We start from the raw sequence: 56,521 nt of genomic DNA, 5'->3' as shown, positions 1-56,521 counted from the left end.
CTGAGGCGGCCGGCGCGCGGCTGGTCAACCGCGACCGCATGTGGCACTACACCGAGGGCGTCCAGAACCACGACCCCATCTGGAAGGACCACGGCATCCGCATCCTGCCGGGCCCGTCCTCGATCTGGCTGGACGCCGAAGGAAAGCGGTTCCCGGTGCCCGCCCTGCCCGGCTACGACACCCTGGGCACCCTGAAGCTCATCCAGGACACCGGCTACGACTACTCCTGGTTCATCTCCACCCAGAAGATCGTGGACAAGGAGTACGCGCTGTCGGGCTCCGAGCAGAACCCCGACCTCACCAACAAGGACATCCTTCTCACGCTCTCCCGTACCTGGCAGACCCCCGAGCCGGTGCGGAAGTTCCAGCAGAAGGGCGTGGACTTCGTCGTCGCGAACACCCTGGGCGAGCTCGTCGCCGGGATGAACCGGCTCACCGGCACCGACCTGATCAAGCACGACGACGTCAGGCGGCAGATCGAGGCCCGGGACCGCGAGACCGACAACGACTACTGCAAGGACCTCCAGGTGATGGGCATCAACAACGCCCTGAACTACCCGGGAGACAAGATCAGCCGGACCGCCGCGCGGCACAAGATCCTCGACGGGTCCGCCGGGCCGCTCACCGCGGTGCGCCTGAACATCGTCACCCGCAAGACGCTCGGCGGCCTGCAGACCGACCTGTCCGGCCGGGTCCTGGCGCCGTCCGGCCAGCCCGTCCCCGGCCTGTACGCCGCGGGCGAGGCGGCCGGGTTCGGCGGCGGCGGCATCCACGGCTACCGCGCCCTGGAAGGCACCTTCCTGGGGAACTGCGTCTTCTCCGGCCGCGAGACGGGCCGCGCCGTCGCGGCCGCCACCGCCTGACCCCGCCCGAAGCCCCGCGCCCGGCCTCCGGACGCGGGGTTTCCCCTTTCTGCGGGCGTTTTCCCGGGTGATGGTCAGGCCCGCTGGAGGACGTGGACGACGCAGACGGCGCCGATGCCGACCATGTGGGCGAGGCCGGTGCGGGCGCCGGGGTGCTGGCGGTCGCGGGCCTCGCCGCGCAGTTGGGTGGTGAGTTCGGCGATCTGGCCCACGCCGGTCGGGCCGACGGGGTGGCCCATCGACAGCAGGCCGCCGGACGGGCTCACCGCGACCCGGCCGCCGATGTCGAACTCGCCGGCCGCCAGGGCGGCGGCCGCCCGCCCCGGCGGGCACAGCCCCATCGCCTCGACGTACAGGAGTTCCTCGACGGTGAACGCGTCGTGGAGTTCGACCACGTCGAGGTCGGCGGCGGTCACGCGGGCCTCGGCCAGGGCCTGCCCGGTCGTCTCCCGGGTGAGCGCGGCGTCGAAGTTCTCGCCGTCGTAGACGCGCTCGGAGCGGGTGGCCGAGGCGAGCACGGTCACCGCGCGGCCGCGGTCGAGCCCGTGGCGGGCGATGGCGTCGTCGGACGCGACGATGACGGCGGCCGCGCCCTCGCCGATCGGGCAGCACTGCAGCCGGGTGAGCACCCCGCTGATCCGGGGCGGGGCCAGCACCTCGTCGAGCGTGCGTGGCCTGCGCCGCTGGGCGTTGGGGTTGAGCGCGCCGTTGCGGCTGTTCTTGACCGCGACCGCGGCGAACTGCTCGGGTGTGCCGCCGTGGTCGTGCAGGTAGCGCTCGGCGAGCAGCGCGAAGTGCGTGAACGGCGCGACGCGGCCGTCCACGAGGTCGTGCAGCCCGGCGGCCCGCTGCGGGAAGGTGAGGGAGAGCGGCTTGTCCACCCCGACGGCGATCGCGACGTCGGCGAGCCCGGACGCGACCTCGACGCACGCCTGGCGGAAGGCCGTCGAGCCGGACGCTGAGGCGTTCTCGACCTGCGCCATGCGGATCCCGGTGGCGCCCAGGTGCCGGTACATCAGGCGCGACATGCCCATGCTGGTGGTGGCCGTGCCGGTGTATGCGGACTCCACGTGGCGCCACGCCAGCCTGGCGTCGGCGAGGGCCGCCCTGACGGCGTGCGCGCCCAGCCGTGTGTAGGGCGCGTCGCTGGGCCGCTGGTAGGGGTGCAGGCCGACGCCGACCACGTGGACGGGCCTGAGGTCGGCGAGGGTGCGGCTCATGAGGCGGCTCCGTTCGGGGCGGTGGTGGTGAAGACGGGTTCGACGGTCTCGGCGCCGTCGTCGCGGGTGTCGGTGACGGCCCAGACGGCGTGCACCCGGTCGCCGATCCGGGGGCCGTCCCCGGCGAGGGTGCCCCGGATGAGGGGGCCCGCGTCGAGCCGGATCTCGGCGATGGTGAAGGGGGCGAGGGGAGCCCCGAGGTGGCGGTGGACCCGGGCGCGGGAGTGGACGGCCCCGACGGCGTCGATCGGGACGGGCGTGAGGTGCTCCTCGTCCGCGCCGCAGACCTCGCACCCGATGCCGAGGGGCGGGAAGTACACGTGACGGCATCGGGCGCACCGTGTTCCGGACAGGACGGGGGTGGGGGCGGCCGGGTCGTAGAGGCCGGGGTGGGCGGCGATCCGCACGGTGTTCCCTTCGTACTTACTTGTTAAGTGTTCAGCAAGTTAGTATGGTGCGGCCATGCCGTCCAGTGCCACCCCCTGGCCGGAAACTGAGGAGGCTCGGTGAAGGAACCCGAACACGGCACCCCGGAGCACTGGGCACGGCTTCGGCCGGACGCCCCGGCCGTGGTCCACGGCGCCGAGGTGATGACGTACGGGCAGTGGAACGACCGGGCCGACGCCGTGGCCGAGGGGCTCGCCGCGCTCGGCCTAGGCCCCGGCGACCGGCTCGGCATGCGCTTCCACCTGGGCCTTGAGTGGTTCGTCGTGCAGCGGGCGCTGCAGAAGCTCCGCGTCGCCCAGGTCGCGGTGAACTGGAAGCTCACCCCCGACGAGGCCGCCTACATCATCACCGACAGCGACGCGAAGGGGCTCGCCTGCAACGACGCCGACGCCTCCGGATGGGCGGCGCACGATGTCGGGATCCTCCTGACCGTCGGGCAACCGCCCGGAAGCCCCGGCGTCCGCTACGAGGACCTGGTGACGACCCCCGTCGTCACCCCGCGCTTCGGCCCGCTTCGGCCCGCCCTGGTGATGTACACCTCCGGCACGACAGGCGCGCCGCGCGGCGTCCCGCCCACCGACCCGAGGACGGTCTCCGACCCCGACCGGCTGATGCGTTACGCCATGTCCACGGCGAAGGTCCCGCCCTACCCGGAGCGCTCCGCGACGCTGCTGACCCTGCCCGTGCACCACGGCGCGGGCCCGGCCTCCGCCGTCCGGACGTGCGCGGGCGGCGGGACGGTCGTGGTGCTCTCCCGGTTCGACCCCGAGGAGGCGCTCCGGCTGATCGAGAGGCACCGGATCCGCACGTGGACGGCGGTGCCAACGATGCTGCTACGCATCCAGAACCTCCCGGAGCAGACGTTCGCCCGGTACGACGTGTCGTCGCTGACGGCGCTCACCACCGGCGCCGCGCCCGTCCCGCAGTCGCTCAAGGAATGGGTGATCGACCGGTTCGGCGACGGCGTCCTCTGGGAGGCGTACGGGGCGAGCGAGGCCGGGATGATCTCGTACACGCCGCCCGAGTACCAGTTGACGAAGCCCGGCACCAGCGGCATCCCCTACGACGGTGTCGAGATCGCCATCGTGGACGACGACTGGAACCGGCTCCCGCCCGGTCTCACCGGCGAGATCGCGGTCAACACACCGATCGTCCTCACCCGCTACCTGGGCCGCGACGAGCTCGGCGCGGACACCGTCAAGGACGGGTTCTACCGGACGGGCGACGTCGGGCACCTGGACGAGGACGGGTTCCTGTTCATCACCGACCGGATCAAGGACATGATCGTCGCGGGCGGCGTCAACATCTATCCGGCGGAGATAGAGAAGGTCCTGATCCGGCATCCGGCCGTCGCCGACGTCGCGGTGGTCGGCATCCCGCACGACGACTTCGGCGAGCAGCCCCTGGCGTTCGTCGTCACCGCGCCGGGCGCGACGGTGACCGAGGACGAGCTGGTGCGCTTCCTCGACGGCCGCCTCGCCTCGTACAAGCGGCCGCGCGTGTTCACGTTCGTGGACGAACTGCCGGTCAACCCGATGGGGAAGGTCCTGAAGAACGTGCTGCGCGCCCCCTACTGGAAGGGCCGCCGTCGCCATGTCTGAACGCCAGCCAACGGAGGCCACAGTGTCAGCGCAGGAATCCGCGGAAGAGCGGACGATCATCACCGAACGGCACGGCGACCACCTGCTGGTCATCCGGATGAACCGGCCGCACCGGCGCAACGCGTTCGACGGCGCCACCGCCCGTGCGTTGGAGGCGGTGATCGACGCCTACGAGGAGGACGACACGCTGCGCTGCGCGGTGCTGACCGGCTCCGACATCGTGTTCTCCGCCGGACAGGACCTCATCGCGGCGGCGCACAGGGACCTGGGGGCCACCAGGCGGCGCGGCGGGTTCGGGATCATGGCGCTGCCGCCGACCAAGCCGATCATCGCGGCGGTCGAGGGGCACGCGCTCGCGGGCGGGCTCGAACTCTGCCTGGCGTGCGACCTGATCGTCGCGTCGCGGACGGCCACGATGGGCATCCCCGAGGCCGCCAGGTCGCTCGTCGCGGTCGGCGGCGGACTGTTCCGGCTGCCCCGCCGGATTCCCTACCACATCGCCATGGAACTGGCGATCACCGGCAAGGCGTGGCCCGCGACGCGGTTCGCCGAACTCGGCCTCGTCAACAGGCTGACCGAGCCGGGGGAGGCGCTGGCGGGCGCGCTGGAACTCGCGCGCGAGGTGCTCGCCGCGGCGCCGCTCGCGGTGCGGGCGAGCAAGCAGATCGTCCAGCGGTCCTACGCCTGGGACGAGTCGGACGCCTGGACCGTCCAGTTCGACTACGCGCGCCCCGCGCTGGACTCCGAGGACATGCGAGAGGGCCTGGCCGCCTTCGCCGAGAAGCGGCAGCCCGTCTGGAAGGGACGCTGAACCGATGCTGATCGAACCCACACTCCGCTCCGACCTGCTGGCCGGACGCGTCGCCGTCGTCACCGGGGGCGCCCGGGGGATCGGCGGCGCGACCGCCACGACGCTCGCCGCCAACGGCGCCCACGTCGTCGTCGCGGAGGTCGACAAGGCGAAGGCCGCCGAGGCCGTCCAGGCGCTCAACGAGGAGTACGGGCCGGACACGGCGTCGGCTTACGTCGCCGACCTTGTGTCGCCGCACGCGTGCGACGGGCTCGTCGAGTTCGCCGTGGACACCTGCGGCGGCCTGGACATCGTCGTCAACAACGCGGGCTACGCCTGGGACGGCCGGGTGCACAACATGAGCGACGAGCAGTTCCAGGCGATGCTCGACATCCACCTGATCGTCCCGTTCCGGCTGGCCAGGGCGTGCGCGCCGGTCTTCCGTGAGGCGGCCCGCAGGGACGCCGAGGCCGGGACAGTCCGGCACCGCAAGACCGTCATGGTGTCGTCCATGGCGGGCCTGTGGGGGCTGGACGGCGCGGCGAACTACGCGTCGGCCAAGGCGGGCGTGCTCGGACTCATGCGCACGCTCGCCCAGGAATGGGGCAGATACCGCGTCAACGTCAACGCCGTCGCCTTCGGGATCATCCAGACGCGCTTCGGCCTGCCGCAGTCCGACCACGAGGTCATCCGGACGGGCGGCCGCACCATCCACGTCGGCATGCCCGCCAAGCAGGCGGCAAGGCTGGGCGTGAAAGCCGACCCCACCCGGGTGGTGCCCGAGGCGGAGATGTACGAGCCCAAGGACTTCCCCGGCATCCGCCTGGGCCGGACCGGCACCATCCGCGAGGCCGCCGACGCCATCTTCTGGCTCTGCTCGCCCCTGTCGGACTACACCACCGGCCAGGTCATCCCCGTCAACGGCGGCGCCCCCGGCGGCATGAGCTGACCCCCGGCTGACCGGCTGGTCCACCGGCGGCGCCCGAGGATCTTCCCGGGCGTCGCCGAGGATCTTGCTCCCCGTGCGCGGCTCTGGACGCTGCGATGACGTCACCCGGCATACGTTGGTGGACATGGTGGATCCGGATCAGGGCGCGCCGCCTGCCGAGGACAGGCTGTACCGGTCCGCGCTCACCGTCTTCGCCGGGCTCGGCTACGACAACGCCACCGTGGAGATGATCGCCGACACGGCCGGTGTGGACCGGTCGGCGGTGCGCGACAGGGGCGGGAAAGAGGCGCTCTACCGGGAGGTGCTCACCACCTTCAGCGCCGCGCAGGAGGCGATGCTCGACCGGGCCGCCGCCGAGTTCACGCGTGACCGGGAGGGTGTGCGCCGGTTCCTCGACACCTGTATCGCGTTCCATCTCGACCACGCCCAGGAGATGTCGGTGTGGCAGCACCGCCGGCTTCGGGACGCCGCCGACATGGGGGACATCGAGTCGCTCTACCAGAGCCCGGTCGTCCGGCGCATCTGCGAGATCGCGGAGTACGACGTCCGGCGGAACCCCGGCTTCGAAGCTTTCGCGAACTTCCTGTCCTGGGCCGTCCGCGGCTTCCTGTTCGGCGGCGTCACCACGGTCGAGGGGGAGACCCTCGACCCGGAGAGCCCGGCGGGCCGCAGGCTCTTCCACGACCAGCTCCGCTGGTTCTGGGACGTCGCCATCGACGCCGGCGTCTTCGACCCCGACCCGGCACCCGACTGACCACTCAGCACGCCTGGATCATCGACGGGGCCGGGGACGATCCGTCCGGCGGCCGTGCCGTCAGTGGTGCGCGGCCGGGGTGACGATCGTGGCGCGGACCATGGCCTTGGCGGTTTCGGTGGCCTTGCCGAGATCGACGTTCTCCGGGTCGATCTGGTATTGGAGTGCGACACCGCGCAGGATGCCGGTGATCAGGACGGAGAGCGCGTCGACGTCCACGGTGAGGGCCGCCGAGGACTCCGCGACGGCCTTGGTGAGGAGTTCGGCGACGAACTTCCGGGTGATGTCGTTGGTCGTGGAGACCGTCGGGCGGAGGCCGGGGGTCGAGGTCAGGCTCTCCACCATGATGGTGACCATCGCGGTGAACGTCGGGTCCGCGTGCCGGACCCCGTCGAAGTAGAGCTCAAAAAGACGGTCGATCCGGTCCAGGCCACGGGCGCCACTCTCGGTGATCAGCTCTCCCGCCGTTTCCCGGATCTTTGTCACCACGGCGCGCATGCACGCTTCCTTGGACCCGAAATGGTGGCTGACCAGGCCGCGGCTGAGCCCCGCCGCCTTGCCGATCTCCGCGAGTGAGGTCCTGGCGTACCCGTGCGTGCCGAGGAGCTGAATGGCGGCCCGCAGGAGGCGATCCTGGGATTCGGCACGCCGTTCCGCCTGGGTGCGTCGCTCCTTCACCGAGACATGCTATCGGCCCCGCGAGGGTCAGCTCGGGCTCTCGGGGACGGCCTTGGCGAGGAGGAAGCTGAGGAGTTCGAAGATCTGGTCCGGTTCGGTGCCCTCGGGGTCGGCGAGCCAGGCGAGGGCGGCTCCGTCGAAGACGACGGCGATGAGCTGGGCGAGCGCGTCGAGCCCGCCGGGCACGTCGGCGCCGCTCTCCTCCGCCCAGGGCCGGATCGCCTCCTTCGCGACGCCTCGGTAGGCCGCGTACTGCCTGGCGGCCAGCGTCTCCATGCCCTTGGTGCGCAGCGCGACGGTGGTGAGCTCGTACAGGGACAACTGGTGGCTGGGATCGTCGTCGGCGACGACCCGCCAGGCGGCCCGGAACGCCTCGCGCGGCGTCCTGGTCCGCGCGGGGTTCTCGCCCGTCGGCACGAGGGTGGCGAGGTGGAGGTCCTCGACGGCGGCTTCGACGACCGCCGCGAGCAGGTCGTCCTTACCGGCGAACCAGTAGTGCACGGTGCCCAGCGGCAGGCCGGCCTCGGCCGCGATCCGCCTGGTGGTGGCCGCCGCGACGCCTTCGCGGGCGATGACCCGGGACGCCGCGGTGACCAGTTCGCGGCGGCGGCTCTCGTCGCCCTTTCGGCGGATCCCACGTGTCTCCGTCATGCACGTCACGTTACCAGAAAGTTCTGGTCATTTGATTTGGTCACTTGACCAGTACGACCGACCAGGACTAACGTCCGGGCCGAGCCACGGCCTTTCCCCCGACGCCGTGCGGAGGCATACGGAGGTCCCCCATGTCCCTGTCCCCATCCGAACAGGCGGATCCGTCCGCCCGGAAACGAACGCTCACCACCGGCGGCGTCGTGTTCCTCGTCGTCGCGGCGGCGGCCCCGCTGGCCGCGCTGATGGGCACCGTGCCGCTCGCGCTGATCCGCGGCGAGGGAATCGCGCTCCCCGCCGCCTACGCGATGGCCGGACTGACCCTGCTGTGCTTCTGCACGGGCTACGCGGCGATGACACGGCGCGTCGCCAACGAGGGCGCCATGTACCTGCTGGTCGCGCGCGCGCTCGGCAAACCGATGGGCGCGGCCTCGGCTTACGTGGCCGCGCTCGGCTACCTGGCCACGTCGATCGGCCTCCCCGCGTCGTTCGGCTACTTCACCTCACTGGTGCTCGAAGCCTCGGGCGTCACGGCCCCGTGGTGGCTCTGTACCGCCGTCGCGCTGGCGGTCGTCGGGGTGCTCGGCTACCGGAACGTCGACCTCTCGGCGCGGATCCTCGGCGTGCTGATGGTGCTGGAGTTCGCCGTCCTCCTCGTGCTCGACGTGCTCGTGGTCGGCGACCGCGGCACCGCAGCCTTCCCGCTCGTCGCCTTCAGCCCGCAGGAACTGCTGGCGGGCTCCCTCGGGATCTCCGCGATGCTCGCCTTCACCGGATTCATCGGGTTCGAGTCGGCCGCGCTGTACGGCGAGGAGACCAGGAACCCGGGACGGAGCATCCCGCGCGCCCTGTTCACCTCGGTGACGATCATCGCGGTGTTCTACGTCCTCACCTCGCTCATCCTCATCGGCGGCGCGGGCGGCGCGCAGGCGCCCGAGATGGCGCGCGCCGAATCCGGCGAACTCGTCCTCACGCTCGCCCTGAACCACGGGGGCACCGCGCTCTACAACGGCTTCGCGGTCCTGCTCTGCACCAGCCTGCTGGCGTCGCACCTCGCGCTGCACAACGCGGCGTCCCGGTACCTGTTCGCGATCGGCCGTGACGGGTTCCTGCCGCGCGTGCTCGGCCAGTACCACCCGCGCCACCTGTCCCCGCACGTCGGCAGCGTCGCCGTCACCGCGCTGAGCGTGCTGGTGGTCGGCGCGCTCGGGTTCGCCGGGGCCGACCCCTACCTGACGATCGCCGCCGGGCTGATCGGCCTCGGCACCCTCGGGATCGTCTCGGTGCAGGCGGTGACGGCACTGTCGGTCCTCGCGTTCTTCCGGAACCGCGCCGACCGCGGCTGGTTCTCCGGCATCGTCGCGCCCGCCCTCGCGTTCGCCGGGCTCGCCTGCGGCTTCGTCCTGGCGACGGCCAACTACGCGACGCTGACCGGCAGCGACAACAAGATCGTGAACCTCGTGCCGGTGCTGCTGATCGTGGTGGCAGCGGTGGGCGTCGGCGTCGCCCTCCGACTCCGCGGCAGGAAGCCCGCGGTGTACGCGGCGTTCGCGGCGAGCGAGCTGCGTAAGCGCGGCGCCGACGCGGTGGCGCGGCCGAAGGTGGAGTACACGCGTAAGTACGTGATCGTGGGTGGTGGCCCGACGGGGATGATCATGGCGCGGGCGCTGGTGAAGGAGGGTGTGCCGTTCGACTGGTTCGAGCGGCACAGTGACTTCGGCGGCATCTGGGACATGGACAACCCGGGGACGCCGATGTACGAGTCGGCCCACTTCATCAGCTCGAAGTACACGAGTGGGTTCTACGGCCAGCCGATGCCGACGGAGTTCCCGGACTATCCGTCGTGGAAGCAGATCCGGGACTACATCCGCCGGTTCGGTCGTGACTGGGGCCTGTACGACAGGGTCACGTTCAACACCGAGGTCGAGCACGCGGAGCCGCTGCCGGGCGACCGGTGGCGGGTGCGGCTGTCGGACGGCAGGGTGCTGGAGTACGACGGGCTCATCGCCGTTCCGGGCGTGACCTGGCACCCGAACGCGCCGAAGTTCACCGGCATGGAGTTCTTCCGTGGCGAGATCCGGCATTCGGTGACGTTCCGCAGCGGTCAGGAGTTCCTGGACAAGCGGGTCCTGATCGTGGGCGCCGGGAACTCGGGCGTGGACATCGCGAGCGACGCGGCACGCCACGCCGACCAGGCGTTCTTCTCGGTGCGTCGCGGCTACCGGTACTTCCCCAAGCACCTGGGCGGCCTGCCCACCGACGCCGTCGTCAACGGGATCATCGAGCCGCCCAAGGGGCTCGCGGTGTCCTCGGACATCAACGAGATGATCGACGCTCTCGTCGGCGACCTGACCCGGCTGGGTCTGCCCGCGCCCGACCACGACGCGTTGAGCAGCCACCCGATCATGAACACGCAGGTGCTGCACCACCTGGCGCACGGCGACCTGATCGCCAAATCCGACATCGACCACTTCACCGCCGACGGTGTGGTGTTCAAGGACGGCACGTACGAGGAACTCGACCTTGTGCTCCTGTGTACCGGTTACGAGTACAAGATCCCGTTCCTTGACCCCGGGTTGTTCTCGTGGAAGGCGGGGCACCCGCAGCTGTACCTGAACGTCTTCAACCGCTCCCACGACAGCCTGTACGTGCTGGGGTTCATCGAGTTCGCGGACGCCGCCTACAAGCGGTTCGACGAGATGGCCCAGCTCATCGTCATGGACATCCGGGCGCGCGAGACCGGCGAGCACCGGGCCGAGTTGCGTGAGCGCAAGGCCAACGACTTCCCCGAACTGCGCGGCGGCATCGCCTACATCGACAGCCCCCGGCACGCCAACTACGTCGAATCCCACACCTACCAGGCGTATCTGGCGGAGTTGCGGGACAGGTTCGGTTGGCCCGACCCCGACCACGACTACTACGACGACATCCGTCCCGTCCGCGTCGCCGTCACGTCCGTCCGCGCCTGACGTCCCCCTACCCCCGGAGATCATCCATGCGTTGCCTCGTCACCGGAGCCACCGGCTTCGTCGGCAGCAACCTCGTCCGCAGCCTGCTCGCCGCCGGGCACGAAGTGCTCGCCACCGGCGCGCCAGGCTCCACCACCCGGTACCTCGACGGCCTCGACCTCGAAGTCCGGCTCGTCGACCTGCTCGACCCCGACCAGCTCCCCTCCCTGGTGAAAGGCCGCGACTGGGTGTTCCACGTCGCGGGCGACACCTCGACCTGGAACCGGCTGGCCGGGCGACGCCGGAGGGTCAACGTCGACGCCGCCGCGCTCCTCGCCGACGCGTCCGTCACGGCGGGCGTCAGCCGGTTCGTGCACACCGGCACCGTCGACGTGCACGGCTACAACAGGGACGGCGGCCCGCTGCCCGAACGCGCGGGGGAGCGGAGCCTGTGCGGGATCGGCTACGACTACGCCGACACCAAGGCCGAGGGTGAGGCCGCCGTCCGGGCCCGGATCGCGGACGGCCTGGACGTCGTCGTGGTCTACCCCGGCTTCATGATCGGGCCGTACGACCACACCCTCCAACTCGGCCGGATCATCCGGCAGATGCAGGCGGGCGAGACGGTCTTCGCGCCGCCGGGCACCGCGTCCTTCTGCGACGTCCGTGAGGTCGCCGAGGGCATGGTGACGGCCGCCCTACGCGGTAGGACGGGGCACGGCTACAACCTCACCGGCCACAACCGCTCCTACCACGACGTGTTCACCCGGATCGCGGAGATCGTCGGGGCGCGGAAACGTCCGATCCGGCTCCCGGCGCCGGTGCTGCGCGGGTACGGCGCGCTCGCCGAGCTGGCGTCGCGCGTCACCAACAAGCCCCCGGAGATGGACTCGGGGCTGGCCAAGTACCTGTCCGCTCCGCAGTCCTCCGACTGGAGCAAGGCGCGCGACGAGCTGGGCTACCGGCCGGGCGACGTCGACCGGGCCATCCGTGACGCCGCCGCCTGGTACAACACGCACATGCCGACCGGGCGCTGACGCCGCACGCGGAACCGCCGCGCGGCCCCCCGAGGGCGGCGCGGCGGTCGTGTGCGCGCGGGTGGTCGACCGGTCAGCCGGTCGGCCTGGACGTCCGGGAGGCGCCGCCGTCGGTGGTGTACTCGGGGCTGCCGTAGGTCGCGAGGCGCTTCTTGAGGACGCGTGTCGTGCGGGCGTCGACCCTGGCGCGCAGCGAGGGCCGTCGGCTCGCGAGGCTGACGGCGATGAAGCGGCCGAGGATGAACGGCGCCGTCAGGCCGACCCGGACCACGTCGGCGGGGCCCAGCCTGACGCTCATGGCCGCCGCGGCCTTCCGGTCGCCGCCGCAGAACGCCAGGAAGAAGACCCTGCCCCACGAGCGTTCGACGCTCTCGGCGACACGATCGAACAGGGAGTTACCAGGCCGGAGACGGGCGGACATGGTGGAGCGGACGAGTTCGCCGCAGGTGGCGTCGTCGAACCCGTCGCGTAGCAGCGCGGCGCGCCCGTGGAACACCTCGATGACGCCTTCGGCGGTGGTCGGCAGCAGCTCCTCGGGCAGGCCGAGGAGGAAGCAGCGGTAGCGGCTCAGCTCCAGGACGGCCCGGTCGCGCGGCCGGAAGCCGCGGCCGCGGCGCTGGGCGAGCATCGCGAGCAGGTAGACGCCGATGAGCCCGGCGGGCATCTGGTCGACCTGCGGGACCGGCACGCCGTACACCGTCGAGTCCCACTGTTCGGAGCGGCGCAGGGCGTTGTAGCGCACCATCGAGTGCATCAGCCGGACCATGGCCGCCGCCTCGAATCCGGGGCCGTTCCGGGCCAGCGCCCCCGGCAGCGTCGTCGCGGCGAAGAAGCTCGCCGTCTCGTTGACCCGCCGTTCGGCCCGCCGTCCCGACAGCGCCCCGGTGAGCGTCATCGGCAGCGCCGCGTAGGTGTTGAGGAACGTCGCGAGGAACGCGCCGCGCATGAGGAACGGCGCGAGGTAGGCCTCGCTGGCGCGCAGGTACCGCGCGCCCTCCTCGACCAGCCCCATGTCCACCCAGCTCGGGGTGTCCTCCATCGCGGCGATGAACGCGCGCAGTTCGGGCGGTGCGTCGGCGACGGCGTCGACGCCCTCCCGGCACGCCTGGCGCAGCATGCCGACCAGGCCCCGGACGCCGTACTTCTCGACCAGCGCCGCGTAGGGGTCGGCGACGATGTCGCCGAGCATGGTCGTGGTCCGGATCAGCTCGACGACCCTGTCGTCGGCGAGCAGCGGACCGCGTTCGGCCACCCACTCGGGCAGCGCCGACCTGTCGGCCGGGTCGGTGGTGAACCGGTAGGGGGCCGTCGTGAAGTCGATCCCGCCGTAGAGGTCGGGGTACAGCTCGGGCTGGCGGCGGACCCGCTCCGCGAGCCCGGGGTAGTGCAGCGCCATAGGAGAACCTCGCTTTCCACGTGCCGTCGTGCCCGCGCGATCCCCTGTCCGCCCGGCCGGTGGGGTGTTGGACGGCATGTCAGTAAAAGTACTGACTTACTGAACGGATAGCAAGTATATGGGGGTCCGGCACGGCGGCGCTCTCGGCGGCGGGGAATGGTTGTTCCGGGGTCGGGTGCTTGACCTGGGGTGTTCACCGGGCGGGGCTAGGGTCCGGGGGTGGAACTGCGGCATGTGCGGGCGTTTCTGGTGCTCGCTGAGGAGTTGCATTTTGGGCGGGCGGCGGCGCGGCTGCACATCGCGCAGCCGTCGCTCAGCCAGCAGATCCGGCGGCTGGAGCGGGACGTCGGGGTGGAGCTGGTGCGGCGGACGTCGCACGAGGTGGGGTTGACGGCGGCCGGGGCGGTGTTCCGGGACGAGGCCGTCGAGATCGTCCGGCGGGTCGAGCGGGCCGAGGAGGCGGCGCGGGCCGTCGCGGAGGGGCGGCGCGGGCTGGTGCGGGTCGGCTACAACCTGCCGGCGGGCAAGCGGGTCCTGCCCGGCACGCTCGGGCGGCTGGCCGAGCGCTGCCCGGGGATCGAGGTGGAGATGCGCGAGCTGCGGACGGGCCCGCAGCTCGCCGCCCTGCAGGAGGGACGTCTTGACGTCGCGCTCGTCTACGGCAGGCCCGCGTCGCGTGAGCTGCGGAGCAGGCTGCTGCTGCGCGTCCCGCTGGTCGCGGTGGTCGGGGTCGGGCACCGGTGGGCGCGCCTGGAAGGTGTGCCGTTCCGGGAGCTGAAGGAGGAGCGGTGTGTGCTGTTCCGGCGCGCCCAGTCGTCGGCGATGTACGACGCGATCATGGGCGCGGCCCGGGACGCCGGGATCGAGCTGAGCGTCGTCGAGGTGGTGGACGACCCGGGCGCCACCGCGATCATCACCGAGGTGCGGCCGGTCGTCGGGTTCGCCTCCGCGCTGCGCGGACGGGCCGAGCGCACGGTGCCGGTCCGGCTGTACGACCCGGTGCCGATCCTCGACGTGTGCGCGGTCTGGCGGGCCGACCCCGGGCCGCTCGTCACGGCCTTCCTCGGCTGCCTGCCCGCCGCCGCGACGGTGTCGGGGGCCGCTACTTGAGCCCGGACCTGACGAACGCGTTCACGATCTGCCGCTGCAACACCAGGTAGAGCAGCAGGACGGGCAGGCTGGCCAGCCCGGCCGTCGCCATCAGCGGCCCCCAGTCGTTGCCCTCGGTGCCCATGAAGCTCCGGATGCCGAGCTGGATGACGGCGTTCGACCGCTGGAGCACGAGCGCGGGCCAGAAGTACTCGTTCCAGGCGTTGATGAACAGCAGGATGCCGAGAGCCGCGAGCACCGGACGCAGCACGGGGACGACGACCGTCCACAGGATCGTCCAGGACGAGCGCCCGTCCATCCGGGCCGCCTCCAGCAGCTCCTTCGGGAAGTTCAGCAGGTGCTCCCGCAGCAGCAGCACGCCCAGCGCGGAGCAGAGCGTCGGCACGACGACCCCGGCGAGGGTCTCCAGCAGGCCGAGCCGGGCCAGCAGCGTGTAGTTGGGGAGCATCGTCACCTGGAACGGCACGAGCCACGTCCCGACGAACAGCAGGTGCGCGACCCGGTGTCCACGGAACCGCCACGCCGCCATCGCGTAGGAGGCGAACAGCGCGATGAGGAGCTGGCCGACCGCGCTGGCCGCCGCGATGACCGTCGTGTTGAGGAGCATGCCGGTGATGTCGGTCTTGGCGAACGCGTCCGTGTAGTTCGCCAGCGACAGCGGCCAGGGCAGCGGCGACTGGTCGTGCACGTCGCCGGGCCGCCGCAGCGACGCCGCGTACAGCCAGTAGATGGGCAGCACACACGCCAGCCCCAGCGCGCCGAGGACGACGTGCCCCGCGATCCGTCTCACGGCCCCTCCTCGCGGACGGCGGCCCGGTCGGCGAGCCGGGCCAGCGGGACGGCGACCAGCATGAACCCGGCGAAGAACAGCACACCGGCCGCGGCGGCGAGTCCCGCGTCGTTGCTGCGGAACCCGTACTCCCACAGCAGGTAGTAGACGGTCGTGCTGGACCCGGCCGGGCCGCCCTGGGTGAGGGTGTCGATCAGGGGGAACGTCCACTGCGCGCCAAGCAGGACCGTCATGAGGACGAGGAACCAGAGTGTCGGCGAGAGCAGCGGAAGGGTGATCCACCGGGTGATCTGACTGGACGTCGCGCCGTCTACTCGGGCTGCGGCGGTGTACTCGGGGTCGATCCCGGCCAGGCCCGCCGCCACGACGAGCACAGCGAACCCGGCGAGGTGCCAGCCCGTGATCAGGACGATCGCCCACAGCGCGGTGCCCGTGCCGTTCAGCCAGTTGACGTCGGTGCCGAGCACGGTGTTGACGAGGCCCGCGTCCGGGTCGAGCAGGAACATCCACACCGTCGCGCCCGCCACGGGGGCGACGAGCATGGGCGCGAAGACAAGGCCACGGTGCACGGTGCCGCGTCCCCTGGTGAGCAGGCCGACGCCCAGCGGGATCAGCAGGGTGAACGGCAGCAGCCCGGCGATCACCTGGAAGGTGCGGACGGTTGACGAGCCCAGCGCGGACGTCGTCAGGAGCCGCTCGTAGTTGTCCGTGCCCACCTGCGTCATCGGGGTGGACGGCACGAGGTTCCACGAGTGGAAGGACAGGAAGAACGTCTGCGCGAGCGGCCAGTACGTCCACACGACGAGGAGGACGAGGCCGGGGGCGAGGTACAGGTACGGCGGAGCCGCGCGGGCCAGCCTGACGACGGCGCGGGGCCGCGCCGCCGCCTCCGCCCGGCGGGGCGGGAGCGACGGCACGGCCTCGACGAAGGTTCCGATCACCGGAGCAGCCCTTCGAGGAACCGCATACGGTCCGCCTCGGCGACGTCGTAGACGGTGTCCGCGACGGGGGAGAGGGGCACGGCCGTGACGACGATCTGGTCGCCGAACACGTCGATGCGGCTGAACGCCGTGTGCGCGTCGGCCTTGAGGCGTCCCCTTGGCGGTACCGGGGCGACGGCGTAGGCGAGGGCCGGGCCTATCCAGACGGGGACGTCAGCGAGGGCGCCGCATCCGGCGTGGTGCGCGTGGCCGGTCACGACGAGGCGGACGTCGGTGCCCTCGATGGCGTCACGGAGCCTTTCGGGGGCGCGCAGACGCAGCAGGTTCACCGACGGCACCGGCGACGGGACGGGCGGGTGGTGGAAGACCAGGACCGTCCCGCGCGGCGCCGGTTCGGCCAGCACCGCGCGCAGGCGGGCCAACTGGTCGTCGGCCAGGTGGCCGTCGTGCTCGCCCGGCTCGGTCGTGTCGAGCACGGCGACGCGGACGCCGTCGAACTCCCGGACCGTGTCGTACGGCCGGTCGGAGGGCGGCTCGTCCAGCAGCTCCGGGTAGAACGCGAGCCGCCGGTCGTGGTTGCCCATCACGTAGACGGGCTCCGCGCCTATCCGTCGCGCCACCGGTTCGACGAGCTGGCGCAGCAGCCGGTAGGAGGTGGTGTCGCCGTCGGCGGTGAGGTCGCCGGTGAGGAGCAGGGCGGCCGTGGGGACCCCTGAGCCTTCGATCATGGCGAGGGCGGTGCGTAGGGTGTCCGCGCCCTCTCCGGCGGGGCCGATGTGCGTGTCGGTGAGCTGGAAGAACGTCAGGTCGGGGCGGGTCACGAGCCGCCCTCCGCCATCAGGCCGCCCAGCTCGTTCTGCTTCGCCGTCAGGGTCGCGACCGGGTCGGCGCCCTGGAAGACGGAGTTCTCGACGGCGCTCATCATCTCGTCGCGGATCAGGAGGTAGTTCTTGCCCGGCATGGACGTCCACGGCTCCATCCGGGTGAGCTGCTCCAGGTTCGGGCGAATCAGGGGGTTCTGCTCCGCCCAGTCCTTGAGCCCCGCCGGGTCGTCGATGAGGCCGGTGCGCAGCGGCAGGTAGCCGATCTTGGTGGAGATCGTCTTGTAGGAGTCCTCGCTGGTCATGAACTTGATCAGCTCCCAGGCGGCGCGGCGCTTGGCGGGGTCGGACGCGAAGACGAACAGGGCGGCGCCGGAGTTGGTCGGCCGCACCGGCTTGCCGTCAAAACCGGGCATCGCGGCGGCGCCCAGCGTCCACTTGTCCGCTGCGGCCTTCAGGAACGAGCCCTGCGCGGCGCTCGATTCCAGGATCATGCCGAGGTCGCCGCGCGAGAACGCCTCAAGCGCCTGGGCCTGCGTGCGGTTCGGCATCGCCCCGGCGCCGACGAGGTCGCGCATCGTGCTGACGACCTCCGTCACGGCGGGTTCCGCGAACGTCAGGCGGGTGCGGTCCTCCGAGATGACACGCCCGCCGTTGGAGAGGGTGAGCGCCTGGAAGCACCAGTCCTTGGCGGCCTTGGTGAGGCAGTCGACGTAGACGCCCTCCTTGCCTGTGGCCTTGATCTTCTGGGCCGCCGTCTTCACCTCGGACCAGGTCGTCGGGGGCTTCGCCGGGTCGAGTCCGGCTTTTTTGAACAGTTCGGTGTTGAAGTAGAGAACCGGGGTGGAAAGGACGAACGGGATGCCGTACGTCTTGCCGTCCCAGTCGCCCAGGGTGCGCGCGGTGGCGGCGTAGGGGTGCCGGGTGCCTTCGAAGTTCTTGGTGACCTCGTCCTTACCGACCATGTCGTCCAGCGGGACGGCCTTCAGTTGGTTGACGGTGAAATCGAGGTCGCTGAACCCGAGCTGGACGACGTCGGGGGGATGCCCGGCGGCCATCTGGGTCTGGAGGCTGGAGATCGTGTCGGTGGCGGGGTTCGCGCTGTTGCCCTGCGGCTTCTGCGCGGTGACCTCGATGTTCGGGTGCGCCGTCCGGAAGGCGGCCACGACCTCGTTGAACGTGTCCGTCCAGGGCCCGGCCTGCCCGAAGTTGTAGCTTTCGAGGACGATCGACACCTTCTGGTCGGGCTTGAGCTCGGGCACGCGCTCTACCGGGTCCGGTGCGGCGCCGGAAGAGCCCAGGCCACAGGCGGCCGTCGCGGCGAGCAGCACGGCCATGGGCAGGAAACGTCTCATGATCACTCCTTGGGTGCGGTGGTGGCGGCGGGCTGCCAGGTGAGCCTGCGCCCGCTGACGGGGTCAAAAAGATGCAGATGGGCGGGGGCGGCGGTGAGGCCGATCCGGTCGCCGGGACGGGCGCCGAGCGGCCGTGGCCCGCGCACCGCGACCTGCGACGACCCGACCAGGCAGTGCGCGACCTCCTCGCCGCCCAGGTTCTCCACCGCCGTGACGACGCCGCGCAGCCCGGCGCCGTCCTCGGGGACGATCGAGAGGCGCTCGGGGCGCACGCCCAGGGTGACCGGGCGTTCCGGGAACGCGGCCTCGTCAGGCAGGCCGAGGGGGAGGTCGATGCCGGGGCCGTGCGCCCTGCCGTCGCGGGTGACGGCGGCGTCCACGAGGTTCATGGCGGGGGAGCCCAGGAAGCGCGCGGCGAACACGGTGGCGGGCGCGTCGTAGACCTCGCCGGGCGGGCCCGCCTGCTCGACCCGTCCCTCGTTCAGGAGCACGATCCTCGACGCCATCGTCATCGCCTCGACCTGGTCGTGGGTGACGTAGACGACCGTGGCGTTCAGCCTGCGGTGCAGCTCGACCAGCTCGGCCCGGGTGGTGGCGCGTAGGGCGGCGTCGAGATTGGACAGCGGCTCGTCCATGAGGAACGCGCCTGGATCGCGGACCAGCGCGCGGCCCAACGCGACCCGCTGGCGCTGCCCACCGGACAGTTGGCGCGGCTTGCGGTCCAGGAGATCGGTGAGGCCGAGCAGCGCGGCCACCTCGCCCACCTTGGCCGTTATCTCCGGTTTGGAGCGCCGCCGCGCGCGCAGCGGGAAGCCGATGTTCCGTGACACCGACAGGTGCGGGTAGAGCGCGTAGCTCTGGAAGACCATCGCCAGGTTCCGGTGCTGCGGCGGCAGTGCGGTGATGTCCGCGCCGTCCAGCAGGATCCGGCCCGCCGACGGCTCCAGCAGGCCCGCGATCATGCGCAGCAGGGTGGACTTGCCGCAGCCACTCGGCCCCAGCAACACCAGGAACTCGCCGTCCGCGACGTCGAGCCAGACGTCGTCCACGGCGACGGCGGCCCCGAATCGCCGCCCCAGCCCTTCAAGCCGAATCGTGCTCATGCGCCGCAGTAGAGCGGCGTCGCCTGACGGCGCAGTGAACGCGACTTGTCCAACGGACATGCCCTGTCCGCCCGCGACCCGTGCCTACCAGGCAAAACGCCTGTCAGTCCGCAAGCGTGGCGATAGCCATTCAAAATCACCCGATAGGTCAGTGCGGCCTGCGGCCGGTCGGCGAACGGCTCGTTGGTGGAGTTTGGCGGCCATGTCTTCGGGGCAGGGAGCGGGACAGTTCGGCGGTGTGGGAATTGTGGAATGGGCGGTTATGGTCGGGTTTTTGGTTGTTCAGGTGATTGGCGGTGGCGGGGATCGTGGGTCAAGATGGCTGATGTGAGCGCCAACTCCTATGACGGTTCGGCCGGTACGGTGCTTCAGGTCGGCACGCTCAACGGGACCGTCGAGCTGGGGCAGCGGGCGCGGACGGTCCGGATCGTGCCGACGGTCACGTCGGTCTACCGCGACAGGGTTCCCGAGTTCGGCACGCTCAGCGCGTGGGCGGAGCAGGCGCTGGACGGCGGCTCGCAGATCGTGAACATCGTCGGCGCCGCCGGGGTGGGGAAGACGACGCTGGCGCTGACCTGGATCAACGCCCATCGTGAGCGGTTCGGGCACGCCCAGATAGCGATGGAATGCGGCGGAACGCGCGGGCAGGGCCGCAGTATCGAGGAGGTGTGCGACAGTTTTTTCGTTCTGAAGAAGGTGTCGCACGGGGCCACGACGGTCGCGGCGAAGGTCGATCTGATGCGGTCGCTGATCGAGGGGGAGCCGGTCGCGCTGCTGCTGGACGATGTGCGGTCGGCGGCCCAGGTGCTGCCGTTCCTGTCGAATCTGCCGGGTGTGCTGGTTTTTGTCACGAGTCGTACGCCGGTGCCGGGGCTCGCACAGTACCGGCCCCGGCGGCTTGTTCTGGATCCGTTGCCGTCCGACGCCGTCCGTGAGCTCTTTGAGGACATCGTCGGGGTCGAGCGGACATCGGCGGAACCCGAGGCGCTCGACCGGCTCGTTGAGACGTGTGCCGGTCTGCCGCTTCTGGCGAGTCATGCGGCCGGGTTGCTGCACGATGACGAGGAACTGCGGCTGGCGGATCTCGCGGACCGGATGGCCGAGCAGGGGCGCCTCGCCGCGCTTGAGGCCGCCTACCAGGACGTCGCCAGGCCGTCGGCGGTGTTCGAGGTCGTCTACCGGGAGTTCAGCCCGGCGGCCGCGCGGATGTACCGGGCGCTCGGGCTCCATCCCGTCCGCGACTTCGACGACGGGCTTGTGGCGGCGCTGGTCTTCGACGAACCGGACGGCACGGCCGGATTCGACCAGTTGGTCCGGCGGGGAGTCGTCCGCAAGGACCGGCGGGGCCGGTACGTCATGGACGACCTCACCCACGAACACGCAGGGCTGGCCGCCGCCCGGGAGCTGGATCCGGACGCGCGGCGGTCGGTGCGCGGGCGCGTCGGCGAGTACTACCTGAGGGCGGCGGTCGCGGGGGACACCGCGCGGCGCTGGAAGCTGGGCCCGCTCTACGCCGAGGAGGCGCCGTTCCCGCTGCCCGAGGCGATCCGGAACCGGGACTCCGACCGGAGGGGCGTCCTCTCCTGGTTCGCGGAGAACATGCCCGCGATCATCGCCTGCGCGGAACAGGCGGGACGCGTCTGGGAGGGCGCCGTCCCCGGCTACGGATGGCAGATCGCCGAGGCCACCAACGCCTACTTCACCGCCGTCGGGCACAACGACGAGCGCACGACGCTCCTGGGCCTCGCCGAGCGGGACGCCGACGCCTGCGCCGACCCCGACGCCCTGGCGCGCGTCCAGGCCCAGTGGGGCGAGACGCTGCTGGGCCAGGGGAAGCTGGACGAGGCGGCGGAGCGGTTCCAGCGCTCGCTCCGCGCCGCCGAGGCAGGCACGGAAACGCGCGGCCGCGCCGCCGCGCTGGAGTGGCTGGGCATCACCGAACGCCGTCGCGGTAACGCGGGCGCGGCCCTCGACTACTTCGACCGGGCGCTCCCGCACCTCGACCCGAACCGCCCCCGCAGCCGGGCGCTCCTGCACCTGCACCGCGCCGACGCCCAGGCCGTCCTGGGCGACGTCGAGGCGGCCCTGGAAAGCTACCGGGCGTCCGCCGAGGTGTTCCGCCACCTGGCCGCCCACGGCGAACGCGACACGGCGAACGAGGGCAAGGTCCTGGTGGGCCAGGCCGAACTTCTTACTTCCACCGACCCCGACCAGGCCCGCGCCCTCTACGAACAGGCGCTCCCCCTCTTCACCGCCGACGCCCGCCCCTACCAGGAAGCCAAGACCTGGGAGGCCCTGGGCGACCTCAACAGCGACCCCACCGCCTGGCGGAAAGCCCTCACCCTGTACGAAGACCTCGCCCTACCGGACGCCGCCCACCGCGTCCGCCAGAAACTGCCCTGAAGCTCGTCGGGACGTCAGGCCACCGCGTCCGCCAGAAACTGCGCTGAAGGTCGTCGGGACGTCAGGCCACCGCGTCCGCTAGAAGCTGCGCTGAAGGGTCGTCGGGACGTCAGGCGGGGGTTGTGGTGAAGGGGGCGGTGACGGTCTGGTCCGGGCCCAGGTGGAGGGTGAGGGGGCTCAGCGCGGCGAGGTCGCGGGTGCCGGAGACGTGGCGTTCGGCCAGGACGGCGAGGGCGAGGTCGGCGGTTCGGGGATCGGTGACGGAGAGGTGGGTGAGGGTGCCGTCGCGGGTGCGGAGTCGGGCGTGGGGGCCGTCCTGGACGAGGGTGAGGGTGAGGCCGGGGCGGTGCGCGAAGACGGCGTCCGACCAGCTCGGTTCGTCCGAGGGCAGGGCGTCGCGGGTCGTCCAGATGACGTCGGCCGTTCCGGCGAGGCGGTGGTCGAGTTCGTCGTCGGCGACGATGAGCACGCCGGGGCCTGAGCCCGGGACGGCGGCGGGGTACCGCTCGACCTCGAACTCCCGTGGGCCCGTCTGGCGGACGTTCGTCCAGAGGGACGCGGGGGCGGCGCCGTCCACGACGGGCGTCTCGACGGCGAGGGCGGGCGGTTCGGCGGCGGGCGGCGGCTCGTCCATCATGGCGTAGAGGCGCTCGCGGATCAGGTGCAGCGAGCGTCCGGGCGCGGAACTGACCAAGGCCGCCGCGACCGCCTCGGTGCGCTCGCGGGCTCGCGTGGCCCGGCGCAACTGCGGTTCCAGGGGGCCGTGCGGATCGAGCGGCGGCGCCGCGTCGAACAGCCTGCCGATGCCGGACCGTGGATCGACCATCGCCGTCCCGGACCGCTCCAGCAGGATCGGCCGCCCGACGGCGGCGGCGTAGACGCTGACCGAGCCGTGGTCGGACAGCACCCAGTCGGCGGCGATGACGGCGGCCCGCCAGCCCTCCTCGGGCGGCAGCAGGATCAGCCCCGCGCGGCGCGCCTCCGCGAGCCACGCGCGGATCTGGAAAGCGCTGTGCGACGCCCAGATGTTCGGATGCAGCACGAGCGCGACCCGGTACCTGTCGAACGGCAGCTCGGCGAGCAGCCGCGAGGTGAGCAGCGGATCAATGCCGAAAAGCGAATCCTCCCGCCACGTCGAGGCGACGGTGATGAGCCGCTGGCCGGGCCGCAGCCCAAAAGCACGCCGATAGTGCAGCCGCCGGGGAAGGCTCGCGAGCATCCGGTCATAACACGGATCACCCGCGACGAACGCCAACGGGACGGCCTCCGGACACCCTTCGGCGAGCCTGTCGAGCTGCTCCTCGTGCGAAAGCCCGATCGCGGCGGGCACCAGCCTGCCCTCGTGCTTGAGCGTCTCCTCCGACAGCCCAAAGACCGATCCGCCGATCCGCCGATCCGCCGATCCGCCGATCCGCCGATCCGCCGATCCGCCGATCCGCCGATCCGCCGATCCGCCGATCCAGCGTTTATTATATCCATTCCCATGCGGAATTCGCAATATCGGGCAGTTGACCTCATGAAGATTGTCACCGAGGCTGGCGGTGATGGCGACATGGAACTCCAACGCCATCGCCTGTTCCCAGCTCAATTGATGAATCCCATGACCCCGGATAAAAAGCTCGACCCTCCCAGGAAACACGGAATCACTGGTCTGCGCACAGAACACCTGAATCCGCGAATCCTGAAAAATAGGCACCAGATCACCGATACGCGCCGCCGCGACGGCACTGTGCAGCACAAGCAGCACCCGCCGCTCCGCCCTGACGGTACGCCACCCCGGAAGCACCGCACTCACCCGCCGAACCCCCGGGGAAACCTCCGCGTCCGTCATAACCAAACCAGCATAGTTGCCCGAATCGGGAACTTCATCCCCGGTCGCCCCACACGCCGTCCACCCGGCCCGCCGCGCGCGCCCGACCCCCTCCCCGTGCGATAGTCCGAAGTGCGGGCGGGCCCGTCGGGCGCTGTGCCGGGCCCGATGGCAGGCCCGGCCGGGCGACCGCCGACCTCCGCCCCCCGTGCTGTTCCCGTCGTTCTCCGACCAGAGGGGTTGTGGATGGAATCCGCGCCGGTCGAGTTGTCTCTCGCGGCGATCCGGAGCGCGCTGGATCAGTTGTCGCGCCATCTTGAATCGTGTGGTGAGGGTGCCACGATCAGAATTGACAATGACGCTTTCTGGGCGATCTCGGGGACGGGGGCGGATCTCTACGAGCCGCCGCCTGAGCCTACGATCGGCCTCGTTTCCGAGTCTTGGGAGAATCTCCAGTCGATGATCAGCGGTGACGCGGTGATCGGATACGGATTTGTCTGGCTTGCGGATGTGCTGCGGGCCATCGGCAGGGAGTTTCCGGCGTGATGAGGCTTGGATGAGCTAGGGGGTGGTGGTGGTGAGGTGGGTGCGCCAGCTCCCGGTGGGGGAGATGTCGGGGGCGGTGGTGGTGGCGTGGGGTTCGCAGAGGAAGCCGGTGGGGGTGGTGCCGTCGGTGAGGAGGAGGCGGCCGAGGGTCATGGGGGAGGGGAGGGCGGCCAGGAAGTGGCCGAGGGCGGCGGGGGGGAGGAGCCAGAGTTCGCCTTCGATGGAGTGGCCTCCGGCTTCCACGCGGACGAGGCCGGGCTTGGGGGGGTCGGTGGGGAGGGCGTACATGCGGTAGTGCGGGGCGGTGTGGACGGGGCCGACGAGACGGGCGCCGTGCTCGGTGAGCTGGTGGTTGAGGGGGCCGCCTGACAGGTGGGCGCCCACGACGACCAGGGGGAGGGCGGGGGCGGCGGGCGGGATCTGCGGTGAGGGGGCCAGGAGGCGGGCTATGTCGGCGGCCACATGGTCGGCGAAGGCGCGGGCGATGACCGTCACCCCAAAAGCGCCCTCGCCGGAGGGGACGGCCAGGGCGCAGAGGTCCAGGAGGTTGACGAAGTTGGTGTAGCGGCCCAGGCGTGTGTTGACGGCAAGGGGGTCGGCGGCGACCTCGGCGATCGTGGGGTGTTCCGGGGCGGTCGGGAGGAGGAGGGCGTCCAGGCCCGTCAAAGCGGCCAGGGCGCGGGCGCGGAGGTGGTCGAGGCGTTCGACGTCGCGGGCCAGGGCGTGCGCGCGCAGGCCGGAGGCGGGGCTGATGATGGCGCGGACGGACGGGTCGGTGTCCAACGGGTGGGCGTCGATGAAGGCGCCCACGGCGGCGTACCTTTCGGCGGTGAAAGCCCCGCCGTACAGGAGTTCCGCCGCTTCGAGGAATGGGCTGACGTCGACGGGCACCAGCACGGCACCCGCGTCGGACAGCCGGTCGAGCGTCCGAGCGAACGCGTCGGCCCACGCGGGCGTCAGGCCGGGAAGCGGAGCGTCCGGCACCGCCACGCGCGGGACGGGCGGCGCGGCGAGCGGCGCGTCGGCGGGCCAGCCGCGCGAACGAGGGCAGCCGGGCCCGACCATCAGGTGGACGGCCTCCTGTGCTTCGGCGACGGTCCGCGCGAACACCGTCACACAGTCCAGCGACCGAACCGCCGGAACAACCCCGACATTCGGGATGAGGCCGATCGTCGGTTTGATCCCGACGATCCCCTGGAACGCGGCGGGCACCCGGCCGGAGCCCGCGGTGTCCGTCCCCAGCGCCAGGTCCACGATGCCGAGCGCGACGGCGACGGCCGAACCCGAGCTGGAGCCGCCGGAGACGAGCGCGGGGTCGTGCGCGCACCGCACCGCGCCGTACGGGCTGCGGGTGCCGACGAGCCCGGTGGCGAACTGGTCCATGTTGGTCTTGCCGAGCACCACGGCCCCGGCGGCCTGGAGCCGGGCGACGGCGGGCGCGGACACGTCGGGCGTGTAGGCGTAGGCGGGGCAGGCGGCTGTGGTGGGCAGCCCTGCGACGTCGATGTTGTCCTTGACGGCGAGGAGCGTGCCGGCGAGGGGCAGGTCCGCGCCGTCGGCCGTCCGCGCGTCGATCCGGACCGCCTCGGCGTGGACGTCGGCCTCGGGGCGCAGCGTGATCCAGACCTCGGGCCGGTCGGTCTCGGCGATCCTGGCGTAAGCCTGACGGACGCGCGCCACCGTGGATGTCGGCACAGAACCTCCCAAAATAACGAACGACGGAAACAACCCGGAAGCGCCGACAGGGCAGCGCTTCCGGGCAGAAAAACGGATTACTTGGGCAGCTTGCCCACCACTCCCGAGACGAAGTAGTCGATCTTCTCGATCTCCGCGTAATCGGGCACGGTGCCCTCGGGGATGCGCACCTTGCCGTCCTGGTCGGTGAGCGGTCCGGCGAACGGCGAGCCCTGCTCGGTGCCGAGCAGCGTGCGGGCCGTGGCGATCGCGTCCTTGGTCGGCTGCGCGACGGACGGCCCGAACGCGGACTGGACGAACGGGTTCTCGCCGGTCTTGAAGCCGACCCGGTAGTTCGCGTTGTACTTGCTTCCGGTGAATCCGCCGTCGATGGCCGTCTTCACGATGTCCACGTAGAGCTTGTCCCAGTCCCACTCGGAGCCGGTCAGCCAGCCCTTGGGCGCGAGCGACGAGGCGTCGGCGTGGTACCCGACGGTGTACTTCCCGGCCGCCTCGGTGGCCTTGATGATCGTCGCGGTGCAGTCCTGGTGCTGGGTGATGACGTCGACGTCCTGCTTGATGAGGTTCGCGGCGGCTTCGGCCTGCTTGGCCGGGTCGCACCAGGAAGAGGTGTTGACGACGTAGGTCTTGGCCTTCGGGTTGACCGATGCCGCGCCGAGCTGGAAGGCGTTGATGTTGCTGATCGTCTGGTTGATCGGGAACGCGTAGACGTAGCCGAGCTTGTCGCTCTTGGTGGCCTTGCCCGCCGCGATTCCGGCCAGGTAGACGGGCTCGTAGACCGTCCCGAAGTAGGTGCCCGCGTTGGCGGGAACCGTCCCGGTGATGAGGTTGCCCTGCTGGACGACGGCGACGTCGGGGTGTTCGGCCGCGACCTTCAGTGCGGCGTCGAGGTGGCCGTAGCTCGTCGCGAAGATCACCTTCGCGCCCTTGGCGATCATGCTGTTCATGATCCGTGCCGCGTTGTCGTCCTCGGGGACGTTCTCGGCGGTGAGCACCTCAAGGTCGGGGTAGGCGGAGGCGACGGCCTGGCTGCCCTCGTAAGCGGCCTGGTTGTACCCGTAGTCGTCCTTGGGTCCGACGAAGATGAAGCCGACAGCCTCGGCGCCCTTGCCCGGGGCGCCGGAGCCGGTGGCGTCGCCGGAGCCCGCGGTGTTGGCCGAGCACGCGGCCACCAGCGCCGCGACGGCGACGAACACCGCGATTCTCGGCATGCGGAACACAACTGACATGGGACACATTTCCTTTTCTGTGGGGGGTCAGTTCGAGGAGGAGCTCTCGAACACGCGCCTGAGCTCCTGCGGGGCCGCGCGCAGCGTGCGCCGTCCGATGACGGCGAGGATGAGCAGGGTGATGACGAACGGCAGCGCGTCCATCGCGAACTGGTTGACCGCGTGGCCGCGCGCCTGGAGCACCGGCGCGACGGCGAGCAGCGCCCCGAACAGGTAGGCGCCCGCGACGACGCGCAGCGGCCGCCACGCCGCGAAGATCACCAGGGCGACGGCGATGAACCCGCGCCCCGCCGTCATGCCCTCGAACCAGGCGTGCGCGTACGCGGTGGACAGTTGCGCGCCGCCCAGCCCGGCCAGCGCGCCCCCGGCGACGACGGCGCCGCCGCGGATCAGCCCGGCCCGGTACCCGTGCAGGTGCAGCACGTCAGCGCGCTCACCCGCCGTCCGCACCAGCAGCCCGGAGCGGGAGCGCCGTAGCCACCACCACATAAGCGGGGCGACGAGGTACGACAGATACGTGACGGGATCGTGGGCGAACAGGACAGGGCCGAGCACCGGGACGTCCGAGAGCAGCGGGATCTCGACGGGCGCAAAGCCGGGCGCCGCCTTACCCACGTACGCGACACCGAACAGGGACGTGATGCCGAGGCCGAAGAACATGAGCGTCAGGCCGGTGGCGAACTGGTCGGCGCGCCGCCAGATCACCAGCCCGGCGTGCACCAGCGCCAGCGCGGCGCCCGCCAGCGCGCCCGCGACGAGGCCCGCCCACGGGCTCCCGGTCTCGGCCGCGACGGCGTAGCCCGTCAGCGCCCCGACGAGGAGGCAGCCCTCGGTGCCGAGGTTGACGACCCCGGCCCGTTCGGCGAGCGTCTCGCCGAGCGCGGCCAGCATGATCGCGGTCCCGCCGCGCACACCGCCCGACAGGACGTCGGTCAACAGGTCGCTCATGTCGCGTCTCCCTTGCGACGGGTCCAGCCGAGCACCGCGAGCAGCAGCAGGCCGGTCAGGACGTGGACGGTCGCGGCGGGCAGGCCGCTGTCGAGCTGGAGGCTGTCGCCCGCGATGGTGACGGCGGCGAGCAGCAGGGCCGCGCCGATGACGGGCAGCGGCCGGTGCCGGACCAGCCAGCTCGCCAGGAACGCGAGGTAGCCGATGTTGGTGGTGAGGCCGGGCCGGAGCTTGAACTCGACACCGGCGAAGTGGATCGCCCCGGCCAGCCCGGCGAGCCCGCCGCCGGTGAGCATCGCGGCGAGCAGCAGCCGCCGGACCGGCAGCCCGGCCCGTCCCGCCGCCTCGGGGTTGCCGCCGACCACGCCGAGCCGGAAGCCGAACGCGGTGCGGCGCAGCACAAGCCACGTCCCGAGGGCGGCGACCAGCGCCAGGACAACGCCGACGTGCACCGCCGTCGTGCCGAGCAGCGGCAGCCGCGCGGCGACCTCCAACGGACGGGTCGCGGGCTGGCCGGAGCCTTCCGGGTCCTTCCACGGCTGGTAGATGAGGTACAGGAGGACGTCGAGAGCGATGTAGTTGAGGAGCAGCGTCGTGACGGCCTCATTCACCCCGGCCGTAAGCCGCATCACCGCAGCGACGCCCGCCCACGCGGCCCCCGCGAGCCCGCCGCCTACGAGCAGCAGAACCAGGACGACGGGCCCCGGTAGCGACGGGTCGAGCCACAGCCCGACGCCTGCGGCGGCGACCGCGCCGATGACGACCTGGCCCTCCCCGCCGACGTTCGTCAGGCCCGCGCGGGCCGGGATGACGACGGCGAGCGCGGCCAGGATCAGCGGCACCGACTTGATGACGATCTGCTCGATCGTCGGCGGGCTGGTGAACGTGGAGACGGCCATGCCCCACAGGACCGTCAGCGGGTTGGCGCCCTTGACGAGCAGGAGCAGGGCGAACAGTACGAGCGCGCCCAGCAGGGCGGCGGCCCAACGGCCGAGTCCGGCGAGCATGTCGCGCGGTGCGGTGGCGGTGGCGGTCATGCGGCGCTCCCGAGCATGAGGCGGCCGAGCTCCTGCCGGTCGGCCTCGGCGGCGGGGACGATTCCGGCGAGTCGCCCGTCGTACATGACGGCGATGCGGTCGCTGAGCGCCATCAGCTCGTCCAGGTCCTCCGAGACGAGGAGGACCCCGGCGCCCGCCGCCCGGCGGGCCAGGAGCAGTTCCTGGGTGCGGCGGGTCGTCGCGACGTCGAGGCCACGGCTCGGGTAGGCGGCGACGAGCAGCCGGACGTCGGCGCGGCCGAGCGCGCGGGTCAGCAGGACGCGCTGGATGTTGCCGCCGGAGAGGCTCGCGAGGATCCGGTGGCCTCCGACCATGCCCAGGCCGACCGCTTTGTCGAGGTTCTCGGTGGCTTCGGAGACCTTGCGCCAGTCGACGTCGAGGCCGCGTCGCGGCATGCGGGGCAGGCCCAGGGCCATGTGCTGGAAGACCGACATGCCCGGCACCACGGCGTCCGTCAGCGGGTCCTCGGTGACGGCGGCGGCCCCGGCCGCCAGCGCGCCACGGGCGCCTCCGGTGAGCGGCCGACCGCCCAGCTCGATCTGCCCGGCGGTCGTCGGCCGCACGCCGAGCGCGACCTCGCACAGCTCGCGCTGGCCGCTGCCCGCCACGCCCGCGACGCCGACGATCTCGCCGGGCAGGACGGTCAGCGCGACGTCCTTGAGGGCGACCCGGCCGTCGTCGCCGTGCGCGGTGACGCCGGTGACGCGGAGCACCGGGGAGGTGTTCTCCGGCACCGCGGGGCGTTCGGCGGGCAGCGGCGGAACGGTCCTGCCGACCATCGCGCGGACCAGCTCCGGATCGTCGTACCCGGCCGGATCGACGCCCGCGAGCACCACCTTGCCGCCGCGCAGCACGGTGACCCGGTCGGCGACCTCGCGGACCTCGCGCAGCTTGTGTGTCACGATGACAACGCCCAAGCCCTGCGCGCGCAGCCCACGCATCGCCTCCAGCAGGGCCGCCGCCTCCTGTGGGGCGAGCACGCTGGTCGGCTCGTCAAGGATGACGATGCGGGCGCCCGTCATCAGCACCTTGAGGATCTCGGCCCGCTGACGTTCACCAATAGACAGGTGGCCGACCCGCGCTGCCGGATCGACGGCGAGCCCGTACCGTTCGGACGCCTCGACGATGCGCTTGTGCAGCCTGTCGGGGCGGACGGGGAGGGCGAGCGCGATGTTCTCCGCGACGGTCAGCGCCGACACCAGCCGCAGATCCTGGAACACCATGCCGATGCCCGCCGCCCGCGCCTGCGCCGGAGAGGCGATGACGGCCGGTCGCCCGTCCAGCTCCATCGTCCCGTCGTCCGGCCGGTTGACGCCGTAGATGAGCTTCAGCAGCGTGCTCTTGCCCGCCCCGTTCTCACCCACCAGCGCGTGCACCTCACCCGCCCGCACCGCAAAGTCAACGGCGTCGTTGGCGAGCACCTCCCCGAACCGGCACGTGTACCCGTGTACGGCGAGCAACGCTGGCACGTCCCCCGCCGCTACAGATCTCGCCCGTCTGTCCACATCCACTGACGCCAACCTCTCGTCCCTCACCCACTGCACCGACCCCCGAATCCGACCAACCCCGCGTTTCCCCCACGTTTCCCCCCGGCAACACCCCTGTGTATTGTCGACAATCGACCAACCGCCCCTAGGCCCAGCCCCCAACCCCGAGACAAGGCACCCACAACACAAGCCCCGCAGCCGACCGCCCCCGCGCCTGGAGCAGTCCTTGTTCGCGATGACGCGCCGTTCGGGGCGCTCGCGAGGTCGCCGAGCGCGAGTCCACCGGGGGGAGGCGGCGGCCCGCGTTCGCGATGACGCGCCGCTCCGCGCGAACTCACCGGGGAGGCGCGGTCCCCGGTGAGGAGTTTTGGACCCGAAGCCGTCGCGGCCGCAGCCGCCAGGCGCAGCGCGACGGCGGTAGGCGGGTCAGTAGGCGTGGTGGTCGGGCTTCTCGGTCCAGGTCTGGTAGGCGGCGGCGCCCATTTCGGGGTGGATCTGTTTGACGGTGATCCTGCGGTCGTCCAGGGGGCGCTGGAAGTCCTCGTACTGGAAGGCGTCGTCGAACCCGATCTTGCGGGTCGCCTCCAGATCACAGCTGTAGTAGACGGCGTCCATCCTTGACCAGTAGATGGCGCTCATGCACATCGGGCACGGGGCGCCGCTGATGTAGATCGAGCAGCCCGTGAGCATCCGGGCCCGCTCGGGCAGCGGGTCGGGGGAGTCCTCGGGGCGCGGCATGTACGCGAGCGTGGACTCGTCCTGGTGTTCCTCGGGGATCGTCGGCGCCAGCGGATTCAGGACCTGGACCGCCTTGCGGATCGACTCGATCTCCGCGTGCGTGGTCGGATCACCGGTGAGCAGAACCCGGTTCTGGCCGCGCGCGATGATCTCGCCGTCCCGCTCGATCACCGCGCCGAACGGGCCGCCCCAGCCTTTCTCCACCGACTCCATCGCCAGGTGCACCGCTTCGCTCAGGAGTTCTTTCTGCTTCATGCCATAACCTCCGGTCGGCATTCCTTTCCGCCTCTTTTACCGTCCTCCCTTCCTCTTTCGCCTAGGCTAGCAGACGTGAAGACCGGCGCAGGTCCAGAACTCGGCGGCAATGCGGCCACCGTGGTCATCTCCCTGAAAGTCGGGAAAGGCAGAGAGGACGAATACCGGCGCTGGCAGGAAAAGGTCAACGGCGTCGCGCGGAGTTTTCCCGGATTCGAGGACACGGAGGTGTACCGGCCCGAATCCGGAGGGGAGAACGTCTGGGTGGTGGTGTACCGCTTCGCCGACGTCGGCCGGTTGACGGCGTGGCTGGATTCCAGAGTCCGGCAGAGCCTGCTCGACCAGGCGCGCGACCTGTTCGACGAGGCGCCCCACCAGGAGGTCCTGGCCGGGCAGGCGCCCTCCCACGACGTCATCACGGCCGTCATCTCGCACGACGTCCGGCGGGGCCGCGAACACGATTTCCTCCGCTGGCAGAGCCGGGTCCGCAAAGCCCAGGAGACCTTCCCCGGCTTTATGGGACTCGAACTGTTCAAACCCGTCCCCGGTGTCCAGGACAAATGGGTGGCCGCCGTCCGCTTCGACACCCGCGAACACCTGGACGCCTGGCTCGAATCCGATTCCCGCCGAAAGCTCCTGGCCGAGGGATCAAATTGCATAGCCGACTACGACGTCCAGAAAGTCCGCTCGTCCTTCAGCGGCTGGTTCCGCTTCGACGACAAAACAACGGGCACCATACCGCCCAACTGGAAACAGGCGATGTCGGTCCTCCTGGCCCTCTATCCAACCGTCATGATCCTGAACCTCACCATCGGCAAAAAACTCCAACAGGCCGGCGTCCCCGAATACCTGGGCCTCTTCATCGGCAACGTCCTGAGCATCGCCGTCCTCACCTGGCTGGCCATGCCCCTCGTCAACCGAGCCCTCACCTCCTGGCTGACCCCCGCCCAAGACACCACCAAACCCCAACACGTCACCACCACCATCGCCGTCCTCCTCTGCTACCTCCTCCTCATCCTCACCTTCGCCCTCATCACCACCTGACCCCACCAACACCGGCCGCCGCCGAACGGCCACCCCTAGGGTGAGGTGGTGCCCGAACTCCCCGCGCCTCCGGTCGCCAAGCGGATCCCGCTTCCGCGTGCCTACCCCGGCGGGTCAGTCGTAAACGACGGCGCACTCGACGAGTACCAGTGGCTACGCGACCCCGCCGACCCCGACCTGATCCCGCTGCTGGAGGCGGAGAACGCCTACGCCGACGCGGTCCTGGCGCCGCAGCGGCCCCTGACGGAGCAGATCTACGCCGAGATCCGCGCCCGCCTCAACCTCAACGCACTCGCCAAGGACCACGACTACCTCAACCTCGGCACCCTGAAGGCCAGCCCCGATGGCCGACTACTCGCCTACTCCGTCGACTACCAGGGCGAGCCCGATCCTGCTCCGCATCGAGATGGCCGCCGGCCACAGCGGCCCCTCCGACCGCTACAAGGCATGGCGCCACGAGGCCGAAATAATGGCCTTCATCCTCCCCACCTCTCCCTCACCCCCGCCTGAACACCCGCCAGCGCCGCTCACCGCCCGCACGCCCGGTCCGCCCTCGCCAGGCGCCCGCCGCGAACCGCCACGAGTCCGTCACACCGAGCCTCCGTCCCGGCTCTCCGACGCCCGGGATGGGTTTGGGCTGGTTGGGTAGCCTTTTGCGGGACATGTGGGGAAGTGGGCTTTGAGAGTGGGGGCGGGCGTGGGCGCTGTGGCGACGGCCGGGGGCCGGGTGGGGTCGGTCTGGTTGGCGGCGTTGGGGGTCGGGGTGGCGCTTGGGGTGTTGACCAATCTCGGGCAGGGGTGGTTGCCCGGCGGGTGGGATCAAATGGCCAACTCGGGCGCGGTGTGGGCGACTGTGGCGTTCGGCGCCGGGGCGTTGGTCGGGCGACAGGTTTCGTTTGTGGGCGCGGCGTTGGCCGGGCTGTTGGTGGAGGTCGGCCTTGTTGTGGGGTACTACGGATATGCGGAGTTCGCGCGCGACGGAATGGGGAGCCTGTTCTTTCCGCTGGTCTGGCTGACGATGGGCGTCGTCGCCGGCCCACTTTTCGGAGTCGCCGGAGCCTACTGTCGGGCGGGGAACCCGATGCGACGAGCGCTGGGAGTCGGCGCGCTGGCCGGAGTGTTCTGGGCCGAGGGCGTCCACTACCTCCTGGTCCTCGACTACCTCCCACAGTTCTGGGCATGCACAACAATCGGCCTCCTGAGCTGCCTACTACTCGCCCAGAACCACCGAGAACGCGGACTCGCACTCGTTACGGCTGTGCCCCTCGCCGCCGTCGCCTACCTAGTCGTCTTCACCACCCTGAACACCCTCTCCGCCTGAACACCACCGCCCCCCGCGACGGCGACCTTGTGGAGGCCGAGCGGTTGAAGGGCGACGGGGGGCGGGTCTGGTGGGGCTGATCGGTGGAGCCGTCGGATAGGCGGTGGTCAGGGTATTTCGCCGGGGGTGTGGGTGTAGGCGATGCGGAGGACGGCGGACTCGTGGAGGACCGTGCCGGCCGGTCTGCCGTCTTCGGGTTTGACCAGTGTGTGTTTCAGGCCGAGGCGCTGGTGGGTCAGCGGGTCGAGAAGGAGTTCGACCTTTTGGTCGTGCGAGGTGTAGGACAGGGCGATCGCGTTTCTGCCGAGCATGTCGGTGGACTCCTTGTCGACGGAGATGCCCGCCCCCGCTTTGATGGCCTCGACGAGGCGTTCTCTGAGCCGTTGGGGGAGGTATGCCTCCTGGAAGGCGTCGATTCCGGCTTTGAACCGGAGTTCGGGCGCGGGCCGTCCGCCGTTGCTCCGGCGGTCGAGGTAGGCGGAGAGCCCGGTCACGCTGCGCGGTAGCCCACTCAGGTCGGCGGGCACCGGTGCGCACTTTTCGGTATGGGTCTTGTATTTGCGTTCGCCGTCGACACAGCCGGGGACCTTCGTCACGCGGTGCCAGGATTCCATGGAGATCCAGGTGGGTCCGGAGTCGTCCGCCGATTTCCAGACCCGTCGGATCTCGTTCGGTCCGGGGGCGCAGGAAGTGGACGAGGTCGCCTGGTCGGTCGTGCAGTTCTCGGTCGTCTGGACGGATTCGATGAAGACGAACTGGTCCGGTCTCGGTGCCTGTGCAGGCCATTCTGAGGGGTCGACTTGACGTTCCTTGGGCGCACCGCTCTCTTGGGCGGGCGCCGCGAGTCGTGGTCCGGCGGGTCGCCCGTGGTCCGGAAGGAGGACCGTCGGGACACCGATCAGCGCGGCGGTCGTCGCCGCGGTCGCGGCCAGCCGCCAGCCCGTGAATTTCGGAAAGGAGCGCTTCCCGGCGGCCTTGGACAGCCTGTCGCGCTGGCGCACGAGGCTCGCCGGAGGCCGGTGTTCGAGTTCCGCGCCGGCGGCGCGGAGAACTTCAAGGTCATCCATGGGTGTATTCCTCGTGCATGGGGTTGGCGCCGATCGCGGCCCGCGTCTTGCGGCGGGCACGGTGCAGCCTCGAACGGACGGTGCCGACGGGGATGCCGAGTGCCTGGGCTACCTCCTCGTAAGAGAAGTCGGCCCACGCGACCAGGAGGAGAACGTCGCGGTCGCTGGCGGAGAGCCCGGCGAGCGCCTTGGCGAGGGCGCCGCGCGCCGAGCCCGCGGTGACGCTCCGGGCGACCGCGTCCTCGGCGGAGGTCTCGTAGCCCGGATCCTGCGCGGAACGTCCCCACGCCCGGTACCGCGTGATCTCGTCGCGGTGATGCCGTGCGACCAGTTTGGTGGCGATTCCGAAGAGCCAGGGCCGGGCGTCCTGGTATCGCGTGTCGAATTTCGCACGCTTCCTGAACGCGGCGAGAAAGGTCTCCCCGACGATGTCCTCCGCGACCACCGGCCCCAGCCGTCGCGAAACATGCCGGTAAAGGCTGCCCGCATACCTGTCGAACAGAATCGCGAAGGACTCCGGTCGGGGGAGCGAGTCGGTGATGATGTCGGCGTCATTCACTGAAGACCCTCGTTCGACGATGTTTCCCTACCTGTCTCTCCAGAACCCCCCCAACGAGTTCACACACCTCTCACCACCGCACAGATCACCCAGGCGACACTCCCGGGCGCCACCCAGACCTACCTGGAACGACGCGTTCGGCAGAACCGTCTCCAGCAGCGGGGCGGCTCCAGCACCTACACCCGCACGCCCTATGCAACGCTGCTCGGCATCGGCACACCGAACGGCTCCGGCGGCTCGACCGGTACCGGGGTGTCCGCCTACCTCGACGCGCCCTTCGACGACATCGCCAACTTCGCCGAGACGGGCGGCCTGACCGGCTCCACCACCTTCGACCCGCTCGGCAACACTTACAGGTGCGCGGGCGGTAACTGGAAGTCCTGCGGGGACCTGGGCAAGAACCTTCTCTCGGTCCGCGGCCCGAAACCGAAGAGCCAGCCCAACAACAACGGCAACGGCGTGTCCTGCCCGGTGAACAACAGTTTTGTCCCCGGCACCCTCGTCCTCATGGCCGACGGCTCCACCAAACCGATCGAGGACATCAGGGTCGGCGAAAAGGTCCTGGCCGGCGACGTCACCTCGGGCACCAACACCCCCCAAACCGTCGTCGCCACCATCGAAGGCTCCGGCAAGAAGGACCTCACCACCCTCACCATCGACGTCGACGGCCCGCGCGGCTCCAAGACCGCCACCCTCACCGCCACCGACAACCACCCCTTCTGGGTCCCCGCCCTCACCGCCTGGACCGACGCCGCCGACCTCAACCCCGGCCAATGGCTCCAACTCTCCACCGGCACCCAAGCCCAAATCACCGCCATAACCCACCAAACCCGCCCCACCCAAGTCCACAACCTAACCATCACCACCACCCACACCTATTACACCCTCGCCGGTCCCACGGCCGTCCTCGTCCACAACGATGGGGAAGACGGTTATGTCACAGTCGGACGCTGGATGAGGCAAGATGAGTACGGCAAGATGCTTCGTACAGGAATGGTGCAACCAGGTAGGGGTGACTTCACATATGTGGTCTACCCGGCAAGTCCAGATGCCTATAAGCCCACGTGGAAGGGTTCTATATATGTCGAGTTTGATGTGCCACGGTCGACTCTGATCCAGGGTGGTCGGCCCGGAGATTATAAGATGTCAGGACCAAGCACTATTTTCTCTCGACGTGAAGTAAAAAACGGGCACCCTGCGCTCGAACTGCCAAAAGCGAAGAATATCCGACTCGGTGGAGGCGGGGCATGTTGATAGGCTCTGAGCTGTTGGTTGCCGCTCGTGGCTGGACCCGCGAGGCTCAGAACTCTTGGGAGGGGACCACTATTGTGTCTCGGTTCGAAGAGTCGCCGGAAGGTCTATTTCCAAGATCCGTCAGTTGGATCTTGGAGGGTCCAAATTTTATGGGTCAAATCGTTATTTGGGAGGATGGGCGATCTGAGCTTGATATGATCACAGTGGCTACTGATGAGGCCCGATGCGAATACCGGAAGGTCGATAGTCGCGACAAGTTGCAAACTGCCCTGAGCGCCGTTCGGGATTGGGTGGTGCGTGACAGTTCCGAATAGGAAAATTCTGCTTCCGGGTGCAAGAAGTGGCGATTATGATTCTATCACAAAGATCGTTATCTACGTTTAGCCCGCTTTGGGTATCTAGAGAAATTCTTGAACCTCATTTGGTCGTGCGGGCAGACGATGGACAGTATTGAGTATGTCAATGTGCTCATCATGGGTTAGCCAGGTGCCAGGTGCCGGGTGGATTCGTGTATCGATGCCACTTATTGCGTCGGAGTTGCTCCTGCTGTATGCGAAGGTCGCTTCGTCTGGCGACGAAGATACTCTCGCGCTTATCGAAGAAGAGCTCTCCAGGATGCCTGTCCCGACTCGATGGTGCATGGTCTGCATCATGTGAGAAATATACTGTGTCTCCTGGAGCTGTTATATGGATTTTTATGACCTTCCGCAGGTGAAAGCGCTGTTCTCGGCCGATAGAAGGTTCGGTCTGAAGCTTTATACAATGGTCAACGTCTCGCTTGCCGATTTCGTTGCCGCGCTATGGGTGGCCAGCCCTGAGTTTGTGTGTTATAGGAGGGGTTTTTGTGAAATTTGCGTTCAATGAAGAGGTGTTCGAGGCTTGGTTCGATCGATATCTCGGCAATTGAGGACGTTTTCAACCGGGTCAATCTGCGGGATTTCTTCAACTTGCAGGAGGAGGTTGAGTATGAGTTCGCCAACGTGGTGGTCGAGTACATCGCCTCCTCCTGGCGGCGTGGCCTCCGGAGTGAGTTTCCGGATCGGAACTTCTGTGTTCTGACGCGGACGGAGGACGAGGGTAGTTATGGTCCAAGCGTAACTTTCTACGAACTTCGTTAGACGGGAACAGCAATGATACAACGGGTCGGGGAATTGGCTGATAACTCTGAACCGATCTCCTTGGTGGAGTTCGGAAAAGACCAATTCTGGGAAATTGTCGACAGGGTCAGGATTGCCTCGTCTAGCGACGAAGATATGTTCGCTCTTCTCGAAGAAGAACTTTCTAAACTGCCTATTTCGAAGATTGTTGGATTTCACAGGCGGTTTCTGGAGGCCGCAGACCTCGCGCTGGTGTGGGAACTCTGGCTTGCGGCAGGTGTGATCTATGGAGGCGAATGTTCGCAGGATTTGTTCTGTGACTTCCGTATGTGGCTTATCGGACAGGGCCGAGCGGTGTATGAATCAGCTCTTGTTGACGCCGATTCGCTCGCGCTTCATTCTAAGATCGTCCGACTGTCGAGCATTCCGATAGGCGAGGTGAAGGATTCTGATTTTCCGGATATGGAGGGGCTTGGTGCTGTGGCGTGGGCGGCTTTCGATCGAGTTGCGGCTAAGCTCTCAGCGCGTGGCGTTAGTCTTCCCCCGTATCCGGATTCTCTTGATGAAACTCCGAGGCTTGATTTCGGATCCCAGTCGCATCTTGATGTCGCTGATCTGCGGGAGACCGTTCGGCGGCTTCCCAGGCTGACGGCTCTCTTTCCATCTGACTTCTGGGACGCGTGAGTTGAAGGCCGGGCGTGGTGGGATGTCCACGAGATACGTGATCGCCTCTGGCTCGGCTGTGACTCTCGCTTTGGCCAGGTCGCCCTGACCCCCGCGGGGTTCCGTCGTCAACCTCGGATGCCGATCGACGGTGGCGGCTGCCGGACTTTCAGTCGGTCCCCGCGTTGGGGTGGAGAAGGGGTTAGAGGATGGTGTAGCCGCCGTCGGCTACGAATTCGGCGCCGGTGATGTAGGAGGACTCGTCGCTGGCTAGGAAGAGGACTAGGTTGGCGACTTCTTCGGGTTGGCCGACTCGGCCGAGGGGGATGGCGGGGAGGACCTGGGCGAGGGCGTCGTCGTTGGAGACGACGTGGTCGCTTTGGGGGGTGTGGATGATGCCGGGGTGGACGGAGTTGACGCGGATGTTGCGGCGGCCCAGGTCGGCGGCGGCCGACTTGGTGAGGAGGCGGCTCGCGCCCTTGGAGGGGGAGTAGGCGGGGTGCAGGCCCGGCCAGACGATGAGGCCCGTGATGGACGACATCGTGACGATGGAGCCGCCGCCGCGCGCCTCCAGGTGGGGGAGGACGGCCTTGATCCCGATGAAGTGGGCCCGCGCGTTGAGGTTCATGACGCCGTCGAAGCTCTCCAGCGTCGCGTCGTCCCAGGTGACGGCGTCGCCCGGGAGGCCCGCGTTGTTGACGAGGATGTCGATGCCGCCGTACGTCTCGACGGCCTTGTCGACGGTGGCCTGCCACTGGGCGGGGTCGGTGACGTCGTGGACGAGGCCGATCACGGGGTAGCCGGCGTCCGTCAGTTCGGACACGAGTTTGGTGAGGGCGTCGGCCTGGATGTCGGTGGCGACGACGCTCGCGCCCTCCTTGGCGAAGAGCCGCACGTCAGCGGCGCCCATGCCCGACGCGGCTCCGGTGATGATCGCTACCTTGCCGGCGAGTCGGCCCATGGTGCTTCTCCCTTAAAATATTAAATATGATGTGGGTGGACCAGAAAGCTACTTGACCCGTTACGCGGGTGTCAACGCAAGTCGTCCGATCTTCTTCGGGGCGGCCGTCGTCTGACAGACCAGTGCCCCCGCCACCGGTCGCCGCAAGAAGGAGCATCTGACTTGTCCATCACCCCGCTCAGGCTGGTCACGGCCGCCGTCCCCGCCGCCGCTCTGACGGTCGGCCTTGTCCTCGCCGTCGGGGCGCCCGCCTCCGCCGCGCCCAAGCCCTGCGCCGTCGGCACCTGGCAGCTCACGAAGTACACGCTGAAGAGCCACATCAACGAGGTCACCGCCAACGCGAAGGGCGGTACGGGCACGCGGCTTACGATCACGAAGAAGTCGGCCACCTACGACTTCTCCAAGGCCGCCAAGGTCGTCACCAAGGGCGTAGCGGAGGGCGACCCCTACAAGGTGACCGACGTCTTCAAGAAGAAGGTGACCTTCAAGTCCACCCTCATCGGGAAGAAGAAGACGGGCAGCCTTACGCTCAGGCCGAAGACGGGCACCGGCAACGCGACGATCTCCAGCTTCCTCGGCAAGCAGCCGACGGGCACCGCCAAACTCGCCAAGATCTACCGCACCGGGATCGAGGACCCCTTCCTCCCGACGTTCGGCCAGTACACCTGCACCTCCAAGACCCTAAGGCTCGTCCTGGAAGCCGACGGCCCCAGGACCACCATCAAGTCGGTGCACACCTTCAAGCGCGTCTGACCACCCGCCGTCCCACCGCCGTCCCACAACGCCGCCGAAAGACGACATGAGGTGTCGGGTTTTTGGGGGAGGGTGGGTCGTGCGGGCGGCGGTGGGCGTCGCCCTGACGGGAGGGGTCCTGTGTTCGAGACGGTGGCGGAGCTCAGGGAGCTGGAGGGGCTGCTTGAGCGGTCGCTCTCGCGGTCCACGGAGCATCTTCGTTCGATCATCAACGGGGAGCGGACGCTGACGGCGGAGCAGCTCACTCAGGTACTGACGGGGATGTGCACGCTCGCGCTGTCCACGGTGACGGCGAAGGGGGAGCCTCGGGTGAGCGGAGTGGACGGCCACTTTCTCCATGGAAAGTGGCATTTCGGGACGGCGCTGGGTGCCGCGAAGGCCCGTCACCTCGCGGCGCGCCCCGCCGCCAGCGCGGCGCACCTGCGCGGCGAGGACCTCGGGGTGTTCACACACGGGACCGTCGAGATCCTCAACCCCGTAGGCGGCGAGCCCGCTGAGGACTGGCCGGAGGTGCTCGCCTACTTCCAGTCCTTCTACGGCGCCGATGCTTTCGACTGGAATAACGGCGTCGTCTGCTACCGGCTGCACCCGCACTGGATGACGGTCTACGCGCCCGACTTCGCCGCACTCGTCCCGGCCGCCCGGCCCTGACCGGGGCGACGGCGGGTGCGGGCGAGCCGGGCCATCGCGTTGCTGCTGCTGTTGCAGGGGCGGCGCGCGATGACGGCGGCGGAACTCGCCGCCGAGCTTGAGGTCTCCGAGCGGACCGTGCAGCGGGACGTCGCGGCGCTCGCCGAGGCGGGCGTGCCGGTGTACGCCGAGCGGGGACGCGGCGGCGGATACCGGCTCGTCGACGGCTACCAGACCCGGCTCACGGGCCTCGCCCGCGCCGAGGCCGAGGTGCTGCACCTGGCGGGGCTGCCGGGCCCGCTCCGCGAGATGGGCCTCGCGGGGCGGGCGCTCGCCGCCCGGCTGAAGGTCGCCGCCGTCCTGGGCGACGCGCCCGCGGCGGCGACACGGCGGTTCCACCTCGACGCGCCCGCCTGGTTCCGGCGACCGGAGACTCCGCCGCTGCTCGGCGAGGTGTCGCGCGCGGTGTGGGAGGACCGGGTCCTGCGGGCCCGCTACGCCGCGCGCGGCGGCACCCGGGAGCACCGCCTGGAGCCGCACGGCCTGGTCCTGAAGGCGGGCCGTTGGTACGTCGCTGCGCGCAGCCCGTCCGGCCGCTTCGGCTCCTACCGCGTGGACCGCTTCGAGAGCGCCAAGGCCGACGAAGAACGTTTCCTCCGCGACCCGGAATTCGACCTGGCCGCCTACTGGGACGCGGCCTCCGAGGAGTTCGCCCGCTCCATGCACCGAGAACACGCCCTGGTCCGCCTCAGCCCCTTCGCCGCCGAGCACCTGACCACCATCCTCGACCCCGCCGCGGCCTCCGCCACCCTGGCCACCGCCACCCCGCCGGACGCCGAAGGCTGGATCACCGCGACGATCCCCGTCGAATCCTGGGAAATCGCCTATTTTATGATCCTCCGCCTGGGCCCGGAAGCCGAAGCCCTCGCCCCACCCGAACTCCGCACCCGCCTCGCCACCGCCACCCGCCAAGCCGCCGCCCTCTACGACCACCCTCGCTGAGGCCGGGGCTTGCTGGCGGTCGCCTTGATTATAACGTCCGTTATAACCTAGGCTCCGGTTATAACGAGCGTCATAGGAATGCTCGGTGGGCTGGAGGTGGCGTGGTGCGGGAGCTGACCTATGTGGGGCGGCGGGCGGTCGAGTGGCGGGAGGCAGCGGATCCCGTTGTGGCGTCGGCGCGGGAGGCGGTCGTCGCGCCGGTCGCGGCGACGCCGTGTGACGTCGACTCGATGATCCTCGCCGGGTACGGGCCGATCGTGCCGCCGTTCCCGATCGGGCACGAGTGCGTCGCGCGGGTCGTGGACGCGGGCGACGCGGCGGGTGTTGTGCCCGGCGACCTCGTCGTCGTGCCGTGGGCTATCTCGTGCGGCGGGTGCGACCGCTGCGCCGCCGGGCTGACGGCGCACTGCACGGCGGTGCCGCACATGGCGATGTACGGCGCGCCGATCGGCGGCGCGTGGGGCGGCCTGTTCGCCGACCTGGTCCACGTGCCCTACGCGGACGCGATGCTGGTGCCGCTGCCGTCCGACCTCGACCCCGTCGCGCTGGCCTCGGCGAGCGACAACTGGCCGCTGTCCTACCGGCTCGTCGCGCCGCATCTGCGGGCCCGGCCGGGCGCGCGCGTCCTCGTCATCGCGCGCGGCAGCATCGGCCTGTACGTGTGCGACATCGCCAGGGCGCTGGGCGCGTCCGACGTGCTGTACGTCGATCCCGACCCGGAGCACCGTAAGATCGCCGCGTCCTACGGCGCCCGCACCGCCGAGGAGATCGACCCGATACCGCACGGTTTCGACCTGGCCGTGGAGGCGACCGGCCGCGTCGACGCCCTCGCCCTGGCGCTCCGCTCCCTGACACCGGAAGGCTTCTGCGAGAGCGCGGGCAACCACTTCCGTCCAGGCGAACTCCCCCTTCTCGACATGTACCTCACCGGCGTCACCCTGCGCATCGCCCGCGACAACGTCCGCACCCACCTCCCGGACGCCCTCTCCCTCGCCCGCACCGCCACCGTCAACCCCGGCAACGTCGTCTCAACCGTCCTCGACTGGGAAACCCTCCCCGAACAACTCCCCCACCCCCACCTCAAACCCGTCTTCGTCCGAGACCTCCCCTAACCCCACACCCCCCAAACCCGCCCCCGGCGCGCCACCCAGGTCGACGATCGCCCCGCGACTGTCCACGATCGTGGGGACGAGCGCCTGCGTGAGGAAGAACGGGGCCTTGACGGTTGCTGGTGGGACCGGTGACGAGCGCCGTCTTTCCGGTGGGTCGCTGCGCCATGGCCGGGAAGATGGGTCGTGGATTCTGGACCGGCCGGGTAACGCGCACGAGCGAGGGCCATTTCTGGCTGTAGGCAGGCTGTTCCCAACGCCGATCGGCGTGGGTTCATGCGTCAGTGGCTGGGGTGAGGGGGTGGAGGGGTTTTTCGGGGTGGGCTAGGGAGCGGGTGGCGGTGGCGAACTGGTGGAGTTTGGTGATGATGGTTTGGCCTATGGGGGTGTGGCCCCAGATGCTGATGCCCTGGTGGGTTTTGGGGAGCCAGGTGGATTCGTTGACGAGAATGGGGTTCCAGCCCAGTTCCCATTCGAAGCCGGAAGGGGTTCGGGCGTAGTAGGAGAGTTCCTTGTCGTTGGTGTGTTGGCCGATGGAGAGGGCCATTCTGAAGCCCAGGGTGTGGACGCGTTCGTAGCTTTGGGCGAGGTCGTCCAGGTGGGCGGCCTGGACGTTGAGGTGTTGGACGCGGGTGCGGATCGGGTTGACGGGGAGGCCGCGGACGGCGGCGATGGCAATCGAGTGGTGGCGTTCGTTGACGCGGAGGAAACGGATTTTGAGTTTGGCGCCGTTGATGGTCTCGTCGATGAAGTCGGTGAGGCGGGCGTCCAGGACGTGGGCGAAATAGCCGTGCAGTTCGGTGGGCTTTGTGCTGGTGATGGCGACGTGCCCGAGCCCGCCCTCCCCGGTGACGAACCCGCGCGCCGTCATCCGGAGAGGTTCGGCCGAGATACGGGGTGAGGTGAAGATCTCCTGGGTGATGCCCTTGGGTCCGGGAAAGCGCAGAAGCCGTTCGACGCCCCGCGCGGCGGCCTCCTGTTCGGTGCCGCGCCGGAACGGCACGCCGCTGGCCAGGACACGGGCTTCGACGTGCTCGAACGCCGTGTGGTCGGCCAGGTGCCAGCCGATGGTGACGACGTCCTCGGCCGGGCCGCGCACGAGAAGGAACCGGCATTCGTGGGAATCGAGGCGGAACCGCATACGGTCGGCGTCCAGTTCGTCCACGTGGAGGCCGATGGCGTCCGCGCCGAACCGTCGCCAGTCGGTGAAGCGTTCGGTTTCGATGACGAGGTAGCCGAGGTGGACGTTGCCGAACACCGAGGGCGGGTCGAGGACGGTCATCGTGCTTCTCCCAGGAAATCGGTGCAGATCCGGTTGAACAGGGCGGCCCGTTCGAACTGGACCCAGTGCCCGGTGTTGGCGACGACGTAGAGGTCGCAGTCGGGCATACGTTCGGCGAGGGCACGTCCGCCGCTGGGACGGTTCACCTTGTCCTGCGCGCCCCACAGCACGAGCGTCGGGACGGGTAGGCGGGCGAGCCGCTCGTCACGGGTGAAATCCATCCGCCACAGGGTGCGCAGCGCGTTCGGACCGGACGGGCGGCGCAGCGGAGGCGAGGCGACGACCTCCGGGTCGATGCTTGCCGCGTACCGCTCGTCGATCACCGCGTCGGGGACCTGCGCCGCGTTGAACACCAGGTGCTCGCGGACGAACTTCTCCAGCTTGGCCCGCGAGGGGCCGGAGCCGCCGTAGTAGGAGAGCAGCGATTGGAGTCCGGGCGTAGGCAGCGCCCTTGTGGTGCCGACGCCCCCGGGCCCCATTAGGACCATCCGTCCGACGCGCTCGGGGGTGTCGAGCGCGAGCCGCAGGGCGCACGCGCCGCCGTAGGAGTTCCCGACGAGGTGTGCGCGCTCGATGTCGAGGGCGTCGAGCAGGCCACGGATGGCGGCGGCGAGGGAGCCGAACGGGTCGCTGTTGTCGAGATCCTTACTGCTCCGTCCATATCCCGGCATGTCCGGCACGAGCACGCGGAATCGCTGGGCGAGCGCGTCGATGTTCCGGGCGTAGTTGGACACTCCGGACGCACCGGGTCCGCCGCCGTGCAGCAGTAGGACGGGCGGCCCCTCGCCCGTCTCGGCGACGAAGATCTTCCGGCCGCCGACGTCGATCAGAGACTCCCGCATGTCGGGCGTGGTCATGGCGTACTCCTTCAGTGGTCGGTGCGGGGCGCGAACCCCGAGGGCGGCGGCGCGAGCGGCGCCCCGGAGCGCGCGGCGGCGTAGACGAACCCGTCGGGCCGGACGGCGAGCGTGGCGGCCCGGTGGCGGGTCATCCACGCCTGGAGCACCCCTTCGGCGTCCACGACGGTGTCCGGGGCGGGCGGCGACCCTGCGGGCGTGACGGTCAGCGACGGCACCCCGCGCCAGCCGGGCTGCGGCGTTCCGGCGACGGCGTGCAGCAGCGTCCAGCGCGGCCCGAGCACGTCGTCGAGCCGGACCCGCGCGCCCGTCGCGTCGGTGACGAACGGCTGCGGTAGCAGACGGCCGGTAGCGGGCGCACCGGAGGAGGCGCGTAGCCCCGAGGCGTACCGCGCGACCGGTACCCACGCGGCGTCCTGCCCGATCCGGCGTAGCGGCCCGACGCGCATCAGCGCCCGGCCCAGCGGATCGCGGACCCGGGTGAGCGCGGCCCGCCGCTCGGTGATGATCCGGCCGACCGCGACGGCCCGCCGTGTCACCTCCTTGACGTGCGGCTTCCGCTCCGCCTCGTAGCTGTCCAGGATGCTTTCGGGTAGTTCGCCGTGCAGCACGGCCGCGAGCTTCCAGGAGAGGTTCGCCACGTCCCGCACCCCGGCCGCCATGCCCTGTCCGATCCACGGCGGCATCGCGTGCGCGGCGTCCCCGGCGAGGAAGACACGCCCGCCCCGCCACCGCTCGGCGAACCGGACATGGTGGCTGTAGACGGTCGCGCGCAGGATCTTCACATTCTCGGAAGTGATCCCATAACGGGCCAGGAGCGCCCAGATCGCTTCTTCGCTGACGAGACGTGCCTCGTCCTCGCCCGGGAGCACCGGGAACTCCCAGCGGTGGTGGCCGAGCGGCGTCGGGCAGTCCACCGCCGGACGGGTCGGGTCGCAGCGGAACCGGAGCCTGTCGTGGCCGGGCCACGGCTTGAGCATCTCGGTGTCGATGACGATCCAGCGATCCTCATATGTCCGGCCTTCGTACCCGATGTTCAACTGCGCCCGGGTCAGGCTGGATCCGCCGTCCGCCGCGATCACGTAGGACGCCCGGAGCCGCCGGACGGAGTCGTCACTGCCGAACAGCGTCAGCTCGACGTGGTCGCCGTCCTGACGCAGCCGTAGGCACTCGTGCTCCAGCAGCAGCTCCACGTTCGGATACCGCGCCGCCCCGTCGCGCAGCACCCGTTCGAGCGCCGGTTGGTAGATGAACATCTGCGGCGGATGTCCGTTTCCCCGATCGGGCAGGCGCGCGCCGAGGAACGGCCTGCCGTCGGCGTCGACGAACTCCAGCGGCAGGTCGGCCAGCATGTCCCGTTTGAGGCGTTCGGCGAGGCCGATCCGCTGCCAGATCCGCAGCACCTCCTCGTCGGTGGAGATCGCCCGCGCGCGGGAGAAGATCTCCGCGTCCCGCTCGACCACAGCGACCCGCAGCCCTGTCGCGCCGAGTAGGTTCGCTGCGGTGACGCCCGTCGGCCCGTATCCGATCACCGCGACGTCGTAGCAGCCGTCCTCGTCCGTCACCCTTACGCCTCCTCGACTAGTACTGGATCGATCGGTCCACTGAGGATCGATCGATACGGGGAAGTATGTGCGCGGCTCCGCCAAGAACGCAAGCGATGCGAGAGTGATGTGCCTTGTGTTACGCCCGGGTTTCTCCCATACTCCCTGTATCGATCGGTCCGGAGTGGATCGACCGATCCGTTACGGGACGGCACATCCAAGAAAGGCCCCGATGAAGAACCGCATCGACGTGCACCAGCACATGATCCCTCCGGCCTACGCCGCGTGGCTTCGCGGCCACGGTGTGCACGCGCCAGGCGGGCGCCAACTGCCCGAGTGGAACCCTGTCGAGGCGCTCGCGCTCATGGACCGGAACGGCATCGCCACCGGCGTCCTGTCGATCTCGACGCCCGGCGTCCACCTCGGCGACGCGGGCGAGGCGGGGATCGTCGCGCGGGAGGCCAACGACTACGGGGCGGCGCTGGTGGCCGACCATCCCGGGCGGTTCGGCCTGTTCGCCTCGGTGCCGCTGCCGGACGTCACGGCGGCCGTCACCGAGGCGACGCGCGCGTTGGACGGCCTCGCCGCTGACGGCGTCGTCCTCCTGGCCAACAACAGGGGCCTCTACCTGGGCGACCCGGTGCTCGACCCGCTGATGGCCGCGCTGGACGAGCGGGCCGCGACGGTCTTCGTCCACCCCGCCGAGCTGCCCGGACCGCCGGTCGAGGGCATCCCGGAGTTCGCGGCCGACTTCCTGCTCGACACCACGCGCGCCGCCTTCAACCTGGTCAAACACGACGTCCTACGGCGGTTCCCCGGCATCAGGTTCATCCTCGCCCATGCGGGGGGATTTGTCCCTTACGCGGCGCACCGGCTGGCCGTCGCGATCTTCGCCGAGACGGGCCGCGACCCGTACGCCATCCTGGACGACCTCGCGGACTTCTACTTCGACACGGCGCTCTCGGCCAGCCCGGCGGCACTGCCCTCCCTGTTCGCCTTCGCCAAGCCGGGCCACGTGCTCTACGGCAGCGACTGGCCCTTCGCCCCTGAACTGGCTGTCTCCTACTTCACCGAGGCGATCGCCGACAACGTCGCGGTAGGCCGCGAGAACGCTCTCGCCCTCTTCCCACGGCTTGTTGTCTCCTAGCCCTCGGAACGGTCGAGGAAGGCGGCGAAAGGGTCGTCGACGGCTTCCGTGGGCTCACCGGGGGCCAGGAGGCAGGCGTTGAGAACCGCGTGGATGCGGGTGCGATCGAGATCGGGGCCGGTGAAGACGAGGTGCTGGACGCGGTCGCCGTGCTCGGCGCACCAGTCCAGGTCGGCGGCCAGCGTGCGGATTGGGGGCAGTTCGTGCCACGCGGCGCCCGGCAGGGCGGCGAGCCACGCCCCCGCGTCCTCGATCCCGACGACGCCCGCGACGGCGTCCCAGGCGAGCATCCGGTCGGGCCGGTTGGCCAGCCAGAAGCGGCCACGGCTGCGCACCGTCTCGGCCGCGAGGGCGTCCACGGCGTCGAAGAAGCGCGCGGGGTGCAGGGGGCGACGCGCCCGCCACACGACGGTGTCGACGGCCTCGGTGTGGATGTCGCACGGAAGCACGGCCGTCGCAGGGTCGACGCGTAGGGCGAGGTCACCCGGGCAGAGTGAACCGTCGGTCACCCTGGGCAGCGACTCCTCGGTGACCGTGACGGGCGTCGTAGGCGCCAGATGGGTGAGGATCTCCCGGCACAGCGCAAGGTCCTCCACCGGGACGCCCGGCAGGGGCGGCGGCATCAGCTCGGGGAGCACGAGCGCCGTCGCGTACTCGATCTGCCGGGCGAGGACCTCCGCGACGTACCTGCCGTCGCCCGCCGAGCCCGCCTTGCCCGCGTCCCGCAGCAGGTCGCCCCGGCACAGGTCGGCGGGGGTGTGCTCGGCGTCGAGCGCGGTGACGACGGCGGTGAGCCTGAGCCGTCCGGCGACGGCGGCGCAGTCGAGCGCCTCGGCGACGGCGCGCGGCTCGACGCAGTCCCATAGGTCGGCGATCAGGAGGGGCGTCACCGGGGCGTAGTGCAGGAGGACGGGCACCAAGTCCTCCCGGACGGTGCAGGAGACACAGCCGTGGGCTATGGGGACGTCCGTCCGGTCGATGACGGCGCGGGCGTCACGGACGACGCGCCCGGCGACCCCCTCGGTGATCGCGCGCAGGTCGTGGTGCACGGCGACGGCGCCCGGGTGCTCGCGCAGCAGCCTGTCGACGAGCACGGTGCGGGCGGGGCCGTGCAGCCCGGCCACAAGGACGACGGGTACTGACATGTCCACCCCTCTTGTTGCAATGATAATCGTTTTCATTATCATGGCACAGCCGTCCAACAGAGGGGACACCGCATGGCGCGCGACGAACTCCGCCCGCTGATCAAGCTGCGATCGACCGCAGGCACCGGCCACACCTACGTGACCCGCAAGAACCGCAGGAACACCCCTGACCGCCTCGTCCTGCGCAAGTACGACCCGATCGTGCGCAGGCACGTCGTCTATCGAGAGGACCGCTGATGGGCTCCGGCATGCGTCCAGGAGGCACGCAATGAGCGCGGTGTGCCAGTTGACCGGCGCGAGGCCGTCGTTCGGTAAGCGGGTGTCGCACTCGCACCGGCGCACCTCGCGTAGGTTCGACCCGAACATCCAGACCAAGCGGTACTTCCTGCCCAGCGAGCGCCGCACCGTAAGGCTGCGGCTCTCAGTACGCGGCATCAGGACCGTCGACAAGATCGGCGTCGAGGAGGCCGTCCGGCGGATCCGGGCGCGCGGGGAGAGGGTCTGATGGCCAAGAAGAGCAAGATCGCGGCGGACGCGCGGCGGCGCGAGGTCGTCGCCCGGCACGCGGCCCGCAGGGCCGAGCTGAAGCGGATCGTCTCCAGCCCGCGCACCTCGCCGGAGATCAAGGCGGCGGCGGTGCGGGAGCTGGCCCGGCAGCCGCGCGACGCGAGCGCCACCCGGCTGCGCAACCGCGACGCCGTGGACGGGCGGCCGCGCGGGCATCTGCGCCGGTTCGGCCTGTCCCGCGTGCGCTTCCGGGAGATGGCGCACCGGGGCGAACTGCCCGGAATCCGCAAGTCGAGCTGGTGAGGAGACGACGATGGCCGTCCCAAAACGGAAGAAATCGCGCAGCCGTAGCCGGACCCGGCGGGCGCGGTGGAAGGCGGACCGCCCTGCTCTCGTGCCTGTCGTGATCGACGGAGCCGAGGTGAAGGTGCCCGGTCGGCTTGTCCGCGCCTACCAACGCGGGCTGCTGAAGCCGTGAAGGTGCGCCCTTCCGCGTCGTCTCCGCGCGGCGCGGAAGGGCGGCCTTCTAGGCGGCCGTGCCGGGGAGGAGGAGAGTGAACGTCGTGGGGGAGTGGCTGGTGAGGGTGAGGCGGCCGCTCTCGGCTTCGGCGAGGGTGCGGGCCATGGGGAGGCCGATGCCGTGGCCCTCGCGGGTGGGGGCGCGGTCGAAGAGCGACTCGTCGGCATTGATGGCGCCCTCGTCGGCGACGTCGAGGGCGAGCGCCCCGGAGGCGTCCCGGATCGTCACCGTGACGGTGCCCGAGCCGTGCCGCGCCGCGTTGTCCAGCAGGACGGTGAGGATCTGGCGGACGGCGGCGGCCGACGCGGTGCTCGGCGGCAGATCCGGTTCGACCGTGACGCGCAGGGGGCGGGCGGCCAGGTCGCGGTGCCAGGTGCGCTCGATCTCGTCGGCGAGCGCGGGCACGTCGAGCGGGTCGCCCTGACGCGGGGTGCCGCGCGCCAGGGCGAGGAGGTCGGCGATGGTGTCCTCCAGGCGGTCAACGGTCGCGATGGCCTGTGTGAGGGTCTGGCCGGGGTCGTGTGCCGGATCCTCCAGTGCGGCCTCCAGGCGCAGTTTCAGGCCCGTCAGAGGGGTGCGTAGCTGGTGCGAGGCGTCGGCGGAGAAGGCGCGTTCCCGGGCGATGAGGCCGTCGATCCGCGCGGCGGTGGCGTCGAGGCAGGCGCCCGCGGCGTCCACCTCGGGGATGCCGCTGCGCCTGGTCCGGACGCTGAAGTCGCCCTCGCCGAGACGGGTCGCCGTCACCGCGAGGTCTTCGATCGGCAGTGCCAGCCGCCGGGCCTGCGCGCGCGCGAGCAGCCACGTCAGGCCGACGGCGGCCGCGGCGATGCCCAGCATGAACAGCCATGTCAGGGCGATCTGCCCGTACGCCTCCCATTGGGACATCTGCGCCCGTACCACGGCGATGACGACACCGGCCTCGCTGACGACGGGGATCGCGACGGCCATCGTGAAGCCGTCGTCCTCGCTCTCGACCTCGCCCTCCAGCGCGCCCCGCACGGCGTCGTCGTTCCGCTCGGGTCCGACGCCCTTGATCTTGCGGCCTGTGCCGTCGTAGAGGCCGAGGGACACCTCTGAATCGACGCGTGGCAGCGTGCCTACGTCCCGTCCGCTGAGGAGGTCGGCGGACACCGCGAGCGTCGCCTGGGTGGCGACCCGCTCCAGATCACCCCGCTCATCGGCCATGTAGTACCGGGCTACCCCCGCCGCCAACGGCAACCCGAACAGGCTGATGGCCAGGACGGACGCCATGACGCTCAGGCTGACGATCCGCCTACGCACGCGGCCTCCTGGTCAAGGGGCTTCCAGCCGGTAGCCGTGGCCTCGAAGGGTGGTGATGCTGGGCAGGGCGGCGGGCTGGGTGGCGGACGCGGCGGCGAGCTTCGTGCGCAAGGCGGCGATGTGGACATCGAGGGTCTTGGTGGAGCCGTGCCAGTTGACGTCCCAGACGTCGTCCATGAGCTGCTCGCGGGTGAGCGCGGTGTCGGGGTCGGCGGTGAGCCTCGCGAGCAGGTCGAACTCCTTGGGGCGCAGCTCCAGCTCCCGCCCGCGGACCGTGCAGCGGCGTGCCGCCGTGTCCACGACGAGGTCGCCGACGACGGTGCGGGCCGACGTCGCGGGGGCGGGCGCGCCGCGCCGCAGATGGGCGCGGATCCGGGCGAGCAGCTCGTTGAACCCGAACGGCTTGGTCAGGTAGTCGTCGGCGCCCGCCTCCAGGCCGACCACCACGTCCATCTCGTCCTGGCGCGCGGTCAGCATCACCAGGACACAGCCGGGCTGGACCCGCCGCAGCCTGCGGCACACCTCGACGCCGTCGAGGTCGGGCAGGCCGAGATCCAGGAGAACCAGGTCGAACGGGTGTGTTTCGGCGGCTCGGAGCGCGCCGCGTCCCGTCCGCGCCCAGACGACTGTGTGGTCGTGCGCGCGGAGCCGGGATTCGAGCACGTCGCCGATGGTCTCGTCGTCCTCCACCACGAGGAAGCGTGCCATGGCGACCATGCTATGCCCGTCGTCGGAGCAGCCACAGGGCCGCGCCGCCCCACAGCAGGCCAAAGCACCAGCCGCCGAGCACGTCGGTAGGCCAGTGCACGCCCAGCCAGATCCTTGTCAGCCCGACGCCGATCGCCCACGCCACGATAAGGACACGCATCCAGGCCCGAGTGAAGGCCGTGACCAGAAGGACGGCGACGATGGTTGCCGCCGTCGTGTGCCCGGACGGGAACGCATGCCCCGTCGCGTGCACCGACCAGTCGTGGTCGGGCGGCCGCTCCCGCCCGACCAGCTCCGCGCAACCGCGCCGCACCACCGCCCCCGCCACAAGGACGCCGAGCGCCAGCAACGCCCCACCCAGCCGCTCCCACACTGACACGGCCCCGGTGAGGACGGCCCCCGCGAGCATCGCCAGCACACCCGCAGGCAGACCCACCCCGGTGTCCGTCCATATCCGCGCGCCCTCCGCGACCCACCCCGGCCGCCGCGCCACCGCCCACGTGTGCACCATGTCGTCCAGCCCGGTGGGCACCCCGCCCACCTGCACAACAAGCAACGTCAGAAACCCCAACAAAAGCCCCGAAACACCCAACGAGGCATACGGGGCACGTGCGGCGACAGGCTGCGGCGCGAGCGCGATCATCCGGTCTCCCTGATTCCGGTGGATTCCCGCTCAAGCTAGCCACCCAAAGGTTAACGCCCGGCCAGCCCCACCCCACCCCCCCACCAGCACAAACCCCCCAACCCCCAACCCCCAAACACCCCATCCGCCCGAGGCGCCCGCACCTGCCGCACGACCACCACCCCGAGGCATTGCTGGCGCGCGCCTTCCTCGTGCCGCCTACGACGACAGCCGAGGAGCCCCGCCGACCGCGTGCCGCCCCGGCTGCTCCCGCGAACGCGAGCTTGCCGGGCTGCTCGCCTGCCGCTGCCCGCCGCGACGCCCGCACGTCCGCCGACGGTGCCCTTGGCCTCCTCGTCGATCGGGTCCGCTCCCGCTGGCAACCTGTGGTCGGGAAACGGCGCGTCCGGGTCGTCAGGCGGCGGGGTCGGGGTGGGGTGTTGGCGGGCCGGGCGGAGAGAAGAGGCCGGTGAGGTGTGCGGCGGTGGTCGTGGGGTCGGTGGAGTGGTGGACGGTGTGGATGCCCAGGGCCTGGGCGGGTGGGAGGTTGGCCTCCTGGTCGTCCACGAAGACGCAGGTGGAGGCCGGGAGGCCGAGGGCGGTCAGGGCGCGCCGGTAGATGCGGGGGTCGGGCTTGCGGACGCCTTCGGTCTCGGAGAGGACGGCCACGTCGATTAGGTCGTAGACGCCGAGGTGGTCGTAGGGGTCGAAAGGGGAGGAGCCGAAGCTGTTGGAGAGCATCGCGACCCTTGCGCCGGTCGTGCGGGCCTGGCGAACCGCCGTGACGATCTCGGGTTCGAGTTCCAGGTGCGCGAGGGCGCGGCGCATGAGGTCGGTGGGGTCGATGCCGAGAATGCCGCCGATGACGTTGTTCCAGTCGGTCTGGGTCGCGCGGCCGACCTCCAGGTCGGCGTAGACGCGGACGCCGTCCGGGTGGTTGCACAGGGCCGCCGTGTAAGCGCCGTGCGCCAGTCCTTCGGCGCGTTCGAAGGCTCGGCTGTTCAGCTGCATCCTTGTGGTCAGGACGCCGCCGAAGTCCATGATCAGGCCCTGATAACGCATGTCCACCTCCGGGTGGGATTCTCCCGCCGGAGGCGGGAACCGAGAAGGGTGTCGGCGGGGTGCTCGGCCGGGGGTTAGGGGGTTGTGGCGTTGAGGTAGCGGTGGGCGAGGGTAGTGAGGTGGGTGCGGAGGGCGGGTGGGGTGGTGACTTTGAAGTCGAGGTTGAGCATGCCGATGTAGACGGCGATGGTTTCGAGGCTGTCGGCGCCGGTGACGAGGACGCAGCGGGTGGGGGAGAGCGATTCGACGATGCCGACGGTCGGGTTGATGCGGGCGATGACGTCCTCGGCGGGGGCGAGCACAGTGATGCGGGCGTGCACCTTCCAGCCGGTGGTGGCGACGTCGCGGAGAACGAAGGAGGTGTAGTCGAGGCCGGGTAGTGGGACGGGCGTGAAGACGCGGCCGGTGGGCGTGAGCGGCGTCATCCAGTCGACGCGGTAGGACGACCATGTGCCGTCCCGCGCGTCGCGGCCGACGAGGTACCAGCGGCGGCGCCAGCTCACCAGCCGGTAGGGCTCGATCAGGCGGCGTCCCGAGCCCGCCGCCGTCGCCGAAGGGTGCTCCTCGTCGGCGGGCGCGGCGTCCGGCACGGCGTAGTCAAAACGCAGCCAGACATGGTCGCGGATCGCGGAGGCGATCGCCGTCAGCACGGCGGCGTCGACCTCGGGGTCCTCGACGTTGGTCGCGAGGTTCTCCGGCGCCCTCGACGTCGCCGAGTGCAGCGCGGCCACCTGGCGGCGCAGCCGGTGCGGCAACACCTGTTCCAGCTTGGCCAGGGCGCGCCCGCTGCTCTCCGCGATGCCGCTCACCCCCGAGCCCGCGCGCAGCCCGATCGCGACGGCGACGGCCTCCTCGTCATCCAGCAGCAGCGGCGGCAGTTTGGCGCCCGCCCCGAGCCGGTAACAGCCCGCGGGCCCCCGGACGGCGTCCACGGGGTAGCCGAGCTCGCGGAGCCTGTCGATGTCGGTGCGGATCGTCCGGGTGCTCACCCCGAGCCGTTCCGCGAGCTCCCGGCCCGGCCAGTCCGGCCGCGACTGGAGGAGGGACAGCAGCGCGAGCAGCCGCGCGGACGTTTCCAACATTCCCTAAGAATGCCCTACATATAGGAACGAAGTCATCCTATATGGCTCCTACCGTAAGGGACATGACGAAGACGCTGAACCTCCGCCCCTTCCACGTCGAGGTCCCCCAGGCCGAGCTGGACGACCTGCGCGACCGCCTCGCCCGCACCCGCCTGCCCCGCCCGGCGGCGGCCGACGACTGGGCGCTCGGCACCCCGAACGGCTTCCTGCGCGAGACCGTCGAGTACTGGCGCGCCGGGTTCGACTGGCGCGCCCAGGAGGCGCGGATGAACGCCTTCCCGCACCACCTCACCGAGATCGACGGCCAGACCGTGCACTTCCTGCACGTGCCGTCCGCCGAGCCGGACGCGACGCCGCTGCTGCTCGTGCACAGCTACCCCGGCTCGTTCGCGGACTTCCTCGACATGATCGGCCCGCTCACCGACCCGGTCGCGCACGGCGGCAGGCCCGAGGACGCGTTCTCGGTCGTCGTCCCGTCGATCCCGGGCTTTGGGTTCAGCACCCCGCTGGAAGGCGAAGGGTGGACGTTCGCCAAGGTGGCCCGTACGTTCGACGCCCTTATGCGCGGCCTGGGTTATGCCTCCTACGGCGTCCACGGAAGCGACATGGGCGCGTTGGTCGCCCGTGAGCTCGGCCTCTGGAACCCGCCCGGGTTCCTCGGCTTGCACGTCCTCCAGCTGTTCTCGTTCCCGTCCGGCGACCCTGCCGAGTTCGACGGGTTCGGGCCGAAGGAGTACGCGGCGCTGGAGCACATGCGGTGGTTCCAGTCGGTGGGCGGCTACAACACGATGAACGCGTCGCGCCCGCAGACGGTGGGGGCGGCGGTCGCCGACTCGCCGGTGGGCCAGTTGGCTTACAGCGAGCTGCTCATGTCCTTCGGGAACGGCACGAGTCTGGTGACGCGCGACCAGCTCCTCACCCAGGTGTCCCTGTACTGGTTCACCAACACCCAGGCCACCGCCGCGCGCTACTACTACGAGGAGGCGCGCGCCGGGGCCGAACCTGCCGTGAACGCGGCGCGCACCGGCGTCGCGGTCTTCGCCGACGACTTCCAGACGATCCGCGCCCTGGCCGAGCGCGACAACAAGGCGATCGTGCACTGGTCCGAGCACCCGGTCGGCGGCCACTTCGCCGCGCTGGAGGCGCCCGACGCCGTCACCGCTGACCTGCGCGTCTTCTTCGCCGCCTGACCCCGCGTCGCGGAGCAGTCGGCCCCCGAGGGGCCGACTGCGTTTCCGTCGCTGCGGCCGTGCGTGGAGTGAGACGTTGGTCTCGGGACGGCGCGGGTAGGTGTGGACTGTAAGGAGACGGGCATTGTTGGGCGATATGTCGTCTATGGATGTTGAGGACGATGGTGGAGAGACCGGGATCCGTCGTCGTCGGGGTCGAAGAGGAGTTCCATCTGGTCGATCTGGCGACCAGGCGGCTGGTGCCGAGGGCCGACGAGCTGCTGGGACGGCTGCGGCCCGACCGGTTCTCCAGCGAGCTGCAGCGCTCGGTGGTGGAGACCAACAGCAGGCCGTTCGTGAGCCTCGTCGACCTCGTCGAGGACCTGTCGGCGCTGCGCAGGGCCGTCGTGGACGAGGCGGAGCGGTTCGGGCTCGGCGTGGTCTCGGCGGGCACCGTCCCGATCGTGGACATGGCGGCCCTCGACATCACCCCCGACCCGCGTTACGAGAACATG

At 70.2% G+C, this 56,521-nt stretch carries 55 protein-coding genes (2 of these 55 only partly in view); 26 read left to right on the top strand and 29 right to left on the bottom strand.

The annotated features are described in order from the left end of the window. A protein-coding gene (locus LO762_RS28280) for an FAD-binding dehydrogenase (protein ID WP_304523711.1) crosses the window boundary here: on the top strand, positions 1 to 863 show its final stretch. It extends 916 nt beyond the left edge of the window; only the last 863 of its 1,779 coding nucleotides appear in the window; the start codon falls outside the window, past its left edge; the stop codon is at positions 861 to 863. A gap of 74 nt (positions 864 to 937) precedes the next feature. Here LO762_RS28280 and LO762_RS28275 read toward each other — a convergent pair whose 3' ends face one another. Then, the gene (locus LO762_RS28275; RefSeq protein ID WP_230619174.1) at positions 938 to 2,083 is read right to left on the bottom strand and encodes a thiolase family protein; all 1,146 of its coding nucleotides are present in this window, start codon (positions 2,081 to 2,083) and stop codon (positions 938 to 940) included. After that, positions 2,080 to 2,490: a Zn-ribbon domain-containing OB-fold protein gene (locus LO762_RS28270; protein WP_230619173.1), complete on the bottom strand. Its 411-nt coding sequence runs from the start codon at positions 2,488 to 2,490 to the stop codon at positions 2,080 to 2,082. The genes LO762_RS28275 and LO762_RS28270 overlap by 4 nt, the downstream gene beginning before the upstream one ends. A 99-nt stretch (positions 2,491 to 2,589) precedes the next feature. Here LO762_RS28270 and LO762_RS28265 point away from each other — a divergent pair, with 99 nt between their 5' ends. The 4 genes from LO762_RS28265 to LO762_RS28250 all read left to right on the top strand — a co-directional run bounded on the left by LO762_RS28265 (position 2,590) and on the right by LO762_RS28250 (position 6,624). After that, on the top strand, positions 2,590 to 4,131 hold the full coding sequence (locus tag LO762_RS28265; protein WP_230619172.1) for a class I adenylate-forming enzyme family protein: 1,542 nt from the start codon (positions 2,590 to 2,592) through the stop codon (positions 4,129 to 4,131). A gap of 22 nt (positions 4,132 to 4,153) precedes the next feature. Further along, positions 4,154 to 4,942, top strand: a complete 789-nt coding sequence (locus LO762_RS28260) for a crotonase/enoyl-CoA hydratase family protein (protein WP_230619171.1) — start codon at positions 4,154 to 4,156, stop codon at positions 4,940 to 4,942. Between the two features lie 4 nt (positions 4,943 to 4,946). Next, positions 4,947 to 5,870, top strand: a complete 924-nt coding sequence (locus tag LO762_RS28255; RefSeq protein ID WP_230619170.1) for an SDR family NAD(P)-dependent oxidoreductase — start codon at positions 4,947 to 4,949, stop codon at positions 5,868 to 5,870. 124 nt (positions 5,871 to 5,994) lie between these two features. Next, positions 5,995 to 6,624: a TetR/AcrR family transcriptional regulator gene (locus LO762_RS28250; protein ID WP_230619169.1), complete on the top strand. Its 630-nt coding sequence runs from the start codon at positions 5,995 to 5,997 to the stop codon at positions 6,622 to 6,624. A gap of 60 nt (positions 6,625 to 6,684) precedes the next feature. On the opposite strand, the gene LO762_RS28245 is transcribed toward LO762_RS28250, so the two are convergent. Both LO762_RS28245 and LO762_RS28240 read right to left on the bottom strand, forming a co-directional pair. Next, entirely contained in the window at positions 6,685 to 7,302 is a 618-nt protein-coding gene (locus LO762_RS28245; RefSeq protein WP_230619168.1) for a TetR/AcrR family transcriptional regulator, read from the bottom strand. A 27-nt stretch (positions 7,303 to 7,329) separates the two neighbouring features. Beyond that, positions 7,330 to 7,953, bottom strand: a complete 624-nt coding sequence (locus LO762_RS28240; protein WP_230619167.1) for a TetR/AcrR family transcriptional regulator — start codon at positions 7,951 to 7,953, stop codon at positions 7,330 to 7,332. A 131-nt stretch (positions 7,954 to 8,084) separates the two neighbouring features. Here LO762_RS28240 and LO762_RS28235 point away from each other — a divergent pair, with 131 nt between their 5' ends. Continuing rightward, the gene (locus LO762_RS28235) at positions 8,085 to 10,919 is read left to right on the top strand and encodes an amino acid permease (RefSeq protein ID WP_230619166.1); all 2,835 of its coding nucleotides are present in this window, start codon (positions 8,085 to 8,087) and stop codon (positions 10,917 to 10,919) included. Between the two features lie 26 nt (positions 10,920 to 10,945). Continuing rightward, positions 10,946 to 11,935 (top strand): NAD-dependent epimerase/dehydratase family protein, encoded by a 990-nt coding sequence (locus LO762_RS28230; protein WP_230619165.1) that lies wholly within the window; start codon positions 10,946 to 10,948, stop codon positions 11,933 to 11,935. A gap of 73 nt (positions 11,936 to 12,008) precedes the next feature. Here the strand turns inward: LO762_RS28230 and LO762_RS28225 are convergent, their stop codons facing one another. Continuing rightward, entirely contained in the window at positions 12,009 to 13,331 is a 1,323-nt protein-coding gene (locus LO762_RS28225) for an oxygenase MpaB family protein (RefSeq protein WP_230619164.1), read from the bottom strand. A 219-nt stretch (positions 13,332 to 13,550) separates the two neighbouring features. Here LO762_RS28225 and LO762_RS28220 point away from each other — a divergent pair, with 219 nt between their 5' ends. Further along, a complete protein-coding gene (locus LO762_RS28220) occupies positions 13,551 to 14,441 on the top strand; it encodes a LysR family transcriptional regulator (RefSeq protein ID WP_230619163.1) in 891 nt (296 codons plus the stop codon). On the opposite strand, the gene LO762_RS28215 is transcribed toward LO762_RS28220, so the two are convergent. The 5 genes from LO762_RS28215 to LO762_RS28195 are packed head-to-tail and all read right to left on the bottom strand — an operon-like array spanning position 14,434 to position 19,451. After that, entirely contained in the window at positions 14,434 to 15,231 is a 798-nt protein-coding gene (locus tag LO762_RS28215) for a carbohydrate ABC transporter permease (protein WP_230619162.1), read from the bottom strand. The two genes, LO762_RS28220 and LO762_RS28215, sit on opposite strands and share 8 nt — an antisense overlap. Beyond that, positions 15,228 to 16,172: a carbohydrate ABC transporter permease gene (locus LO762_RS33750; protein ID WP_230619161.1), complete on the bottom strand. Its 945-nt coding sequence runs from the start codon at positions 16,170 to 16,172 to the stop codon at positions 15,228 to 15,230. The genes LO762_RS28215 and LO762_RS33750 overlap by 4 nt, the downstream gene beginning before the upstream one ends. Further along, positions 16,169 to 16,993, bottom strand: coding sequence for a metallophosphoesterase (locus tag LO762_RS28205; RefSeq protein ID WP_230619160.1), 825 nt, complete (start codon positions 16,991 to 16,993; stop codon positions 16,169 to 16,171). Before LO762_RS28205 ends, LO762_RS33750 begins: the two co-directional genes overlap by 4 nt. After that, positions 16,990 to 18,348, bottom strand: a complete 1,359-nt coding sequence (locus LO762_RS28200) for an ABC transporter substrate-binding protein (protein ID WP_230619159.1) — start codon at positions 18,346 to 18,348, stop codon at positions 16,990 to 16,992. Before LO762_RS28200 ends, LO762_RS28205 begins: the two co-directional genes overlap by 4 nt. A gap of 2 nt (positions 18,349 to 18,350) precedes the next feature. Continuing rightward, positions 18,351 to 19,451: an ABC transporter ATP-binding protein gene (locus LO762_RS28195; protein WP_230619158.1), complete on the bottom strand. Its 1,101-nt coding sequence runs from the start codon at positions 19,449 to 19,451 to the stop codon at positions 18,351 to 18,353. A gap of 318 nt (positions 19,452 to 19,769) precedes the next feature. On the opposite strand from LO762_RS28195, the gene LO762_RS28190 reads away from it, so the two are divergent. Beyond that, complete coding sequence (locus LO762_RS28190) at positions 19,770 to 21,854, top strand: tetratricopeptide repeat protein (protein ID WP_230619157.1); 2,085 nt, start codon at positions 19,770 to 19,772, stop codon at positions 21,852 to 21,854. Between the two features lie 109 nt (positions 21,855 to 21,963). Here LO762_RS28190 and LO762_RS28185 read toward each other — a convergent pair whose 3' ends face one another. Further along, positions 21,964 to 23,442, bottom strand: coding sequence for a hypothetical protein (locus tag LO762_RS28185; protein ID WP_230619156.1), 1,479 nt, complete (start codon positions 23,440 to 23,442; stop codon positions 21,964 to 21,966). 468 nt (positions 23,443 to 23,910) lie between these two features. Here LO762_RS28185 and LO762_RS28180 point away from each other — a divergent pair, with 468 nt between their 5' ends. Further along, on the top strand, positions 23,911 to 24,210 hold the full coding sequence (locus LO762_RS28180; protein WP_230619155.1) for a hypothetical protein: 300 nt from the start codon (positions 23,911 to 23,913) through the stop codon (positions 24,208 to 24,210). A 15-nt stretch (positions 24,211 to 24,225) separates the two neighbouring features. On the opposite strand, the gene atzF is transcribed toward LO762_RS28180, so the two are convergent. The 6 genes from atzF to LO762_RS28150 all read right to left on the bottom strand — a co-directional run bounded on the left by atzF (position 24,226) and on the right by LO762_RS28150 (position 31,620). Continuing rightward, positions 24,226 to 25,905, bottom strand: coding sequence for an allophanate hydrolase (atzF, locus tag LO762_RS28175; protein ID WP_230619154.1), 1,680 nt, complete (start codon positions 25,903 to 25,905; stop codon positions 24,226 to 24,228). 77 nt (positions 25,906 to 25,982) lie between these two features. Continuing rightward, positions 25,983 to 27,134, bottom strand: coding sequence for a BMP family ABC transporter substrate-binding protein (locus LO762_RS28170; protein ID WP_230619153.1), 1,152 nt, complete (start codon positions 27,132 to 27,134; stop codon positions 25,983 to 25,985). Between the two features lie 27 nt (positions 27,135 to 27,161). Continuing rightward, positions 27,162 to 28,082 carry an ABC transporter permease gene (locus tag LO762_RS28165; RefSeq protein WP_230619152.1) on the bottom strand — a complete coding sequence of 307 codons (921 nt, stop codon included), beginning with the start codon at positions 28,080 to 28,082 and terminating at the stop codon, positions 27,162 to 27,164. After that, the gene (locus LO762_RS28160) at positions 28,079 to 29,119 is read right to left on the bottom strand and encodes an ABC transporter permease (RefSeq protein WP_230619151.1); all 1,041 of its coding nucleotides are present in this window, start codon (positions 29,117 to 29,119) and stop codon (positions 28,079 to 28,081) included. The genes LO762_RS28165 and LO762_RS28160 overlap by 4 nt, the downstream gene beginning before the upstream one ends. After that, entirely contained in the window at positions 29,116 to 30,609 is a 1,494-nt protein-coding gene (locus tag LO762_RS28155) for an ABC transporter ATP-binding protein (protein WP_230619150.1), read from the bottom strand. The genes LO762_RS28160 and LO762_RS28155 overlap by 4 nt, the downstream gene beginning before the upstream one ends. Before the next feature lie 444 nt (positions 30,610 to 31,053). Next, positions 31,054 to 31,620 (bottom strand): nucleoside deaminase, encoded by a 567-nt coding sequence (locus LO762_RS28150; RefSeq protein ID WP_230619149.1) that lies wholly within the window; start codon positions 31,618 to 31,620, stop codon positions 31,054 to 31,056. Between the two features lie 75 nt (positions 31,621 to 31,695). On the opposite strand from LO762_RS28150, the gene LO762_RS28145 reads away from it, so the two are divergent. The 3 genes from LO762_RS28145 (at position 31,696) to LO762_RS28135 (ending at position 33,985) form a co-directional block, all read left to right on the top strand. Continuing rightward, a complete protein-coding gene (locus LO762_RS28145) occupies positions 31,696 to 32,664 on the top strand; it encodes an antibiotic biosynthesis monooxygenase (protein ID WP_230619148.1) in 969 nt (322 codons plus the stop codon). 48 nt (positions 32,665 to 32,712) lie between these two features. Then, entirely contained in the window at positions 32,713 to 33,174 is a 462-nt protein-coding gene (locus LO762_RS28140) for a hypothetical protein (protein ID WP_230619147.1), read from the top strand. Between the two features lie 187 nt (positions 33,175 to 33,361). Then, complete coding sequence (locus LO762_RS28135) at positions 33,362 to 33,985, top strand: DUF6518 family protein (RefSeq protein WP_230619146.1); 624 nt, start codon at positions 33,362 to 33,364, stop codon at positions 33,983 to 33,985. Positions 33,986 to 34,092: 107 nt separating this feature from the next. Here LO762_RS28135 and LO762_RS28130 read toward each other — a convergent pair whose 3' ends face one another. Then, positions 34,093 to 35,052: a hypothetical protein gene (locus tag LO762_RS28130; RefSeq protein WP_230619145.1), complete on the bottom strand. Its 960-nt coding sequence runs from the start codon at positions 35,050 to 35,052 to the stop codon at positions 34,093 to 34,095. Further along, a complete protein-coding gene (locus tag LO762_RS28125) occupies positions 35,045 to 35,611 on the bottom strand; it encodes an RNA polymerase sigma factor (protein WP_230619144.1) in 567 nt (188 codons plus the stop codon). The genes LO762_RS28130 and LO762_RS28125 overlap by 8 nt, the downstream gene beginning before the upstream one ends. 252 nt (positions 35,612 to 35,863) lie before the next feature. Here LO762_RS28125 and LO762_RS28120 point away from each other — a divergent pair, with 252 nt between their 5' ends. Together LO762_RS28120 and LO762_RS28115 are read left to right on the top strand one after the other, a co-directional pair. Further along, complete coding sequence (locus tag LO762_RS28120; protein ID WP_230619143.1) at positions 35,864 to 36,865, top strand: Hint domain-containing protein; 1,002 nt, start codon at positions 35,864 to 35,866, stop codon at positions 36,863 to 36,865. Between the two features lie 1,181 nt (positions 36,866 to 38,046). Then, a complete protein-coding gene (locus tag LO762_RS28115) occupies positions 38,047 to 38,646 on the top strand; it encodes a DUF4240 domain-containing protein (RefSeq protein WP_230619142.1) in 600 nt (199 codons plus the stop codon). Between the two features lie 181 nt (positions 38,647 to 38,827). Here the strand turns inward: LO762_RS28115 and LO762_RS28110 are convergent, their stop codons facing one another. Beyond that, on the bottom strand, positions 38,828 to 39,586 hold the full coding sequence (locus LO762_RS28110) for an SDR family NAD(P)-dependent oxidoreductase (protein WP_230619141.1): 759 nt from the start codon (positions 39,584 to 39,586) through the stop codon (positions 38,828 to 38,830). Between the two features lie 162 nt (positions 39,587 to 39,748). On the opposite strand from LO762_RS28110, the gene LO762_RS28105 reads away from it, so the two are divergent. From LO762_RS28105 to LO762_RS28090, 4 genes are all read left to right on the top strand, one after another. Further along, entirely contained in the window at positions 39,749 to 40,339 is a 591-nt protein-coding gene (locus LO762_RS28105) for a hypothetical protein (protein WP_230619140.1), read from the top strand. Between the two features lie 120 nt (positions 40,340 to 40,459). Further along, a complete protein-coding gene (locus LO762_RS28100; protein WP_230619139.1) occupies positions 40,460 to 40,990 on the top strand; it encodes a pyridoxamine 5'-phosphate oxidase family protein in 531 nt (176 codons plus the stop codon). Positions 40,991 to 41,005: 15 nt separating this feature from the next. Then, the gene (locus LO762_RS28095) at positions 41,006 to 41,971 is read left to right on the top strand and encodes a YafY family protein (RefSeq protein WP_230619138.1); all 966 of its coding nucleotides are present in this window, start codon (positions 41,006 to 41,008) and stop codon (positions 41,969 to 41,971) included. A gap of 104 nt (positions 41,972 to 42,075) precedes the next feature. After that, on the top strand, positions 42,076 to 43,083 hold the full coding sequence (locus LO762_RS28090; RefSeq protein WP_230619137.1) for a zinc-binding dehydrogenase: 1,008 nt from the start codon (positions 42,076 to 42,078) through the stop codon (positions 43,081 to 43,083). Positions 43,084 to 43,354: 271 nt separating this feature from the next. Here LO762_RS28090 and LO762_RS28085 read toward each other — a convergent pair whose 3' ends face one another. Genes LO762_RS28085 through LO762_RS28075 form a run of 3 tightly spaced genes read right to left on the bottom strand, consistent with a single transcriptional unit; the run spans position 43,355 to position 46,784 of the window. After that, positions 43,355 to 44,362 (bottom strand): VOC family protein, encoded by a 1,008-nt coding sequence (locus tag LO762_RS28085; RefSeq protein WP_230619136.1) that lies wholly within the window; start codon positions 44,360 to 44,362, stop codon positions 43,355 to 43,357. Further along, a complete protein-coding gene (locus tag LO762_RS28080; protein WP_230619135.1) occupies positions 44,359 to 45,219 on the bottom strand; it encodes an alpha/beta fold hydrolase in 861 nt (286 codons plus the stop codon). The genes LO762_RS28085 and LO762_RS28080 overlap by 4 nt, the downstream gene beginning before the upstream one ends. An 11-nt stretch (positions 45,220 to 45,230) precedes the next feature. Further along, a complete protein-coding gene (locus tag LO762_RS28075) occupies positions 45,231 to 46,784 on the bottom strand; it encodes a bifunctional 3-(3-hydroxy-phenyl)propionate/3-hydroxycinnamic acid hydroxylase (protein ID WP_230619134.1) in 1,554 nt (517 codons plus the stop codon). A 211-nt stretch (positions 46,785 to 46,995) separates the two neighbouring features. Here LO762_RS28075 and LO762_RS28070 point away from each other — a divergent pair, with 211 nt between their 5' ends. Next, entirely contained in the window at positions 46,996 to 47,910 is a 915-nt protein-coding gene (locus LO762_RS28070; RefSeq protein ID WP_230619133.1) for an amidohydrolase family protein, read from the top strand. Here LO762_RS28070 and LO762_RS28065 read toward each other — a convergent pair. Further along, positions 47,907 to 49,055 (bottom strand): GTP-binding protein, encoded by a 1,149-nt coding sequence (locus LO762_RS28065; protein WP_230619132.1) that lies wholly within the window; start codon positions 49,053 to 49,055, stop codon positions 47,907 to 47,909. The two genes, LO762_RS28070 and LO762_RS28065, sit on opposite strands and share 4 nt — an antisense overlap. Positions 49,056 to 49,127: 72 nt before the next feature. Between LO762_RS28065 and rpmG the strand changes: the two genes are divergently transcribed. Genes rpmG through rpmF form a run of 4 tightly spaced genes read left to right on the top strand, consistent with a single transcriptional unit; the run spans position 49,128 to position 50,040 of the window. After that, positions 49,128 to 49,292 carry a 50S ribosomal protein L33 gene (gene rpmG / locus LO762_RS28060; RefSeq protein WP_230619131.1) on the top strand — a complete coding sequence of 55 codons (165 nt, stop codon included), beginning with the start codon at positions 49,128 to 49,130 and terminating at the stop codon, positions 49,290 to 49,292. Positions 49,293 to 49,323: 31 nt separating this feature from the next. Further along, entirely contained in the window at positions 49,324 to 49,560 is a 237-nt protein-coding gene (gene rpmB / locus LO762_RS28055; RefSeq protein ID WP_230619130.1) for a 50S ribosomal protein L28, read from the top strand. Continuing rightward, complete coding sequence (gene rpsN / locus LO762_RS28050) at positions 49,560 to 49,865, top strand: 30S ribosomal protein S14 (protein WP_230619129.1); 306 nt, start codon at positions 49,560 to 49,562, stop codon at positions 49,863 to 49,865. Before rpmB ends, rpsN begins: the two co-directional genes overlap by 1 nt. Before the next feature lie 10 nt (positions 49,866 to 49,875). Beyond that, positions 49,876 to 50,040 carry a 50S ribosomal protein L32 gene (rpmF, locus tag LO762_RS28045; protein WP_230619128.1) on the top strand — a complete coding sequence of 55 codons (165 nt, stop codon included), beginning with the start codon at positions 49,876 to 49,878 and terminating at the stop codon, positions 50,038 to 50,040. Between the two features lie 48 nt (positions 50,041 to 50,088). On the opposite strand, the gene LO762_RS28040 is transcribed toward rpmF, so the two are convergent. The 5 genes from LO762_RS28040 to LO762_RS28020 form a co-directional block, all read right to left on the bottom strand. Beyond that, the gene (locus LO762_RS28040) at positions 50,089 to 51,363 is read right to left on the bottom strand and encodes a HAMP domain-containing sensor histidine kinase (protein WP_230619127.1); all 1,275 of its coding nucleotides are present in this window, start codon (positions 51,361 to 51,363) and stop codon (positions 50,089 to 50,091) included. Between the two features lie 12 nt (positions 51,364 to 51,375). Continuing rightward, positions 51,376 to 52,071, bottom strand: a complete 696-nt coding sequence (locus LO762_RS28035) for a response regulator transcription factor (RefSeq protein ID WP_230619126.1) — start codon at positions 52,069 to 52,071, stop codon at positions 51,376 to 51,378. 10 nt (positions 52,072 to 52,081) lie between these two features. Beyond that, the gene (locus LO762_RS28030) at positions 52,082 to 52,714 is read right to left on the bottom strand and encodes a phosphatase PAP2 family protein (protein ID WP_230619125.1); all 633 of its coding nucleotides are present in this window, start codon (positions 52,712 to 52,714) and stop codon (positions 52,082 to 52,084) included. Between the two features lie 393 nt (positions 52,715 to 53,107). Beyond that, positions 53,108 to 53,755 (bottom strand): HAD-IA family hydrolase, encoded by a 648-nt coding sequence (locus LO762_RS28025; RefSeq protein ID WP_230619124.1) that lies wholly within the window; start codon positions 53,753 to 53,755, stop codon positions 53,108 to 53,110. A 74-nt stretch (positions 53,756 to 53,829) separates the two neighbouring features. Beyond that, a complete protein-coding gene (locus LO762_RS28020) occupies positions 53,830 to 54,837 on the bottom strand; it encodes a YafY family protein (RefSeq protein ID WP_230619123.1) in 1,008 nt (335 codons plus the stop codon). Between the two features lie 62 nt (positions 54,838 to 54,899). On the opposite strand from LO762_RS28020, the gene LO762_RS28015 reads away from it, so the two are divergent. Both LO762_RS28015 and LO762_RS28010 read left to right on the top strand, forming a co-directional pair. After that, on the top strand, positions 54,900 to 56,027 hold the full coding sequence (locus tag LO762_RS28015; RefSeq protein WP_230619122.1) for an epoxide hydrolase family protein: 1,128 nt from the start codon (positions 54,900 to 54,902) through the stop codon (positions 56,025 to 56,027). A gap of 161 nt (positions 56,028 to 56,188) precedes the next feature. Further along, positions 56,189 to 56,521, top strand: partial view of a carboxylate--amine ligase/circularly permuted type 2 ATP-grasp protein gene (locus LO762_RS28010; protein ID WP_230619121.1) — the 5' portion only. Its footprint extends 2,157 nt past the window's final position; only the first 333 of its 2,490 coding nucleotides appear in the window; its start codon is at positions 56,189 to 56,191; its stop codon lies beyond the right edge, outside the window.

The sequence above is a fragment of the Actinocorallia sp. API 0066 genome, from assembly GCF_020991275.1.
Taxonomy (GTDB): Bacteria; Actinomycetota; Actinomycetes; order Streptosporangiales; family Streptosporangiaceae; genus Actinocorallia.
The sequence above is the reverse complement of the archived record's forward strand: the minus strand, read 5'-3'. Positions and strand labels throughout refer to the sequence as shown.

Bases quoted from the DNA above. Each gene is read 5' to 3' on its own strand.
- LO762_RS28275 (WP_230619174.1), bottom strand. From the start codon at position 2,083: ATGAGCCGCACCCTCGCCGACCTCAGGCCCGTCCACGTGGTCGGCGTC.
- LO762_RS28255 (WP_230619170.1), top strand. From the start codon at position 4,947: ATGCTGATCGAACCCACACTCCGCTCCGACCTGCTGGCCGGACGCGTC.
- LO762_RS28250 (WP_230619169.1), top strand. From the start codon at position 5,995: ATGGTGGATCCGGATCAGGGCGCGCCGCCTGCCGAGGACAGGCTGTAC.
- LO762_RS28240 (WP_230619167.1), bottom strand. From the start codon at position 7,953: ATGACGGAGACACGTGGGATCCGCCGAAAGGGCGACGAGAGCCGCCGC.
- LO762_RS28235 (WP_230619166.1), top strand. From the start codon at position 8,085: ATGTCCCTGTCCCCATCCGAACAGGCGGATCCGTCCGCCCGGAAACGA.
- LO762_RS28230 (WP_230619165.1), top strand. From the start codon at position 10,946: ATGCGTTGCCTCGTCACCGGAGCCACCGGCTTCGTCGGCAGCAACCTC.
- LO762_RS28225 (WP_230619164.1), bottom strand. From the start codon at position 13,331: ATGGCGCTGCACTACCCCGGGCTCGCGGAGCGGGTCCGCCGCCAGCCC.
- LO762_RS28200 (WP_230619159.1), bottom strand. From the start codon at position 18,348: ATGAGACGTTTCCTGCCCATGGCCGTGCTGCTCGCCGCGACGGCCGCC.
- LO762_RS28195 (WP_230619158.1), bottom strand. From the start codon at position 19,451: ATGAGCACGATTCGGCTTGAAGGGCTGGGGCGGCGATTCGGGGCCGCC.
- LO762_RS28190 (WP_230619157.1), top strand. From the start codon at position 19,770: ATGGCTGATGTGAGCGCCAACTCCTATGACGGTTCGGCCGGTACGGTG.
- LO762_RS28180 (WP_230619155.1), top strand. From the start codon at position 23,911: ATGGAATCCGCGCCGGTCGAGTTGTCTCTCGCGGCGATCCGGAGCGCG.
- LO762_RS28170 (WP_230619153.1), bottom strand. From the start codon at position 27,134: ATGTCAGTTGTGTTCCGCATGCCGAGAATCGCGGTGTTCGTCGCCGTC.
- LO762_RS28165 (WP_230619152.1), bottom strand. From the start codon at position 28,082: ATGAGCGACCTGTTGACCGACGTCCTGTCGGGCGGTGTGCGCGGCGGG.
- LO762_RS28160 (WP_230619151.1), bottom strand. From the start codon at position 29,119: ATGACCGCCACCGCCACCGCACCGCGCGACATGCTCGCCGGACTCGGC.
- LO762_RS28150 (WP_230619149.1), bottom strand. From the start codon at position 31,620: ATGAAGCAGAAAGAACTCCTGAGCGAAGCGGTGCACCTGGCGATGGAG.
- LO762_RS28130 (WP_230619145.1), bottom strand. From the start codon at position 35,052: ATGGATGACCTTGAAGTTCTCCGCGCCGCCGGCGCGGAACTCGAACAC.
- LO762_RS28110 (WP_230619141.1), bottom strand. From the start codon at position 39,586: ATGGGCCGACTCGCCGGCAAGGTAGCGATCATCACCGGAGCCGCGTCG.
- LO762_RS28085 (WP_230619136.1), bottom strand. From the start codon at position 44,362: ATGACCGTCCTCGACCCGCCCTCGGTGTTCGGCAACGTCCACCTCGGC.
- LO762_RS28080 (WP_230619135.1), bottom strand. From the start codon at position 45,219: ATGACCACGCCCGACATGCGGGAGTCTCTGATCGACGTCGGCGGCCGG.
- LO762_RS28070 (WP_230619133.1), top strand. From the start codon at position 46,996: ATGAAGAACCGCATCGACGTGCACCAGCACATGATCCCTCCGGCCTAC.
- LO762_RS28065 (WP_230619132.1), bottom strand. From the start codon at position 49,055: ATGTCAGTACCCGTCGTCCTTGTGGCCGGGCTGCACGGCCCCGCCCGC.
- rpmG (WP_230619131.1), top strand. From the start codon at position 49,128: ATGGCGCGCGACGAACTCCGCCCGCTGATCAAGCTGCGATCGACCGCA.
- rpmB (WP_230619130.1), top strand. From the start codon at position 49,324: ATGAGCGCGGTGTGCCAGTTGACCGGCGCGAGGCCGTCGTTCGGTAAG.
- rpsN (WP_230619129.1), top strand. From the start codon at position 49,560: ATGGCCAAGAAGAGCAAGATCGCGGCGGACGCGCGGCGGCGCGAGGTC.
- rpmF (WP_230619128.1), top strand. From the start codon at position 49,876: ATGGCCGTCCCAAAACGGAAGAAATCGCGCAGCCGTAGCCGGACCCGG.
- LO762_RS28035 (WP_230619126.1), bottom strand. From the start codon at position 52,071: ATGGCACGCTTCCTCGTGGTGGAGGACGACGAGACCATCGGCGACGTG.
- LO762_RS28030 (WP_230619125.1), bottom strand. From the start codon at position 52,714: ATGATCGCGCTCGCGCCGCAGCCTGTCGCCGCACGTGCCCCGTATGCC.
- LO762_RS28025 (WP_230619124.1), bottom strand. From the start codon at position 53,755: ATGCGTTATCAGGGCCTGATCATGGACTTCGGCGGCGTCCTGACCACA.
- LO762_RS28020 (WP_230619123.1), bottom strand. From the start codon at position 54,837: ATGTTGGAAACGTCCGCGCGGCTGCTCGCGCTGCTGTCCCTCCTCCAG.
- LO762_RS28015 (WP_230619122.1), top strand. From the start codon at position 54,900: ATGACGAAGACGCTGAACCTCCGCCCCTTCCACGTCGAGGTCCCCCAG.